58 protein-coding genes (1 of these 58 running past the window's edge) are annotated in these 54,455 nt (G+C 63.6%); 24 read left to right on the plus strand and 34 right to left on the minus strand.

What is annotated here, in order from left to right; translation table 11 throughout:
* On the minus strand, positions 1–143 hold a 143-nt coding region (locus DyAD56_RS21765; RefSeq protein ID WP_233202809.1), incomplete at its 3' end, for a transposase.
* A gap of 650 nt (positions 144–793) precedes the next feature.
* The gene (locus DyAD56_RS21775) at positions 794–1,249 is read right to left on the minus strand and encodes a hypothetical protein (RefSeq protein ID WP_102304936.1); all 456 of its coding nucleotides are present in this window, start codon (positions 1,247–1,249) and stop codon (positions 794–796) included.
* Between the two features lie 113 nt (positions 1,250–1,362).
* Here DyAD56_RS21775 and DyAD56_RS21780 point away from each other — a divergent pair, with 113 nt between their 5' ends.
* Complete coding sequence (locus DyAD56_RS21780) at positions 1,363–2,019, plus strand: 2'-5' RNA ligase family protein (RefSeq protein ID WP_102304937.1); 657 nt, start codon at positions 1,363–1,365, stop codon at positions 2,017–2,019.
* A 51-nt stretch (positions 2,020–2,070) separates the two neighbouring features.
* On the opposite strand, the gene DyAD56_RS21785 is transcribed toward DyAD56_RS21780, so the two are convergent.
* The 3 genes from DyAD56_RS21785 to DyAD56_RS21795 all read right to left on the minus strand — a co-directional run bounded on the left by DyAD56_RS21785 (position 2,071) and on the right by DyAD56_RS21795 (position 3,599).
* Complete coding sequence (locus DyAD56_RS21785) at positions 2,071–2,634, minus strand: Spy/CpxP family protein refolding chaperone (protein WP_102304938.1); 564 nt, start codon at positions 2,632–2,634, stop codon at positions 2,071–2,073.
* A 37-nt stretch (positions 2,635–2,671) separates the two neighbouring features.
* Entirely contained in the window at positions 2,672–3,010 is a 339-nt protein-coding gene (locus tag DyAD56_RS21790) for a hypothetical protein (protein ID WP_102304939.1), read from the minus strand.
* Between the two features lie 187 nt (positions 3,011–3,197).
* Positions 3,198–3,599 carry a biopolymer transporter ExbD gene (locus DyAD56_RS21795; RefSeq protein ID WP_102304940.1) on the minus strand — a complete coding sequence of 134 codons (402 nt, stop codon included), beginning with the start codon at positions 3,597–3,599 and terminating at the stop codon, positions 3,198–3,200.
* A 157-nt stretch (positions 3,600–3,756) separates the two neighbouring features.
* Here DyAD56_RS21795 and thpR point away from each other — a divergent pair, with 157 nt between their 5' ends.
* The 6 genes from thpR (at position 3,757) to DyAD56_RS21825 (ending at position 9,244) form a co-directional block, all read left to right on the plus strand.
* Positions 3,757–4,368: an RNA 2',3'-cyclic phosphodiesterase gene (gene thpR / locus DyAD56_RS21800; RefSeq protein ID WP_102304941.1), complete on the plus strand. Its 612-nt coding sequence runs from the start codon at positions 3,757–3,759 to the stop codon at positions 4,366–4,368.
* Positions 4,369–4,449: 81 nt separating this feature from the next.
* Positions 4,450–5,844 carry a M20/M25/M40 family metallo-hydrolase gene (locus DyAD56_RS21805; RefSeq protein ID WP_102304942.1) on the plus strand — a complete coding sequence of 465 codons (1,395 nt, stop codon included), beginning with the start codon at positions 4,450–4,452 and terminating at the stop codon, positions 5,842–5,844.
* 88 nt (positions 5,845–5,932) lie between these two features.
* Complete coding sequence (locus DyAD56_RS21810; RefSeq protein WP_102304943.1) at positions 5,933–6,700, plus strand: class I SAM-dependent methyltransferase; 768 nt, start codon at positions 5,933–5,935, stop codon at positions 6,698–6,700.
* A gap of 48 nt (positions 6,701–6,748) precedes the next feature.
* Complete coding sequence (locus DyAD56_RS21815; protein WP_102305002.1) at positions 6,749–6,931, plus strand: oxidoreductase-like domain-containing protein; 183 nt, start codon at positions 6,749–6,751, stop codon at positions 6,929–6,931.
* Positions 6,932–7,218: 287 nt separating this feature from the next.
* Positions 7,219–8,031, plus strand: coding sequence for a creatininase family protein (locus tag DyAD56_RS21820; RefSeq protein WP_102304944.1), 813 nt, complete (start codon positions 7,219–7,221; stop codon positions 8,029–8,031).
* Positions 8,032–8,068: 37 nt separating this feature from the next.
* Positions 8,069–9,244, plus strand: a complete 1,176-nt coding sequence (locus DyAD56_RS21825; protein ID WP_102304945.1) for a YncE family protein — start codon at positions 8,069–8,071, stop codon at positions 9,242–9,244.
* Between the two features lie 62 nt (positions 9,245–9,306).
* Here the strand turns inward: DyAD56_RS21825 and DyAD56_RS21830 are convergent, their stop codons facing one another.
* From DyAD56_RS21830 to DyAD56_RS21845, 5 genes are all read right to left on the minus strand, one after another.
* On the minus strand, positions 9,307–10,734 hold the full coding sequence (locus tag DyAD56_RS21830) for a carbohydrate porin (RefSeq protein ID WP_102304946.1): 1,428 nt from the start codon (positions 10,732–10,734) through the stop codon (positions 9,307–9,309).
* Between the two features lie 94 nt (positions 10,735–10,828).
* Complete coding sequence (locus DyAD56_RS21835) at positions 10,829–12,472, minus strand: NRAMP family divalent metal transporter (RefSeq protein ID WP_102304947.1); 1,644 nt, start codon at positions 12,470–12,472, stop codon at positions 10,829–10,831.
* A 108-nt stretch (positions 12,473–12,580) separates the two neighbouring features.
* Positions 12,581–13,009: an S-adenosylmethionine decarboxylase gene (locus DyAD56_RS21840; protein ID WP_102304948.1), complete on the minus strand. Its 429-nt coding sequence runs from the start codon at positions 13,007–13,009 to the stop codon at positions 12,581–12,583.
* Between the two features lie 181 nt (positions 13,010–13,190).
* Complete coding sequence (locus DyAD56_RS23755) at positions 13,191–13,508, minus strand: hypothetical protein (protein WP_146010599.1); 318 nt, start codon at positions 13,506–13,508, stop codon at positions 13,191–13,193.
* 386 nt (positions 13,509–13,894) lie between these two features.
* On the minus strand, positions 13,895–14,953 hold the full coding sequence (locus DyAD56_RS21845) for a DMT family transporter (RefSeq protein ID WP_304529240.1): 1,059 nt from the start codon (positions 14,951–14,953) through the stop codon (positions 13,895–13,897).
* A gap of 161 nt (positions 14,954–15,114) precedes the next feature.
* Here DyAD56_RS21845 and DyAD56_RS21850 point away from each other — a divergent pair, with 161 nt between their 5' ends.
* Positions 15,115–16,113, plus strand: coding sequence for an LLM class flavin-dependent oxidoreductase (locus DyAD56_RS21850; RefSeq protein WP_102304949.1), 999 nt, complete (start codon positions 15,115–15,117; stop codon positions 16,111–16,113).
* A gap of 1 nt (position 16,114) precedes the next feature.
* On the opposite strand, the gene DyAD56_RS21855 is transcribed toward DyAD56_RS21850, so the two are convergent.
* The 9 genes from DyAD56_RS21855 to DyAD56_RS21895 all read right to left on the minus strand — a co-directional run bounded on the left by DyAD56_RS21855 (position 16,115) and on the right by DyAD56_RS21895 (position 23,929).
* Complete coding sequence (locus DyAD56_RS21855; protein WP_102304950.1) at positions 16,115–17,155, minus strand: HDOD domain-containing protein; 1,041 nt, start codon at positions 17,153–17,155, stop codon at positions 16,115–16,117.
* 97 nt (positions 17,156–17,252) lie between these two features.
* Entirely contained in the window at positions 17,253–18,515 is a 1,263-nt protein-coding gene (locus DyAD56_RS21860) for a TIGR03862 family flavoprotein (RefSeq protein WP_102305004.1), read from the minus strand.
* A 52-nt stretch (positions 18,516–18,567) separates the two neighbouring features.
* A complete protein-coding gene (locus DyAD56_RS21865) occupies positions 18,568–19,317 on the minus strand; it encodes a slipin family protein (RefSeq protein ID WP_102304951.1) in 750 nt (249 codons plus the stop codon).
* Positions 19,318–19,343: 26 nt separating this feature from the next.
* Positions 19,344–20,711, minus strand: coding sequence for a nodulation protein NfeD (locus DyAD56_RS21870; protein WP_233202808.1), 1,368 nt, complete (start codon positions 20,709–20,711; stop codon positions 19,344–19,346).
* A 100-nt stretch (positions 20,712–20,811) separates the two neighbouring features.
* Positions 20,812–21,282, minus strand: coding sequence for a hypothetical protein (locus DyAD56_RS21875; protein WP_233202810.1), 471 nt, complete (start codon positions 21,280–21,282; stop codon positions 20,812–20,814).
* Between the two features lie 120 nt (positions 21,283–21,402).
* Positions 21,403–21,672 carry a cell division topological specificity factor MinE gene (gene minE, locus DyAD56_RS21880; protein WP_102304953.1) on the minus strand — a complete coding sequence of 90 codons (270 nt, stop codon included), beginning with the start codon at positions 21,670–21,672 and terminating at the stop codon, positions 21,403–21,405.
* A gap of 5 nt (positions 21,673–21,677) precedes the next feature.
* Positions 21,678–22,493, minus strand: a complete 816-nt coding sequence (gene minD, locus DyAD56_RS21885) for a septum site-determining protein MinD (protein ID WP_102304954.1) — start codon at positions 22,491–22,493, stop codon at positions 21,678–21,680.
* 42 nt (positions 22,494–22,535) lie between these two features.
* A complete protein-coding gene (minC, locus tag DyAD56_RS21890; protein WP_102304955.1) occupies positions 22,536–23,312 on the minus strand; it encodes a septum site-determining protein MinC in 777 nt (258 codons plus the stop codon).
* Positions 23,309–23,929 carry a GNAT family N-acetyltransferase gene (locus DyAD56_RS21895; protein ID WP_102304956.1) on the minus strand — a complete coding sequence of 207 codons (621 nt, stop codon included), beginning with the start codon at positions 23,927–23,929 and terminating at the stop codon, positions 23,309–23,311. Before DyAD56_RS21895 ends, minC begins: the two co-directional genes overlap by 4 nt.
* 235 nt (positions 23,930–24,164) lie before the next feature.
* Here DyAD56_RS21895 and DyAD56_RS21900 point away from each other — a divergent pair, with 235 nt between their 5' ends.
* The 7 genes from DyAD56_RS21900 (at position 24,165) to DyAD56_RS21930 (ending at position 32,689) form a co-directional block, all read left to right on the plus strand.
* Entirely contained in the window at positions 24,165–25,394 is a 1,230-nt protein-coding gene (locus tag DyAD56_RS21900; protein ID WP_102304957.1) for a sensor histidine kinase, read from the plus strand.
* Between the two features lie 372 nt (positions 25,395–25,766).
* The gene (locus DyAD56_RS21905; protein WP_102304958.1) at positions 25,767–26,408 is read left to right on the plus strand and encodes a response regulator transcription factor; all 642 of its coding nucleotides are present in this window, start codon (positions 25,767–25,769) and stop codon (positions 26,406–26,408) included.
* Between the two features lie 237 nt (positions 26,409–26,645).
* Positions 26,646–27,992, plus strand: a complete 1,347-nt coding sequence (locus DyAD56_RS21910; RefSeq protein WP_102304959.1) for a polyketide cyclase — start codon at positions 26,646–26,648, stop codon at positions 27,990–27,992.
* 169 nt (positions 27,993–28,161) lie between these two features.
* Positions 28,162–29,094, plus strand: a complete 933-nt coding sequence (locus tag DyAD56_RS21915) for an ABC transporter ATP-binding protein (protein WP_102304960.1) — start codon at positions 28,162–28,164, stop codon at positions 29,092–29,094.
* Positions 29,091–29,825, plus strand: coding sequence for an ABC transporter permease subunit (locus DyAD56_RS21920; protein ID WP_102304961.1), 735 nt, complete (start codon positions 29,091–29,093; stop codon positions 29,823–29,825). The genes DyAD56_RS21915 and DyAD56_RS21920 overlap by 4 nt, the downstream gene beginning before the upstream one ends.
* Positions 29,822–31,726: a Gldg family protein gene (locus DyAD56_RS21925; RefSeq protein ID WP_102304962.1), complete on the plus strand. Its 1,905-nt coding sequence runs from the start codon at positions 29,822–29,824 to the stop codon at positions 31,724–31,726. Before DyAD56_RS21920 ends, DyAD56_RS21925 begins: the two co-directional genes overlap by 4 nt.
* A gap of 99 nt (positions 31,727–31,825) precedes the next feature.
* Entirely contained in the window at positions 31,826–32,689 is an 864-nt protein-coding gene (locus DyAD56_RS21930; RefSeq protein WP_102304963.1) for a cytochrome c oxidase assembly protein, read from the plus strand.
* 63 nt (positions 32,690–32,752) lie between these two features.
* Here DyAD56_RS21930 and DyAD56_RS21935 read toward each other — a convergent pair whose 3' ends face one another.
* Complete coding sequence (locus DyAD56_RS21935) at positions 32,753–33,214, minus strand: copper chaperone PCu(A)C (RefSeq protein WP_102304964.1); 462 nt, start codon at positions 33,212–33,214, stop codon at positions 32,753–32,755.
* Positions 33,211–33,828, minus strand: a complete 618-nt coding sequence (locus DyAD56_RS21940) for an SCO family protein (RefSeq protein WP_102304965.1) — start codon at positions 33,826–33,828, stop codon at positions 33,211–33,213. Before DyAD56_RS21940 ends, DyAD56_RS21935 begins: the two co-directional genes overlap by 4 nt.
* An 81-nt stretch (positions 33,829–33,909) precedes the next feature.
* On the opposite strand from DyAD56_RS21940, the gene DyAD56_RS21945 reads away from it, so the two are divergent.
* On the plus strand, positions 33,910–34,287 hold the full coding sequence (locus DyAD56_RS21945) for a DUF423 domain-containing protein (protein WP_102304966.1): 378 nt from the start codon (positions 33,910–33,912) through the stop codon (positions 34,285–34,287).
* 6 nt (positions 34,288–34,293) lie between these two features.
* On the opposite strand, the gene DyAD56_RS21950 is transcribed toward DyAD56_RS21945, so the two are convergent.
* The 5 genes from DyAD56_RS21950 to DyAD56_RS21970 form a co-directional block, all read right to left on the minus strand.
* Positions 34,294–34,758, minus strand: a complete 465-nt coding sequence (locus tag DyAD56_RS21950; protein ID WP_102304967.1) for a DUF1203 domain-containing protein — start codon at positions 34,756–34,758, stop codon at positions 34,294–34,296.
* A gap of 79 nt (positions 34,759–34,837) precedes the next feature.
* Complete coding sequence (locus tag DyAD56_RS21955; RefSeq protein WP_102304968.1) at positions 34,838–35,041, minus strand: hypothetical protein; 204 nt, start codon at positions 35,039–35,041, stop codon at positions 34,838–34,840.
* Between the two features lie 95 nt (positions 35,042–35,136).
* Positions 35,137–35,328 carry an Arc family DNA binding domain-containing protein gene (locus DyAD56_RS21960; protein WP_102304969.1) on the minus strand — a complete coding sequence of 64 codons (192 nt, stop codon included), beginning with the start codon at positions 35,326–35,328 and terminating at the stop codon, positions 35,137–35,139.
* The gene (locus DyAD56_RS21965) at positions 35,318–36,187 is read right to left on the minus strand and encodes an SPFH domain-containing protein (RefSeq protein WP_102304970.1); all 870 of its coding nucleotides are present in this window, start codon (positions 36,185–36,187) and stop codon (positions 35,318–35,320) included. Before DyAD56_RS21965 ends, DyAD56_RS21960 begins: the two co-directional genes overlap by 11 nt.
* A gap of 61 nt (positions 36,188–36,248) precedes the next feature.
* A complete protein-coding gene (locus tag DyAD56_RS21970; protein WP_158241427.1) occupies positions 36,249–37,748 on the minus strand; it encodes a transglutaminase-like domain-containing protein in 1,500 nt (499 codons plus the stop codon).
* A gap of 148 nt (positions 37,749–37,896) precedes the next feature.
* Between DyAD56_RS21970 and purT the strand changes: the two genes are divergently transcribed.
* Both purT and DyAD56_RS21980 read left to right on the plus strand, forming a co-directional pair.
* Positions 37,897–39,078 carry a formate-dependent phosphoribosylglycinamide formyltransferase gene (purT, locus tag DyAD56_RS21975; RefSeq protein ID WP_102304972.1) on the plus strand — a complete coding sequence of 394 codons (1,182 nt, stop codon included), beginning with the start codon at positions 37,897–37,899 and terminating at the stop codon, positions 39,076–39,078.
* Between the two features lie 117 nt (positions 39,079–39,195).
* Entirely contained in the window at positions 39,196–40,719 is a 1,524-nt protein-coding gene (locus DyAD56_RS21980; RefSeq protein ID WP_102304973.1) for an FMN-binding glutamate synthase family protein, read from the plus strand.
* A gap of 91 nt (positions 40,720–40,810) precedes the next feature.
* On the opposite strand, the gene DyAD56_RS21985 is transcribed toward DyAD56_RS21980, so the two are convergent.
* Positions 40,811–41,341: a hypothetical protein gene (locus DyAD56_RS21985; RefSeq protein WP_102304974.1), complete on the minus strand. Its 531-nt coding sequence runs from the start codon at positions 41,339–41,341 to the stop codon at positions 40,811–40,813.
* 335 nt (positions 41,342–41,676) lie between these two features.
* On the opposite strand from DyAD56_RS21985, the gene adhP reads away from it, so the two are divergent.
* Positions 41,677–42,711, plus strand: a complete 1,035-nt coding sequence (gene adhP, locus DyAD56_RS21990; protein ID WP_199179084.1) for an alcohol dehydrogenase AdhP — start codon at positions 41,677–41,679, stop codon at positions 42,709–42,711.
* Positions 42,712–42,752: 41 nt separating this feature from the next.
* Here adhP and DyAD56_RS21995 read toward each other — a convergent pair whose 3' ends face one another.
* From DyAD56_RS21995 to DyAD56_RS22010, 4 genes are all read right to left on the minus strand, one after another.
* Positions 42,753–43,463 carry an arginyltransferase gene (locus tag DyAD56_RS21995; protein WP_102304976.1) on the minus strand — a complete coding sequence of 237 codons (711 nt, stop codon included), beginning with the start codon at positions 43,461–43,463 and terminating at the stop codon, positions 42,753–42,755.
* A gap of 78 nt (positions 43,464–43,541) precedes the next feature.
* Positions 43,542–43,934 (minus strand): hypothetical protein, encoded by a 393-nt coding sequence (locus DyAD56_RS22000; protein WP_102304977.1) that lies wholly within the window; start codon positions 43,932–43,934, stop codon positions 43,542–43,544.
* Positions 43,935–44,020: 86 nt separating this feature from the next.
* Entirely contained in the window at positions 44,021–44,884 is an 864-nt protein-coding gene (gene tesB, locus DyAD56_RS22005) for an acyl-CoA thioesterase II (protein ID WP_102304978.1), read from the minus strand.
* Positions 44,885–44,943: 59 nt separating this feature from the next.
* Entirely contained in the window at positions 44,944–45,510 is a 567-nt protein-coding gene (locus DyAD56_RS22010) for an N-acetylmuramoyl-L-alanine amidase (protein WP_102304979.1), read from the minus strand.
* Between the two features lie 80 nt (positions 45,511–45,590).
* Between DyAD56_RS22010 and DyAD56_RS22015 the strand changes: the two genes are divergently transcribed.
* From DyAD56_RS22015 to egtD, 5 genes are all read left to right on the plus strand, one after another.
* Complete coding sequence (locus tag DyAD56_RS22015) at positions 45,591–46,112, plus strand: alpha/beta hydrolase (protein WP_102304980.1); 522 nt, start codon at positions 45,591–45,593, stop codon at positions 46,110–46,112.
* Positions 46,109–48,316 carry a bifunctional 23S rRNA (guanine(2069)-N(7))-methyltransferase RlmK/23S rRNA (guanine(2445)-N(2))-methyltransferase RlmL gene (rlmKL, locus tag DyAD56_RS22020; protein WP_102304981.1) on the plus strand — a complete coding sequence of 736 codons (2,208 nt, stop codon included), beginning with the start codon at positions 46,109–46,111 and terminating at the stop codon, positions 48,314–48,316. Before DyAD56_RS22015 ends, rlmKL begins: the two co-directional genes overlap by 4 nt.
* A gap of 127 nt (positions 48,317–48,443) precedes the next feature.
* Positions 48,444–48,779 (plus strand): hypothetical protein, encoded by a 336-nt coding sequence (locus DyAD56_RS22025; RefSeq protein ID WP_102304982.1) that lies wholly within the window; start codon positions 48,444–48,446, stop codon positions 48,777–48,779.
* 245 nt (positions 48,780–49,024) lie between these two features.
* Positions 49,025–50,278: an ergothioneine biosynthesis protein EgtB gene (egtB, locus tag DyAD56_RS22030; protein WP_102304983.1), complete on the plus strand. Its 1,254-nt coding sequence runs from the start codon at positions 49,025–49,027 to the stop codon at positions 50,276–50,278.
* Positions 50,275–51,261: an L-histidine N(alpha)-methyltransferase gene (gene egtD / locus DyAD56_RS22035; RefSeq protein WP_102304984.1), complete on the plus strand. Its 987-nt coding sequence runs from the start codon at positions 50,275–50,277 to the stop codon at positions 51,259–51,261. Before egtB ends, egtD begins: the two co-directional genes overlap by 4 nt.
* A gap of 45 nt (positions 51,262–51,306) precedes the next feature.
* Here egtD and DyAD56_RS22040 read toward each other — a convergent pair whose 3' ends face one another.
* The 3 genes from DyAD56_RS22040 to DyAD56_RS22050 form a co-directional block, all read right to left on the minus strand.
* Positions 51,307–52,461 (minus strand): calcium:proton antiporter, encoded by a 1,155-nt coding sequence (locus tag DyAD56_RS22040; protein WP_102304985.1) that lies wholly within the window; start codon positions 52,459–52,461, stop codon positions 51,307–51,309.
* Positions 52,462–52,473: 12 nt separating this feature from the next.
* Positions 52,474–52,896 (minus strand): VOC family protein, encoded by a 423-nt coding sequence (locus tag DyAD56_RS22045; RefSeq protein WP_102304986.1) that lies wholly within the window; start codon positions 52,894–52,896, stop codon positions 52,474–52,476.
* Between the two features lie 179 nt (positions 52,897–53,075).
* A protein-coding gene (locus DyAD56_RS22050) for a CocE/NonD family hydrolase (RefSeq protein WP_102304987.1) crosses the window boundary here: on the minus strand, positions 53,076–54,455 show its 3' portion. It continues 549 nt past the right edge of the window; the window shows 1,380 of its 1,929 coding nt (coding positions 550–1,929); its start codon lies off the right edge, out of view; it ends in the stop codon at positions 53,076–53,078.

Here is a 54,455-nt window from a genome sequence, read left to right on the forward strand (position 1 = left end):
AGCTTTTTCAGCCGCCCGTTCTCTGTCTCCAGATCCTTCAGTCGCTTTGCTTCGGGCACGCTCATGCCTCCGAATTTACTGCGCCACAGGTAATAAGAAGCCTCACTGAAGCCGTGCTTGCGGCACTGCTCCTTGACTGGCATGCCGGCTTCAACCTCTCGCAGGAAGCCGATGATCTGCTCTTCGGTAAAACGCTTCTTCACGTCCAATCTCCTTCGGTTGGGGGATTGGACTCCAAATCGAATCGCTACTCAAAAGCGGGGGGACGTCGGCCCTAACCTTCAAATCCAGCGTCGACTTTGAAGACCCTGCCTGGAATGAAGGTGGGAGCGCGATGCCGCCTAGACTTATCTGCTCATTGGATGACGACATCAACTTTTCCAACGATCATGTTCAACGGCGCAGATTGTACGGAAGCATCAGGCCTGACACCGTGAGGGTTGTTGGTGACAAATTGTCAGACGACCATAAGACCTCCATTTCCTACACCGTAGAGGTGGACTTTGAGGAAACCAAGGACAACGGCACATCAACCCATTATTTGACTCCCACCGAAATCAGCAGCTTATTGGCGAGTCGCACAGACGTCTCCTGCAAAATCATCAGAACCTTCTACTTCTCTACCACCCGAACCTACTACTCAAACACCATGAAGGTTCCGGTCAAGGCACTTCTCGATGCGGTGAACATAGATTCGTGAAGATTCGATATAGCTTGGTGTTGCCAACTCTTCTAGCACTGGCCTGCACAGCCTGCTACAGCACGCCAGCTGACGCAGCGGCGGGAAGACGGCTTAGCCAGCGAGCTTGTTGCGCGCGAACAGGGCGATGATCCAACCGAACAGCAGCATGGCCGCCATATTGGCGATGAAACTGAAGGTGCTGAAGTGCGGCTTGGCGTGCAGCGCGGAGAGCGGGACAACCGCGTAGTTCATCACGAAGAAAATAACCACCCCGTACGCTACACCCCACACGGGCCATTGACGTGTCGCGGCGGCGCGCCGGCCCACGGTGAACACGAAGACGGCGGCAATCAGCAGCGACATGGCCCATTGCAGCACCAGACCCAGCGCGGCCTCCGCGATGCCGCCGGCCAGCGCGGCCTTGCCCAGCAATCCGCTGGCGATGTATTTGAGGATGATGAGCGGGCTGTAGCCGCTGATCAGCGTGGCTGCGCCGATGTCCAGCGTACCGGCGACGAATCCGCCCCAGAGAACGGCGGCGAGCGGGGAGTGACGCGAACGGAACATGGCATTCTCCATGGCATCTAGCGGCGTCACTGTAGCCGCAACCGAGGTCGGCAGCGATATGACGTTCCGCATGACCGGCGGCGGCTTCGGTCAGGAATCGCTACCATCCGACCATGCTGTTTTCCGATCCCGTGGCGGGACCCGCCGAAACGCTGGTGGCCGAGTTGCGCGACTACCCCGAGTGGCATCGGGGGCGCGGGCGGTATGGCGTATGGGTGGTGCCAGTGCAGGATGCGGCCTTGCTCGATTACATCGATACGGCGCGCGAACATCTGGCCGACCTGATTCATCCCAGTCCGCGCCGACAACCCCACCTCACGGTGTTCGTCTGCGGCTTCCATGGCGAGGGTGTCGAGGATGATGATTTCCCACCGCAACGGTTGGCGCGGCAAGTCGCGTTGCTGCGGGCCTGCGCAGGCGCGATGTGCACCTTACCGCTGGCGCGGCCCGACAGTTTCGCAAGCGCAGCGTTTATTCCCGTGGGCGATCCGAAGGGACAGCTGGCGCGATGGCGACAGGTGCTGGGTGAGGCGAGTCGTGAAGTACGGCAGTCACCTTATGTACCTCACATCACGCTGGGCTTGTATCGCCGATGCGTGGCTGGTGACGTGGTGCGTCGGCGGCTGGCCATGCTCGCCACGCCTCCGCCGATGCTGGCGGTACGGGAGCTGCACTACGTCACTTACGACACGCGCGACCAGCTTGGCCCACTGGAAACCCTCTATTCCGTGTCGTTGAAACAGGCGGAGGGGACCGCGGCGGATACCTGAAAACGGACGCGGCGCGAAACGCGCGCCGCGTCGAGGTAGATGGTGTAGCGATCAACCGCTTGCCGAGGAGGACGCGCTAGTTGGCGCGCTCTTGCTTCCCTTGCCGCCTTTGCCCCCCTTGTGTGGACCACCGGCCTTGGGGCCGCCTGGGTTGCGGTACATCGCATCGGCGATCTGTTTCTGATCCGGTGTGAGCACGGCGTACAGATCGTCGAAGGCCGACGAGAGCTTCTTCATGTTGTCGGCATGCGTCTGCGTGAGATCGGCATAGGACTTCATCGCATCGGGTGCGTTCATCGTCGACAGTTTCTGCGCGCGGTCGCGGAAGGCTTCATCCGCCTTGCGCGCGTTGTCACGCATGGTCTGCGCAAACGCATCCCAAGGCTTGGCTTGTGCATCGGTGATCTTCAGCTGGGTATGCAGATCGGTGATGCGACGCTCCACGGCATCGGCGTGCTTCTGGCCGTGGTCTTGGGCGGCCGCAGGCGTGGCGGTGGGTGGTTTCTGCGCGGCAGGTGCCGTGGTGGGCGTGCCTTGTTGCGCCAGGGCCGGGCCGGCAACCAACGCGAAGGAAAGCAGCGCCGGCATGGTCAGACTGCGAAGCATGGTTTTCATGGTCAGTATTCCCTATGCAGAGCGAATCCGTAATGGCTCAGTAGCCACTGTTGTCGTAGTAGACGACGCCGGGTGGCGGCGGAGGCGGCGGCGAGGTGTAGACCACGGTGGGCGGCGGCTGCGGCGTGTTCGCATTAGAAATGGCTACACCTGCCGCTACGCCGAGCAAGGCGCCGGCGACAATGGCGCCGGTATCGTTGCCGTGGTGGTCGTCGTGATAGTCGTAGTGACCGTGGTCGTAGCGGTGGTCGTAATGCTGCGGCGGCGGGCCATGGTGATACTGGGCCAGCGCCGGCAGGGGCAGAGCCACCCATGCCACGGCGATCGCGGCAGCGGCGAGCTTGTGGCGAAGTGCAATGGACGAGTCGTGTTTCATCAACGTTCCCTCCGGCAGACAGCGGCGGTGTTGCACGGAGAACAGCGTAGGTCCCGCCGTGTGCACGCAGGCACAACGCCGCGCCGCAGGTTCATGCGGCTTTCGGAACGGTTTGCTTATGTCACGGATACGTGATGACGTCGCTGCACCCGCGAAGGCGTGCCAGTGCCTTCGCAGGTGCGCAGCCTCAACGTGGATCCATGAAATCGATCCTCTGCAGACCTTGCCGTTTCGCCTCGGCTATCACACTGGCAACGGTCTGGTAGGAAACGCCGTCGGCGGGATCGAGTACCAGATGCGGCTGCTCGCTCTGGTGTGCGGCGATCACCAACTGCGACGACAGCATCGATGCGTCGATGGGGGCATCGTTCCAGGTCATCGATCCATCCGCGTGGATAGCGAGCTGGACCATTTCGGGTGGTGTAGTGACGTCCACGATGCCGTGCTGGGGAAGATCGAGTTTCACTTTGTGGGTGAGTACCGGCGAGGTGATCATGGTGATGACCAGCAATACCAGTAGGACATCGACCAGCGGAGTCACATTGATCTGGGCGAGCGGCGCATCGGAAACACGTGCAGAGAAAGCCATGTTCTTCCTCCTGACGGCGTGATGTTGCATCGATGTGGATGCCGAGCTTGGGGATGCATCGGCGATGCCAGCTTACTACCGGGCGGCGTCTGTCGTGCAAGGGCGGCGAGGAATGTCAATTGCGGTAAGGTGGGACGTTTCCATCGGCCCGTTCTGCATGAGTCGCTCCCGTTCCCGCACCACCACCGATATCCAGCCCGACCTGCTTGGGGGCGGTGGCGAGCCCGCCCAAATCCATCGTCTGTTCTTCGCGCTTATGCCAGGCGAGGCCGTGGCGCGCCAGATCGAGCATGCAGCGGCTGGCGTGGCCGCAACGCAACCCATGCACGCCCGGATGATCCGGCCGTCGCGTTACCACGTCACCCTGCATTTCCTGGGTGACCACCCGATGCTGCGTGAGGACATCGTGCGTGCGGCGATTGATGCGGCAGGCAAACTAGCGGTGGAACCTTTCGAACTGGTGTTGGACTCGGTATCGGGCTTCCACGGGCGTGAGCCACCTTGCGTGTTGCGTTGTTCGCAGGTGCCGGACGGGCTGTTGAAGCTTTGGGAGGATCTGCGGCAAGCGCTGGTGCTGGCAGGACTCGGGCAGCACCTGTCGCGCAGCTTCACCCCGCACGTCACGTTCGCTTACAGCCGTGGTGCGCTGCCGCAGATGGTTTCGATTGAACCCATCCGGTGGCGCGTGGACGGCTGCTCGCTGCTGCACAGCATCGTGGGCGGCGGCGAGTACCGCACGCTGGGTACCTGGCCTTTCCAGCAGGGCTGACGCGCCGGTATCGTGGGGTGGTGTCGCACGGGCAAACGACGCGACATACTCACGGCTCCTTTCGACGCCGGTGAGACGCCCATGCTGAAATCCCTGCTCGCATCTTTGCTGACCTGTTCCGTCGCATTGCCCGCTCTGGCGGCGCCCGATGCCAACCAGGCACAGGCACGGGACATCTTCAGCCACCTGATCGCCTTCAAGACGGAGATCGGACAGGGGCAGGTGCCGGTGATGGCGAACTACCTTGCCGACCAGTTTCGCGCCGCGGGCTTTCCTGATTCGGACATCCATATCATTCCGCATGGCGAGACGGCGGCGATGGTGGTGCGCTATCGCGGCAACGGCACGGGCGGCAAGCCCATTGCATTGATGGCGCACATGGACGTGGTGACCGCCAAGCCGGAAGACTGGCAGCGCGATCCATTCAAATTGATCGAAGAGAACGGTTACTTCTACGGGCGCGGCACCGAGGACATCAAGAGCGGCGTGACCGTGCTGGCGGCCAACTTCATCCAACTTAAGAAAGCCGGCTTCGTGCCCACGCGCGACCTGATCATTGTCTACACGGGCGATGAGGAAACCTCGCAGGACACGATGGACGATCTGGTCAAGAACCACCGCGATCTGGTCGATGCCGAGTTCGCGCTCAACACCGACGCCGGTGGCGGTGAATTGGGCGAAGACGGCAAGCCGCTCGTGTTCGGCCTGCAGACCGCCGAAAAGGCGTACGCGGATTTCGAGCTGACCACGCGCAACCCGGGCGGACACAGTTCATTACCGCGTGCTGACAACGCCATCTACGAGTTAGCCGATGCGCTGAAGAAGGTGCAGGGTTACGCGTTCCCCGTGATGTCGAACGACACCACGGTCGCCTCGTTCAAGGCGCTGGGTGCCAGCACGCAGGGCAAGGTGGGGCAGGCGATGCGCGACTTTGCCAAGGACCCGCGCGATGCCGCCGCGGCCGCCGTGCTTGCCGCCGAACCCTCGGAAGTAGGCAAGACGCGAACAACATGCGTGGCCACCATGCTGCGTGGTGGCCATGCGGATAATGCGCTGCCGCAATCGGCGACCGCCAACATCAACTGCCGCGTGTTCCCGGGTGTGGCGATCGAGACGGTGCGAAAGACGTTGCAGGATCTCGTGGGTTCGAAAGTGGAAGTGACGCTGATTGGCCACGCGGTGGCCAGTGACGCGTCGCCGCTGCGCCCCGACGTGGTCGCTGCCGTGACCAAGGCGGTGCATTCGATCCGTCCAGGTGTTGCGGTTACGCCGGTGCAGGAGTCGGGTGCCACCGACGGCATCTATTTCCGCGCGGCGGGCATTCCCACGTACGGTGTCAACGGCATGTTCATGAAGAACAGCGATTCGTTCGCGCACGGCCTCAATGAGCGCGTGCCGGTGAAGTCGTTTTATGACGATCTGGCGTACTGGCACGTACTGCTGACCACGCTGGCGGGGCCGGGCACGGCCAAATAACGCGACGCAGCACCGTGCCGAAACTCCTGCTGCGGTTTATGCTTCGGGGGCGCAGAATAGCGCCCCTATCCCTGACATGGAGTTCGTTATGCGTCCGACTGTCCTTGCCGTGTTGGTAGCCCTCGCTTTCCCTGTCACCGCTGCGCTGGCTACACCGCCAGCGCCGACGGACGTTCCCTCTTACGTCACCGCAGCCGTCAATGACCCCGCCCGCAAGGACGACACGGCCAACGACGAGCGCCGCAAGATTGCCGACATCATGGCCTTTGCCGAGGTGAAGCCGGGCCAGTCCGTGGTGGACCTGATCCCGGGCAGCGGCTATTTCACCCGTGTGTTCAGTGGCATCGTGGGCGCCCAGGGCAAGGTCTTCGCCGTGTGGCCGAACGAGTACGGCAAAGAGGCCACGTCCGACGTGCAGGCCTCCAAGGCGCTGGTCGCCAACCCGCACTACGCCAACGTCGGCGTGCTGATGGTGCCGGCCAAGGAGTTCAAGACACCGCAGAAGGTTGACCTGATCTTCACGTCGCAGAACTACCACGACTACCCGGACAAGTTCATGGGCAATGTCGATCCGGTGACGTTCGACAAGCAGGTGTTCGATTCGCTCAAGCCCGGCGGTCTGTTCGTGGTGATTGACCATGTGGCCGAGGCGGGTTCGGGCATGCGTGATACCGACACGCTGCACCGCATTGATCCGGCCATCGTGAAGAAGCAGGTGGAGTCAGTTGGTTTTGTCTTCGATGGCGAGAGCGACGTGCTGCGCAATCCGAAGGACCCCCACAACATCAAGGTATTCGACAAGTCGATTCGCGGCCATACCGACCAGTTCGTCTATCGTTTCCGCAAGCCCGGCTAATTTTTAAGTGGTACTCCCCGTTTGACCGAATCACAGCAAAACACGAAGGTGGAGGGCGCAGTTGCGCCCTCCAACGATCCAGCACCCACGCCACCGCAACGCCCCGACGACGAAGATTGCTGCGGTCAGGGCTGTGTGCCCTGCATCTTCGATCTCTACGATGAAGCCATGGGGCGCTATCGCGAAGAACTGGCAGCGTGGAAAGAGCGACATCCAGGCGAGTCGCCCTGATCCTCGCAGCAAATCATCAGGGCGCTGGCGCCAAAGCGGCGAGGGTCGCGGCAAGGGCAAGAATGTGGCGATGCATGGGCGGCTCCCGGGCAGGGGCGAGGCAATTCCCGTTCATCGGGAACAGATCACGGTGCCCATGAAAGCCTGTGTAGCACCTAACTCCTTGTAAGAGCGTCCCTTGTGCGCAGTCAGATGCCGCGCGCGCGCCGATGGGGGTGATCGCGTGCGGGGTGTGCTCCCAAGGGGATGAGCTTTACACTTGGCACCTGGTTTTTCAGGACGATCCAATGCCTTACCCGTCGTTGCGAGCCTTGCTGTGCGGCGTATTGCTGCTCGGCGCCCATGCGGCCTTTGCCCAGACGCCGCGCACGGTACAGCTCGAAGACCTCACCTGGACCGAGATCCGCGATCAGGTCCAGGCCGGCAAGACCACCATCATCATTCCCATCGGCGGCACCGAGCAGAGCGGCCCCGGCATTGCGGTGGGCAAGCACAACGCGCGCGCAGCGTTCCTGTCGCAGAAGATCGCCGAGCGCCTGGGTGACGCCTTGGTCGCCCCGGTGGTGGCCTATGTGCCGGAGGGCAACACCGCACCGCCCAGCTCGCACATGCGTTTTCCGGGCACCATCACCGTACCCGACGCAGTCTTCGAGCAGATGCTGGAGTCGGCCGCGCAGAGCTTTGCCGTGCATGGCTTCCGCAACGTGGTGTTTCTCGGCGACCACGGTGGTTACCAGAAGGATCTCGACCGCGTGGCGGCGAAGCTGAACAAGGCATGGGGCGGCAAGGCTCGCGCCATCGTGCCGCCGGAGTACTACGCCACCTCGTCTGATGGTTTCAACCAGATCCTGCACCAGCACGGCATCAAGGATGATGAAATCGGCACCCACGCCGGCCTTGCCGATACCTCGCTGCAACTGGCCGTGGCCCCGCAGATGGTGCGGCTGGACCGCCTGCAGCACGGCCCGAAGCTGGGCGCTGCCGATGGCGTCTACGGCGGCGATCCGCGCCGCTCCTCGGCTGACCTCGGTCAGCTGGGCGTGGATGCTATTGTGGTAAATACCGCTAATGCCTTGCGTCGCGATACGCAGACGCGCTGAACGAATTCCCCTGTACCACTCAACCAAGTTGTGACCCATGGCCATCGCTAAATCCCTGCGTTCCACCCGTCTGTTCCGACTCGCACCGTTCGCGCTTGCCGCGGCGTGTATGGCCGGCACTGCCCTGGCGGCTTCGTCCGTGACCACCGTGCCCGGCATGCCGCCGGTGGTGAATCCTGCCGACATGTACAGCGAGTCTGGCCTCGGCCACCTGAGCCCGGCAGTGAAGAACGATCTGGAACGCATCTACGTGCCGAACCTGCGTTCCAACGACGTCTACGTGATCGACCCGAAAACGTACAAGGTCGTGGACAAGTTCAAGGTGGGCGAGAGTCCGCAGCACGTCGTGCCGTCGTGGGATCTGCGCACCCTGTGGGTGACCAACAACGCCGAGCGCAAAAAGACCGGCAGCCTGACGCCGATCGATCCGCGTACCGGTAAGCCGGGCACCGAGGTGCCGGTGGACGATCCGTACAACATGTACTTCACGCCGGACGGCAAGGAATCCATCGTGGTGGCTGAGGCGTTCGCGCGCCTGGACTTCCGCGATGCACACACGCAGGCGCTGCATAACAGCCTGCAGGCGCCGGAGTGCAAGGGCATCAACCACGCCGAGTTCTCTATCGATGGCAGCTTCGCCATCTTCACCTGCGAATTCACCGGCAAGTTGGTGAAGATCGACATGGTCAACCGCAAGGTGGTGGGTTACCTCGACCTGTCCAAGAAGGGAATGCCGCAGGACATCCGCTCGTCCCCGGACGGCAAGACTTTCTACGTCGCCGACATGATGGCCGACGGCCTGTACCTGATTGATCCCTACAGCTTCAAGCAGGTGGGTTTCATCAAGACCGGTGTGGGCACGCATGGCCTGTACCCGAGCCGTGACGGCACCAAGCTGTATGTCGCCAACCGCGGTTCCAATAAGGTGCATGGTCCGCGCGGCGGCAAGGGCAGCGTGTCGGTGGTCGATTTCGCTTCGCAGAAAGTGGTCGCCAACTGGGGCATTCCCGGTGGTGGCAGCCCGGATATGGGCAATGTGAGTGCGGATGGCAAGACGCTGTGGCTCTCCGGTCGCTTCGACGACGTGGTGTACGCGTTCGATACCACCAGCGGTCAGGTGCGCATCATCAAGGTGGGCCAGGAGCCGCACGGCCTGGCGGTGTGGCCGCAGCCGGGCCGTTACTCGCTGGGTCATACCGGCATCATGCGCTGATCGAATAGCGCTGCAGTGAACACAACGGCGGCCTCCACGAGGCCGCCGTTTTTCTTTGGGACTCAGATTTCGAAGTGCAAGCGTCCGCCGAAGATCCGCACGGGCCCCTTGCGGTCGGCGTTGTAACCCGGGTTGGTGACCTGCTGGAAGTCGAAGCTCACCTGCACGCCCTTGATCACCTGGACGTTGTAGTACGCCTCGAATACCTGTTCGCGACCGTAGCGCGTTAGCTGTCCGTCGCCAAGGAAACCGCCGAGTCCGCCTGCCGCCAGATAATCGCGGTGATCCTGATTGAGTCCAGATGATGAATAGGCCAAGCCCACCGTGTCGGCGGGCCGCTTCCAGCGCATACCGTTGATCGAGACACCGCCGGAAATGGTGTCGTCGATTTCAGTGAAGGCATACTCCTCCACCTTGTCGTCGGCCTTGCTGGCACGCAGGAAGACGCCCACGTCGTCGGTGACGCGTTGCTCCAGGCTGATGCCATACCCGGTCTTGTCCGAATCCTTGCGTACCGCCGTCACGTCCGGCACACCGCCAGTGGCCAGCGCTTCGTTGATCGCATCGCGGTAACTGCCGGCGAACGCGCGGTTGCGAAACACCATCAGGCGGACCAGTCCCGGCTGACCATCGATGCTGTGATCGTGTTCGACCTCGAGCGTGTCACCGTGATAGCGGCCGATGTTGTAATTGAGCTTGGTGCCATTGGCGACGGTAGGTTCCATGAAACGCCCAGCGCGCACCGCCCAGTCGTTCCAGTAGAGCTCGGCGGCGCCGCCAATGGTGTAAGCGCGTGCATCCGCCGCGTAGTCCCAGGCACCGTGCGTGATCATGGCCCAGTTGAGGAACTGCGTGCGCGGATCATTGGCGTAGGTGTTCTTCTCGAACAGATCGGTTTGCGTGATCTTGCCCAGCGTGATGACCAGGCGTTCGCGCTGATAGTTGCTCGCCAACTGATTGGGGCCGGCGTCAACGTGGAACGTATCGCCACCGAGGTTGATCACCTGCCGCAGGAAGGCGCGCGCGTAGTAACCGCGCGGCGTGGTGCCGCCGTTTTTCTGGATCTCGCCGTTGTTGATGCTGGCCAGACCATACAGGTGGGAAAACGGTAAACCTTCGACCACTTCGGGGTTCACGTAGAGCTCGCCGCCTTGCCAGAAGCGCGCACCGAGAAACGCAGTAAACGTCCAGGTATAGCTGTGCTCCGCTTGCGGGATCAGGCTTTGCGGCCCAGTGTAGGGCGCGTCGAACGCATCCTTGTGCTGCCACACGTAGGTGGTCTGCGCGTGGACGCTCCAGCGGTCTTCGTGAGTATCGACATCGCTCGACGGTTGCGGCTCGCGCGGCGGCACGGCGGCACGGTCGTCGGCCGTCGTCGGTGCAGGCGTGTCGGTGTCCACATCGGCTGCGTGAGCGGCCGAGGCGAGGCAACCGGCCAGGATCGCTGCAGATAGTGTGCGGCGCGCGAGGGGGGCGAGGGTTGGGTACATGGCAAGTCCTTTGACGATAAAAACGGGCAAAAAGCGTCCTGACACCCTCGCCAGGCGAGGGTGTTGAAGAGAGATCCGGTCAATGAGTGGGTGATTAGTGCTTGGCGACGATCATCTGTACGACCTTCACGATGGCCATGATCAAAGCAGCCGCGAGATACGCGCGCAGCACGCCCAGCCACAGGCGACGACGCACGCTCATCTGCGCGGAAGGCAAGGTGTGCAGCGGTGGCATGCGCCAGTGTTCGCGGCCTTCACGATGGATAGGTTCGGCCTGCGGTGCTCCGCGCAGACGGCGTACCGCAAAAAGGCCAAGCGCAACGACGGCCGTCAGCGCCATGCCGCCCACGAGGATGCCGAGGATCTGCGCGCTGCTGATGGACGGATAAAGCACGGATGCCGTGAGGATGATCGACAGCAGCACCAGTACCGCGACCACGATGCCAGTGAAGATGTTCGTCAGGCGTCCGTTGACCCACGGACCGAGCACGGCCTTGTCGTTGCACAACAGCAGCAGGAACACCGAGGCGCCGGGAAGCAGGATGCCGGCCAGCGTTTGCACTGCGTTGGTGATCAGGCCCAGCGGCGAGTCAGGAATAAGCACCAGGGCTGCGGCCGCGACGATCAGCAGGACATACACGCCGTAGAACGTCTTGGCATCGGAAGGTTTGCGATGCAGCGAGTGATTGATTGCGAACACGTCACCGATGGCATACGCCGTCGATAGCGACACCGCCGCCGCCCCGATGATGCTCGCGTCGATCAGGGCAATCGAGAACAGCGTGGCAGGTACTTCGCCCACATACTTGGCTACGCCAGCGGCCACTGCGGCAGCGTCAGCGAATTGCCCCATCTCGGGACGGCCGGCGAAGGTGGCGGCGCTGAAACCCATCATGGCGATGGCGCCCACAATCACCAGCACGATGCCAACGACCAGATCGATCTTTTCGTAAGTCATGAAGCGCGGCGTGATGCGCTTATCGATGACGTAGCTCTGCTGGAAGAACAACTGCCACGGGGCCACCGTGGTGCCGACGATAGCGATGATCAGCAGCATCACTTCGCTCAGCGGCGCGCCTTTCGGCATGCCTGGTACCACCATGTCATGCAGCACCTGATGCATGGGCGGATGCACCATCACCAGCACGGGTACCAGCAACAGGCTACCGAGCACCAGCATGAGCGAGAAACGTTCGAAGCGCCGGAAATTGCCGGTACTGGCAGCCAGGATGATCATCAGCGCCGATATCGCTACACCCCAGTAGCGCGGAATACCCAAATGGTCGAGGCCGAGACTGATGCCGATGAATTCGGTCACGATGGTGAGTGCGTTGAGAATGAACAGGTCAATGACGCTGAACGCACCCCAGAACTTGCCGAAGCGTTCCAGAATGAGTCGTGCATGGCCGACACCGGTGACGGTGCCGAGGCGTAGCACCATTTCCTGATTCACATAGAGCACGGGTATCAGCAGCGTCAGCGTCCACAGCAGCGCAGTGCCGTAATTCTGGCCGGCCTGCGTGTAGGTGCTGAAGGCGCCGGCGTCGTTGTCGCCGACCATGACGATCAAGCCGGGGCCAAGGATGGCGAGCAGGGTGCGCCAGCGTGCTCCCCAACTGGTTCGTCGCCCGGTGTCGTGGCGGGAGATGGTCCCCAGTGCGCCGTGGATGTCGCCAACGTGGGCGCTGTCGAGCACGGCCGAGTGACTGAGGTCTTGCGATGCGTGTGTATTGAGCATGGAACACCATGGTTGCCCAGCGATGTCGTGACATCGCCAGGTCCTTGCGAAAGGGATGTTGCCGAGCGCGGGTGCGCTGCGACGTGGCGGAAAATCGAGGGCCGGGTACTAGGCGGCACGCCACCTCTCTGCGCCGAAGGTCTGGGTGGGCGTGATGGGCAGGCGCCCGGTGGGCATCGCATCGGTGCCGTGCTGCACGCGATGCAGCACCGTGCGTGCCGGCTTGAAGTCATCGCAGAGGCCGGTCAGCAACTGGAACATCGCCGCGACGTCCGTGTGATGCGACGGAACGGCGTACAGGTCGACGTTGATCGAATCGCGATCAGGAAAGGTACGCACGACGATGTGCAGGTCGTCCGCCATGACCGCGCCGATCACGCCTCGATGGGCTGAAACGGTGAAGAAGTCATAGGTGATCGCTACGTGGTACCGCATCACGTGCTCGACGCAAAGCGCACGGATGGCTTCAGGGTCGCGCAACGCGCTCAGCGACGCGCGGCAATCGAACCATTCGCCAAGGAAATGCATGCTGTTCATGAGTGAATCTCGCGCAGGTCTACCGCGACGGCCATCGCGCAGGCGCTATCGGGCGGTGAGCGCACACACGCTCACGCCTGCGCCTGGCGCAAGCCAGCACGGGTGACGAAAGAAGACAGGGATGGATGCGACGATGGATCTATCGTCGCAACGGGCGCATCAACGCGCCGGACGCGCGATGTCAGCGCGTTGGAGGGCGCATATCAGCGTGGATGTCCCGACGCGGCATGCTTGCAGGCTGTCGAAGGGGAGGGGGCATCGCAGGTGGCGCGCCATACGGTGAGGTGGCCTGCCAACGGCAGCGCAGTGCGCCCGTTGCCGAGTCTCGCGTCCAGCGTGCCGTCAGCGGATGGATGCGCACCTCGACTTCCTCACGGCGCGGGCCGCGTGGTGTCATGGCATAGCGGATGTTGTATAGCCGTCCGGGCGGCGCAAAGCGACGACCCGCACGACGGCGGCCGGGCCCGATGTGGCCCGTCACGGAATGAAAGAGGTTCATGACTCACCTCCTGTTCGCGCGCAGCGACGCAGGAGGCGGCCGGACTTCCCTAGACCAGGAAAGCGCCGGTCGACCGCATACGGTCGCCACAGGCGTCCAAGTTGTCTACACGGCGCGCCAACATCGGATAGGTGCATCCAAGATTGGCGCTGCTACTAGGGTAACTGTCCATTTCTCGCAGGTTGATAACCAGACAAGTGCCACGGGAGACCCGTAAGGCGCGGGCACGATACTCAGCCCAGTTGCCGCGTGTCAACGAAAATTTTCCAATTGAAACAATGTATCGCAAGCGTTTTGGGGCCGATATGGAATGGACGGCCAAACGTCTTTCGGCGCTGACGCTCGGGCGGTGTTGCTGCGGGGTCCTCATGTCTTGGTAGGTGTTTTCACGCATGGCCGTGGCGATGATGGATGTCCGGGTAGTGCGGGTGCGTGTGCGTGATGGGCGTGTGTTGGTGCGGATGCGTGTGCGGTTCCGTGCCGTCCCAGTCGAAGTCGTGTTCGTGCTGGTGATGCTCATCGTGGACATGGCGATGCGCGTGGAGCATCGCTTCATGCGTGTGCTCGTGTTCGTGCCGTTCGGTCAGGTGCAGCCAGACGCCCGCGCCCATCAAGGCGGCAGCCAGCCAGAACATCGTGGACGCGTGTTCGCCAAAGCAAAGGATGGCGATAGCGGCGCCGATGAACGGTGCCGTGGAAAAGTAGGCGCCGGTGCGTGCCGTGCCCAGGCCGCGCAGGGCGAGCACGAATAGCACGAGGCTGATGCCATAGCCGAGCAGGCCGATCAGCATGGCCGGCATCGCTTGCGCCCACGACGGCCACGCAGCGCCAATAGCTAGTCCGAGCGCGGTATTGATGACACCGGCCACCGCACCCTTGCCGCCCGCAAGGAACAACGCATCCTGCGCGGAGACCTTGCGCGTGAGATTGTTGTCGATGGCCCAGCACAGGCACGCGCCCCCGATCGCGACGGGGCCGATCCACGAACCCTCGCCGTGACCCGTGCTTGACCAGGAAAGCAGCAAGCCACCGGCGACAATAAGCAACATACCGGCGACGATGCGTCGATCCGCGTTTTCCTTGAACACAACCCACGCCAGCAGTGCGGTAAGTACGGCTTCAAGGTTGAGCAACATGGAGGCGGTGGATGCGGTGGTTTGGACCAGCCCGAACATGAGGAGCAGTGGCCCGAGCACGCCGCCAAAGATCACTGCGCCTAGCCACCACCACCATTCACTCGCGGGCATGGTCGGCAGTTGCAGCGACCGGTCGCGCACGATGCGGATCAGGTTCAAGCCTATGCCGCTGCCGAGGTAGAGCAGCCCGGCCAGCAGGAAGGGTGAGGTCTGGCCGACCAGTTGCTTGGCAAACGGGGTGCTGGCGCCGAACAGCGCTGCCGCCAGCAAAGCAGCGGCGACGGGGCGGGAGAGCATCATCTTGGTCATGGCCTTTCCGGGGCGAGGCGCCGCAAGGCGCGTGCTTAATGGGCGTGGGACATCATTGTAGGCCGATCCCATGTGGTCTCCGTTCGTAGGCGCGTTCGCCGAAGGGCTGGCTTTTTCCCGGCAAGCCCCCACGTGTGGAGCTTCCCCGTCGAGGAAGTCTCATGATTCCTTTCTCTGTACTCGATCTGGCGCCCGTCACTGAGGGCAGCAACACCACCCAGGCCTTCGCCAACACGCTGGATCTGGCGCGCCGCGCCGAGCAGTTGGGCTATACGCGCTATTGGCTGGCCGAACACCACAACATGCCAGGCATCGCCAGCGCCGCTACGGCGGTGCTGATCGGCCACGTGGCCGGCGGTACCTCGACCATTCGCGTGGGCGCGGGCGGCATCATGTTGCCCAACCACGCGCCGCTGCAGGTAGCTGAGCAGTTCGGTACGTTGGCGTCGCTTTATCCCGGGCGCATCGATCTGGGGCTGGGACGTGCTCCCGGTACCGATCATCCCACCGCGCGTGCGTTGCGACGCTATTTCGACAGCGCCGATGCGTTCCCGCAGGACGTGGCCGAGCTGCTCGCTTATTTCGAACCGGCCACGCCAGAGCAACCGGTGCGTGCTGTACCGGGCGCGGGCATCGAGGTGCCCGTATGGTTGCTGGGCTCCAGCCTGTTCAGTGCGCGGCTTTCCGCGGCGATGGGCTTGCCGTTCGCTTTCGCGTCGCACTTTGCGCCGGATGCGATGGACGAAGCGCTGGCGTTGTATCGCCGTGACTTCCGTCCATCCGCACGCCTGCCATCGCCGTACGCGATGCTGGGCGTCAATATCGTCGCGGCAGAAAGCGATGCCGAGGCGAAGCGTTTGTTTACCACGCAGCAGCAGAGTTTCATCAACCTGCGTCGTGGACGCCCGGGTCTGATCCCGCCGCCGATCGACGACATCGAGACGTATTGGACGCCGACGGAGAAGTTCGGCGTGGAGCGTGCGCTCGCCTGCGCGGTGATCGGTAGCCCCGACACGGTGAAGGAAGGTATCGAGGCTTTCGTGGCGCGTCATCGTCCCGATGAGTTGATGGTGACGGCCAACGTGTTTGACCACGAAGCGCGTTGCCGTTCGTTTGCGCTGGTGGCCGAGGTGAAGAGGCGACTCGACGCCGCTCGTTGAGTTACGGCGGTGTCACGGTGTCGAAGCTCTGCCGCAGATCCTGCCGACAACGCGCGACGAGTTGCGGCGGGAAGGTGGCGATGGGATCGTCGCCGACACCGGAGTCACGATCGAGCAGGCCTTGCTCGGACAGCAACTGGTACATCGCCAGCCGTTGAGCCACGTGCAATACGCGGCTCATCGGCAGCATAAGCGCGGCGCTGCCGTGTTGCCCGTGTTCTACCAGCGCCTCCTGCACGGCAGGCGGCAGCTCCCAGTGCTGTCCTGCCTGCACGGTGAGCTGGGCGGCGAGCTGGACGCAGTCGTCGATGAAGGCGGGCGAGCTCGCAGGCAGCTCGGTGTTCTGCAGTTCCCTGTCCAGCAGGCGGGCCGCGGCACCCAGGCCGCTATAGCCGACCAGCGCCAGCAGGTAGGATTCGAAAGCGTCGCATTGGCCTTTGCTGAGATACACCGCGGCGTGCGCGCAGCGTTCGGCGTGGTCCCACAGGCGCTGGCCGACGATCTGGCCACTCATGCCTGCGCTGGCCATCAGGATGGGTTTCATCACGTACGACGTCACCACATGGCGCAAGCCGATCTGGCCGAGCAGCACCACGGCGTGCTGCAGGCTGCCGATGGGGTGCGCGGTGCGATAGGTGACGCTGCCAGTGACGCGCATGACCTCGCCCACTAGCACAGGGTCTCGCTTGATCAGGTCAGCCAATTGCGCGCCGCTGAGCTTGTCGTTCTTCATCGCACGCATCAGCTGCGGCAGCACGGTGGGCATGCGGGGCAGGCTGCGTATGTCGAAACGACCGCTTTCGCACTGATCTCGTAGTCGCTGCAGGATGGCCTGCTCGCGCACCTTGTTGGGCGTGTCGCCGGCGCTGACCGGCTGGTTCAGGATAAAGCGGAAGAAGCGTTCGGCGATCTCGTCGCACGGAACGGTGGCGTGAGACGACAGCGTCTCGACAGTTAGTTCTGGATTGGGTGCAGCCGGGCGTGCCGCCGCTGGTTCTGCCGCGCGTTCACGTCCGAAGACTCTCCACCAGTTCCCCATCATCGTGCTGCCAGCCCCCCTCGTATGGCACCCGCTCCGCTGTGTATCGGCAGCCGCCCGGAGAAATGTAGACGGGCCTTGCTGCGGTGCGACGGGATGCTCAGTTATCGGCGGGTAAAGGCGATTGCTTGATCCAGGCGGCTGCACCCAGCCCCGCGCGCTGCCCGCTGGCGAAACAGGCGGTCAGCAGATAACCCCCGGTAGGGGCCTCCCAATCGAGCATTTCGCCAGCGCAGAACACACCGGGAAGGGTCGTGAGCATCAAATGGGGAGAGAGCGCTTCCAGCCGCACGCCGCCGCCGCTGCTGATGGCTTCGTCGATGGGGCGCGGCTGCGAGAGGCGCAGTGCCAGGTGTTTGATGGTGCGGGCGAGCGTGTCGGTGTCGTGGAACTGTTCGCGATCGAGCACTTCGTGCAGCAACCCGGCCTTCACGCCGCTCAGGCCGGTATGCCGGCGCAGGTGTTCGCTCATGGAGCGGCTGCCGCGCGGCTTGGCGAGATCGGCGCGCAGGCGCTCAAGCGGCCGGTCGGGCGACAGGTCCAGTGCGATGGTGGTGGAGCCGTGGGTGGTGATCGCATCGCGCAGCATGGATGAATAGGCGTAGATCAGGCTGCCTTCGATGCCGGTGGCGGTGATGACGCATTCGCCTTGGCGCGAGTGCTCGTTGCCGTCTTTGTCGCGCAGGTGGATCACCACCGGCTTGAGCGGGGCACCGGCGAAGCGGGTCGCCAGGTGTTCGCTCCAGCCGATGTCGAAGCCGCAGTTGGACGGCACCAGCGGCGACACGTCCACGCCGCGCGCGGCGAGCGGCGCCTGCCATTGGCCGTCGGAGCCCAGCTCCGGCCAACTGCCGCCGCCCATCGCCAGCACCACGGCATCGGCGCGGACACGTCGCTCGCCGTCCGGTGTGGCAAAGCGCAGCGCGCCGTCATCGGTCCAGCCCAGCCAGCGATGATGGACGTGGAAGTGCACGCCATCTTCGCGCAGGCGACGCACCCAGCCGCGCAGAAGTGGGGCGGCTTTCAGGTCGCTGGGAAACACGCGGCCCGAGCTGCCGACGAAGGTCTCCACGCCGAGATCCCGAGCCCAGGCACGCAGATCATCGGCGTCGAAATCGGCCAGCCATTCGCCGACCTCGTGGGCTCGCGCACCATAGCGCTGGATGAAATCCGCCTTGGGCTCGCCATGCGTCAGGTTCATGCCGCCCTTGCCGGCGATAAGAAACTTGCGGCCCACCGAACCTTTGGCGTCGAACATGTCTACCGACACCCCAGCCGCGCGCGCGGTTTCGGCGGCCATGAGGCCGGCGGGGCCGCCGCCGATGACGGCGAGGCTGACGTGGGTAGGCGTGCTGCTGGACATGGATGATGCGCGCGGCAAACGGCCGTCCATTGTACAGGCAGCCTGGCGTAGCTCAGCCCAGCTTGTCGATCAGCGGTTTCAACAGATCCAGCGGCAGCGGAAACACGATAGTGGAGGCCTTGCCGTTGTTGGACATGTCCGACATGGTCTGCAGGTAGCGTAGCTGTAGTGCCTGTGGCTGTTGTGCGAGCAAGGCGGCGGCGTCGCGCAGCTTTTCGGCGGCCTGCAGCTCACCGTCCGCATGGATGACTTTGGCGCGGCGCTCGCGTTCGGCCTCAGCCTGGCGGGCGATCGCCCGCACCATGGTTTCGTTGAGATCCACGTCCTTGATCTCGACGTTGGTGATCTTGATGCCCCATGGATCGGTGGCTTCGTCGAGGATCTGCTGCAGGCTGTGGTTGATCGAATCGCGTTGCGAAAGGATGTCGTCCAGCTCGTGTTGGCCCAACACCGAGCGTAGCCGCGTCTGGGCGAGTTGGCTGGTGGCCTGGAGGAAGTCGGCCACCTGCAGGATCGCCTTGTCCGGTTCCACGACGCGGAAATAGACCACTGCATTCACCCGCACAGAGACGTTGTCGCGCGAGATCACATCCTGTGGCGGCACGTCCATCACCGTCACGCGCAGGTCCACGCGGATCATGCGTTGCACGATAGGCACCAGTACGAACAGTCCCGGTCCTTTGATGCCGGTGTAGCGGCCCAGCGAGAGCACGACGCCACGCTGGTATTCCGGTAGCACTTTGATGGCAAGGAACAGCAGTGCGATGACCCAGACCACGATGACGCCGACAAAGCCGAACATGAGCATCTCCTCTGCAGTCGAATAGATCAGGCGCGCGTGACGCGCAGTAACAATCCGTCGCGTGCCACTACGCGTACGCGCGTGCCCGCCGGCAGGCTAGCTTCACAGTGCACGCGCCATTGCTCACCGCCGATACGTGCCCAGCCTTCGCCGCTCGCATCGATGGGCTGCGTGAGTTCGCCGGTGGTCAGCAGCATCTGCGTATCGCCGTTGAATACACGAGCGCGTCGCGAGCGTGTCACCGTGCGCACCAGCAGTACCAACACCACGACGGCGCCGGTCGCTATGCCGGCGATGACACCAAGATTCACGGCATACCCGGGTACGCCCGTGTTGAACAGCATGATCGATCCGATCACGAACGCGATGACGCCGCCGATGCCGATGGCGCCGACCGAGGGCATCACCGCCTCTGCCACCACCAGTCCGATCCCCAGCAGCATCAGCGCCAGACCGGCGTAATTCACGGGTAGCAACTGCAAGGCATAGAGCCCGACAAGCAGGCAGATGGCGCCCGCCACGCCCGGTAGGAACACGCCGGGATGAAAGGCTTCGAGCACCAGTCCGTACATGCCGGCGAGCAGCAGCAGATAGGCGATGGTGGGGTGGGTGACCAGCCCCAGCAGGTGCGTGCGCCAGTTCGGAGCGTAGTCGCGCAACGGAAGTCCGGCGAGGTGCAGCACGGTGTCCTGCCCTTCGACGCGCACGTGGCGTCCCTCAATACGAGTGAGCAGGGTGGGGATGTCGGGTGCGATCAGGTCCACCACGTGCTTCTGCGCCGCTTCGTCCGCGGTCAGGGTTTCCGCGCCTTGCACAGCCTTCACGGCCCAGTCTGCGTTGCGGCCGTTGTACTGGGCCAGCGACCGGATGGAGGCGACGGCATCGTTGAGCACTTTGTTCGATTCAGCATCCGGCGATGGCGCTGGTGTGCTGCCCGAGGCGGCTGGCGGGTTGAACGACGGCAACGGACTGCTGCCGCCGATCGGTACCGGCGTTGCTGCACCGATATGGGTGGCGGGTGCCATCGCGGCTACCGGGCAGGCATAAAGGATGTACGTGCCAGCCGACGCAGCACGCGCACCGCCGGGGGCGACGTAACCGATGATGGGTTGGTGCGCGGCAAGGATGCTGGCGATGATCTGCCGCATCGAATCGGACAGGCCGCCAGGCGTATCGAGCTGCAGTACGACGGCACTGGCTCCATCGCGGGTGGCGCGCTGCAGGCTGTCGTCGACGTATTCCGCTGCGGCAGGGCCGATGGGGCCGGACAGATCAACGCGCGCCACGAAACCAGAGGATCGCGAAGGGACGCCTGCCTCGTTGCCGGCCACCACGGTGGCAGCCAGCGTTATTGCCAACAGCGCACCGGCCAATGTCACGAGACTTCGCGTCACGCCATGCCTCCTTGAGAGGCGCACCACCACATTGCGCCAGCGGATGTTTCGCTGGCGTGAGGCGGGAAGGATGGCGGTGCCGGCGCGTGCCGGGCGGGCGTCAGCTGAAAACCGGGCGTCCGTGCGGGCTCAGCAGGCCATGGTCGATCAGCCATTGCCGTGCATTGCCGGCGTCCTGCTCGAACCACGCTCGCGCAGAGCCAAGGCGGAAGGTGTAGCCCCAGGCATCCATATCGGTCATCAGACGGACGCGGCCGACGCCGGGCAATTCATCGGCCAGGACGATCTGCAGGTAGCAGGTGGCGTCCTCTTCGTCGATGGAGTCGGTGGCGTCGGTGTGCACGAAAGTGCGCCGTTCGGGTGGCAGCACGATGAGATGGCCGGCCTCGTGCAGCAGCGAATGCACCGGCGTGTCGTCACGCGCGTAAACCGTGGTGCCAATGATGCCGGCCTCCTCCTCGCCCCAGAAACTGCCGGGAATGGGGATGCCGGGTTCCACGCGTTCGAGCGCCAGCCCGTAGCGGGCGAGCAGGTTCGCGGGCGCCTCGAAGCCGGTCTCGGCCAAGCGCATCACGTTCGTTTCGTGGGTGGGGAGTGACGAGGGGACTGACATGGGATGAAAGTCGCCGCCGGTTTACGGCGGCGACACCTGCAGGTTTGTGAGTGGCGCGACGCAGGTAGCGCCACGACATCAGCCGGGTTTGGCTTCGGCGTGTTCGGGCAGCGCTACCGAAAGCTCTAGGATCTCGTGTCCGCTGTCGCGCTCGACGTTGATGTTGATCGCGTCGAGGTCGACGTGGACGTATTTCTTGATCACTTCGAGCAGCTCGTTGCGCAGCAACGGCAGGTAGTCGGGCGCGCCACGGGTGGAGCGCTCCTGAGCCACGATGATGCGAAGTCGCTCCTTGGCGAGTCCAGCGGTGGGTTCCGGCTTGCGCTTCAGGAAATCAAGAATACCCATCGCGATCAGCCTCCGAATACGCGCTGGAAGAAGCCCTTCTTAGGCACCTCAAGAAAACGCAGGGCACGTTCCTCGCCGAGGATGCGCGCCACTGTGTCGCTATAGGCCTGACCCGCGAACGAGTTGTCGTCCAGAATCACCGGCACGCCCGCGTTCGACGCGGCCAGCACGTTCTCGGATTCCGGGATGACGCCGACGACATTGATGCCGAGGATTTCCTCGACGTCCTTCACGCTCAGCATTTCGCCCACGGCCACGCGGGCGGGGTTATAGCGGGTCAGCAGCAGGTGCTGCTTGATGGCTCCGTCGCCGCGCTCGGCGCGCCGTGTTTTGCTGGCGAGCAGGCCAAGGATGCGATCCGAATCGCGCACCGAGGACACTTCCGGGTTCACCACGACGACGGCGTGGTCGGCGAAATACATCGCCAGGTGCGCGCCCTTTTCGATACCGGCCGGCGAATCGCACACGACGAAGTCGAAGCCTTCCTTGCCCAGGTCTTCGAGTACCTTCTCCACGCCTTCCTGAGTAAGCGCGTCTTTGTCGCGCGTCTGGCTGGCAGCGAGCACGTAGAGGTTCTCGTAGCGCTTGTCCTTGATCAGCGCCTGCTTGAGCGTGGCTTCGCCGTGCACGACGTTGACGAAGTCGTACACCACGCGCCGCTCACAGCCCATGATCAGGTCGAGGTTGCGCAGGCCGACGTCGAAATCGATCACCGCGACTTTCTTGCCGGCCATGGCGAGGCCCGTGGCAAGCGAGGCACTGGTCGTGGTTTTGCCCACGCCACCCTTGCCCGAGGTGACAACGATAATCTCAGCAGTCAAGGCTCATCTCCGCGTAATACTTTGTTGTAGTAATGGCGATCGTCACAGCTTGGCGATCAGCAGTTTTTCCCCTTCGAGCCAGCATCGCACAGACTGGCCTTCCAGGTCCTTTGGAATTTGTTCCATCACGCGGTAGTGGCCGGCGATGGCCACCAACTCTGCGCGGAAATCCGAAATGTATATGCGCGCTTTCTCATCGCCCTGTGCGCCGGCCATCGCACGGCCACGCAAGCTGCCGTAGATGTGGATGCTGCCGTCGGCGATCACTTCTGCCGCGTTGGCGATGGTGCCGTTGACGACCAGATCGCGATCACGTGCATACACCTGTTGACCTGAACGCACGGTTCCGTCGACGTACTGCGCGCCGAGCACGGGCGCAGCGACCGGCGCCGGCTCCTGGTGTACAGGCTCCGCGCGGCGCACGGGTTCCGGTGCCGGGGCGGCTGGTGTCGGCGGCGCGATGCTGCCGCCATCAGCCGGCTCATACGCAGCGCGGAACTTGGCAATCAATGGCAAGCCCATGCGCTGCGCTAGTGCGTCGACGTCGCTGGTGCCGTAGGCGAGGCCCACGGGCAGCATGCCGGCGCTGCGCACCGCTTCGAGCAGTGCGTCGACCGTACCGTCATCGGGCAGGGTCAACAGATGGCTCAGATCCAGCACCACGGCAGCGCGGGAGAACAGTTGGGGGGCTGTGCGTACGCGGCGCTCCAGCTCTTCGCAGAGTGCGGCGGCGTCCACGCGTTTGATGCGTACGTTGGCTATGCCGACCTGGCCGAAGCGCAGGTCACAGGCGTCTTGTGTATCCATTCTTGCATTCATGGGCGTCGCTCTCCCGCGAGGCGGCGCTGGGGGGTATCGGGGTGGACGGGGCGTTCGCGTTCGGCCAGCCACGGCACATCGGGCAGGCCGTCGTGGTCCAGATAGGTTTCGCGCACGAAAGCATAGCTTGGCAGGTCTTTGGCGAGCAGGCTCACCTGTGGACCTTCCGCGCCCATGCGTTGCTGGCCCACTTCCTGGAAGCCGTAGGTGCCGTGGAACAGCACCACCACGTCGTCGCGCGGCTCCAGGAACACTTCGCAGGTCAGCAGCGGCACGCGCACTTCGGCAAAGCTGGTGACGTCGCAATAGAAGATGCGACCCAGCCCGTGGCGACGGTAGGCGTTGGCGATGACGATGCGATCGATGTAGGCGAACTGCGGATAGTGCTCGGAGAACCAGTGATAGTTCGGGCTGTCGTAATCGCGACCTTCGCGCAGGGCAATGAGGAACCCGGCCAGGTGGCCATCGATCTCGGCCACGCGAAAATAGTCCGCGTGTTCGTAGAAGTAGCGCAGCTGTGCCGCGTCCAGGGCGAGGATGGTGCGGCCGGCGGCGTTGTTGAGCGCCAGTACGGCATCCAGGTCGTGCTCGCGCACGTCGCGGATGGCAAGGGCCATTCGTTGCTCCGCTTTGCTGTGATTCGAGGGTAAGACCGTTGGATTGGCCCCGCGTGACGCCGCGCATTATGACATGTGACTGGCGGCCGCACATATCACGGCGCACCATGTAAAACCTTTGTAAAACGCCATCGGGCGTGCGAGCCGACGTATCAGTAGGCATGTCTTCCGGCAGGGGGAGGGTAGTGACTTCTCACGCATTGCACCACGCCTGCCGGTGGCTAATGATGCGCATATGTCCTGGTCAAACATTAATCACATCCGGCTGCTCCGGTACGCTGGTCTGACAACGTACCTGTGCGTCGCCCTGCCGTTGCTTCCCGGCAGCTGGAGTCTTGCCCAGGTCAATTCCTGGTGGAGCGATCCGGATATCTCCGGCTGGATCTTTTCCTACCTCATGTTTGGCGTCACCTATGTCCTGCTGACGCGGCGATCCACGCTCAATCGACAGGCTGGACTGCCGCCGATCAGCCGGCTGATCGGCTTGGTCGTGCTGACTGGCTCGGCCATTGCCATGGGTTGGTTCAGCCAAAGCGGTCTGTCGGCCATGCTGATGCTGGTTATTGCCGTGGTGCTGCCGTGGCAGTTGCCGGTGGGGGCAGGGCTGGCTTGGATGTTGGCGCAGAACCTCATGCTTATTCCCATCATCGCCAGCTACAAGGGCTGGACCACGGTGACGGCGATTCTTCAGGTCTGCATGTACTTGGGGATATCTGCCCTGGTGTTCTTCACCTCGATGATCGCCAGCCTGCAGGCTGAGGAGCGCGAGGCGCAGCGCCGCCTCAATTCCGAACTGCGTGCCACCCGGGCGCTGCTGGCCGAATCCACCCGCATTGCCGAGCGCATGCGCATTGCCCGCGACCTGCACGATCTGGTCGGCCATCACCTGACGGCGCTCAGCCTGAACCTGGAGGTGGCGAGCCACCTGGTCAACGCGCAGGCGGCGGAACACGTGCAGAAAGCGCAGGTGACCGCCAAGCACCTGTTGTCTGACGTACGCGAGGTGGTGAGCGAGCTGCGCCAGGACGATGCCATCGATCTGACCCTGGCGTTGCGCAGCCTGACCGAGGGCGTGCCGGGCCTGAGTGTGCACATGGAGACGCCACCCCGCTTCAGCGTCGAGGACCCTCGCCGGGCCCAGGTGTTGCTGCGCTGTGCGCAGGAAATCATTACCAATACGGCCCGTCATGCCGGTGCGCGCAACCTTTGGCTGCGCTTCGACTACGTTAATGCGAACCTGCTGGAACTCTATGCTCGCGACGATGGACGGGGCGCGGCGAACTTCCGGCCGGGCAATGGCCTGTCGGGCATGCGCGAGCGCCTGGCCGAGTTCGAGGGCAGTGTCACGGTGGACTCGGCCATGGAGCAGGGCTTTGCCCTCAACGTGCGCCTGCCGCTGGGCGAGGTGCCGGAGCTGGCGCACACGCCGTCACGGTTCGAGCCTCCAGCGCTGGGCATGCTGTAGCCTTGCCGGGAGGTCGTGTAAAAATGTGTGGCCTGGAGCCTGATCTTGGGCTGCGCATGGTTCGCGCCGGAAGTTGTTTGCGCGCCAGACAAGGAAGATCGAGGGAATGTATGTCGATACACGACCGAGTGATGACGCAGGATGGCGGGCAAACAAATCCGGCCCGTAGGGTTGCTCGCAAGCGCCCGCCAGAAAGCGACGCGCGGCTTGACCTGACCGCCAGTCAGGTGCTGCGCCACGCGCCACTCCCTGGCGGGCGCTTGCGAGCAACGCGGACCATGAGCAGCCCAAGATCAGGCTCCCAACGCCGCATCGTTCTCCCCGTTGGTCGCGGGCATCGCACTCCGACCACTACTGTTTCGAGGATTCGCGATGATTTCCGTCTGTCTCGTTGACGACCAGAACCTGGTTCGCCAGGGTGTCCGTTCATTGCTGGACCTGGCGGAGGACATCCGCGTGGTGGCCGAGTGCGCCGATGGTGCCCAGGCTGTCCAGGACATCCCCCGGATAAAGCCCGACGTGGTGCTGCTCGACCTGCGCATGCCCAACATGAGCGGTCTGGAAGTGTTGCAGGCGCTGTCCGCCCGCAACGAATTGCCCCCCACCATCATCCTCACCACCTTTGACGACGATCAGTTGGTGCTACAGGGGCTCAAGGCTGGCGCCCGTGGCTATCTGCTCAAGGACGTCTCGCTGGAGCAACTGGTGGAAGCCGTTCGCACTGTCTCGGCTGGCGGCTCGCTGGTGGCCCCGATGGTCACACAGCGCCTGCTTGCCGGCGTCGGGCGCATGCAGAACCAGTTCACCAGCCTGGAACAGCCCGATCCCCTGACTGAGCGCGAGACAGAGATCCTGCGCCTGCTGTCGGGTGGCTACAGCAACAAGGAGATCGCCAACTCCTTGAAAGTGGCGGAGGGAACGGTGAAGAACCACGTTTCCAACATCCTCTCCAAGCTGGGGGTACGCGATCGCACGCGTGCCGTTCTGAAGGCGCTGGAACTGGGGATCGTCTAAAGACTGACGCCACCCTGCGGAGCCTTGCCTGACGCCATTCGCGGGCGTCTGGTGGGGCTCCTTCGGGCAGTCTTTACGGCCGGATAGCGTTCGGGCGCGCGAGCAAGTAGTATCGGTGGCTTCGGCGCTGGCCGACCCCCGTTCATGCATGGATTCTTCGGGAATCTCCCGTGGCGGGCCGGTCTCCGGCGACTGCCCTTAGTGCCGTATACAGAGAGACGTGCGGAGAATCCCGGAATGATGCGTGTTCTTGAATTTATTGTTGCCCTGATCATCGTCGCGGTCGCGGCGGTGGTGGTGGGTGTGGTGATGCCCAGCAGCGGGCATATCGAACGATCGCTGGTAATCGGCAAGGACATGCGTCAGGTCTATGACGTGCTGAACAACTTCCGCCGTTTCCCGGAGTACTCCGAGCAGCGCGACGCTGACCGCAACATCAAGTTCGACTTCTCCGGCAAGGCCTATGGTCCGGGTGCTGAAGTGAGCTGGTCCAGCAACGACGGCAAGGTTGGCAGCGGCAAGTTTACCGTTGCATCGGCTGATCCGAGCTTCGACAAGGTCGATGCAACCGCCAAGAAAGCCACCGTGGTCTGGAATGTAGACAACGACTGGCGCGGCAACGACAAGCACTTCACGATCGACCTGGAGCGCAACGGCAGCCGCGGTCAGCTGACCAAGGCCACCTGGTCGTATGACGTCGACTACGGCTTCAACCTGATCAATCGTTATTCCAGCCTGTACATTCACGGTGATCCGGACGTGTTCGTTCAGGCCACCCTGAACAACCTGCAGAACGTGCTGGCCTCGGTCCAGAACGTCGACTACACCAAGCTGATCCCGTACATCGAGCAGACCCAGGCGACCCCGGTGCTGATGGTGTCGACCTCGATCGAGCGCAAGGGTGGTCTTGAGGCCCTCAACGACGCGACCGACAAGGCCGTTGGCGAGATCCAGGCTGCTGCCAAGAAGTTGGGTGTGACCACCACCGGTCCGCGCATCATCTACACCACCAACTACGGCGACCAGACCTACACCTTCGACGTGGCTGTGCCGATCAGTGCGACCAGCCTGAGCGTTGCCGGTCAGACGGTGGAACTGGCTGCCGCCAAGTCGCCTGACCTGAACCCCGCTGCCGCAAGCAGCAGCGCTGACGCTGCCAATGCCGGTGGCGACAACACCCCGGGTGGTCACGACCGCTTCGGTCGCCTGATCGTCGACACCAACGTGCGCGCCTTCCTTGCCTTCGGTGGCCCGGCCCTCAAGGCCGTGTGGAACGGCACCGCTGCTGGCGTCCCGCAGACCCGCGACCTGATGAAGGCCTACGCTCAGACCCACGGCTACAAGTTCGACGAAGTGGTGAACCGCTTCTACGACATCGAAGCCAAGCCGGAAGTGAAGCAGGGCGACGAAGTGAAGCAGTACGCCGAGTTCGACGTGTACCTGCCGCTGAGCTGGGCACCGGACCAGACCCCGGAACAGGCTGCCGGCATCAAGCCGCCGTCGCTCGACGACAGCAGTGACCAGGCTCCGGCCTCGTCCAGCACCGCCGCCGCTCCGGCCAGCGCTGCCAGCACCGGCAAGTAAGTCGCCCTGGCGTCAAGTATCGAGAAGGCCCTTCCTTGTGAAGGGCCTTTTCTTTTTGTGCCTCCGACGATCAGGTCACGCTGAACTTTTCGGTTAAAGTGCGGGTCCACGTCGCTGCTGGGGCCCGCGACTCGCGCGCAGCAAATGCACGCTACTGACTAATCCGGACATGATCGAAACCGAACAACTCACTCGTCGCTACGGTGCCCTTACGGCAGTGGACTCGCTGAGTTTCCGTGCCGAACCCGGGCAGGTACTTGGGCTTCTGGGACCGAATGGCGCGGGCAAGACGACCGCGATGCGCATGATTGCCGGCTTCCTGTCGCCGAGCTCCGGCACCGCGCGCGTGTGCGGTTACGACGTGCGTAAGGAGCCACTGAAGGCAAAGCGCGCGCTGGGCTACCTGCCCGAAGGCGCGCCGAGCTATGGCGAGCTGACCGTTCGCGAATTCCTGGTCTTCATCATCCGCATGCGCGGCCTGCAGCGGGACGAAGGTGCGCGGCGCTTTGAGCGCGTGGTCGGTGGCCTGCAGCTGGAAGGCGTGCTCGACCAGTGCATCGATACCTTGTCGAAGGGCCTCAAGCGCCGCGTGGGTTTGGCGCAGGCCATCGTGCACAACCCGCAGGTGCTGATGCTGGACGAGCCCACCGACGGTCTCGACCCGAACCAGAAGCACACGGTGCGCCAGCTGATCGATCAGATGGCGCGCGACCGCACCATCCTCATCTCCACCCACTTGCTGGAGGAGGTGCATGCCTTGTGCAATCGTGTGGTGATCATCGCCAACGGTCGGCTGCTGGTGGACGCGACGCCGGCGGAGCTCGAATCGCGCTCGCGCTATCACGGCGCGGTGTCGTTCAGCGCACCAGGCAGCGGCGTATCGCAGGAAATGCTGGGTCGGCTACCGCAGGTGGCCTCGATCGAAGTTGACCCGATGGATGGCCGCATCACAGTGTTCCCTCGCCCGGGCGAGCGCATCCTGGAACCGGTGGAAACCTTGCTGCGCCAACAGGGGCTTGAAGTGTCGGAAATCCAGTTGGAGCGTGGGCGACTCGACGAGGTGTTCCGTCAGATCACCACCGGCGCGGAGAGCAAGGAATGAGCCCGATCGCAGCGGTGACGCGCCGCGAATTGCGGAGTTACTTCGTGACGCCGGTGGCGTACGTGTTCCTGGTGATCTTCCTGGTGCTGTCCGGCATCCTCACCTTTTATGCGGGCGATTTCTACGACAGGAATCAGGCGGACCTGCAGCCGTTCTTCGTGATGCATCCATGGCTCTACCTTGTGCTGGTGCCCGCGGTATCCATGCGCATGTGGGCGGAAGAGGCCAAGGGCGGCACGCTGGAGCTGCTGATGAGCCTGCCGCTGACGCTGGCGCAAGCCATGCTGGGCAAGTTCCTCGCGGCATGGATTTTCATCGGGCTGGCCTTGGTGCTGACCTTCCCGATCTGGATCACCGTGAATTACCTCGGGTCGCCGGACAACGGCGTGATCGTCGCCGGCTACCTCGGCAGTTGGCTGATGGCAGGCGCCTTCCTCGCCATCGGCGCCTGCCTTTCGGCGGTGACGCAAAGCCAGGTGGTGGCTTTCGTGCTCACGCTAGTGGTGTGCTTCCTGCTGATCCTGGTGGGGCAGCCGCAGGTGATGGAGTTCTTCCAAGGCGCGCTGCCGCGCAAGCTGGTGAATGCCTTGGCGCATCTGAGCATGGTGCGCCACTTCGAGGCGATTTCGCGTGGCGTGCTGGACTTGCGTGACCTGATGTACTTCCTGGCGACCATGGCCGCATGGCTCACGGCCGGTGTATTGACGCTCGACCTGAAGCGGACGCCATGAGCTTGAAGCGCATCCACATCACTCGTCGTGCTGTCTTGCTGGCCGCCCTGGCCGCACTGGCTGCCCTGTTCGTTGTCGTCGTGCTGACCAGCAGCCGCTGGCGCATGGGGCGGGTGGATCTCACCTCCGACCAGCTCTATACGCTTACGCCCGGCACGGTCCATATCGTGGATGGGCTGCATGCGCCGTTGCGCCTGACGCTGTATTTCTCCAGCCACGCCACACGCGATATGCCGCAATGGCGAAGCTACGAGCAACGCGTGGCCGAGATGCTGCAGGAGATGGTGGCGCGCTCGCATGGCCGGCTGCGCCTGCAGATCGTCGACCCGGTGCCGTACTCGGACGACGAGGCGAGCGCCGAAGGTTACGGGTTGACGCCGATCAATGGCGGCACCAATGGCGAACGCGTGTTCTTTGGCCTGGTGGGCAACACCTTGCCGGCAGGCGGCGACGCGGATGCCGGCGATGAGGATCGCTTGCCCAAGCGGGTGCAGGCGATTCCGCTGTTCGATCCCTCGCGCGAAACCTTCCTTGAGTACGACATCGCCAAGTTGCTCTATGAGCTGGATCAGCCGTCGAAACCCCATATCGGCCTGATCAGCAGCTTGCCGGTGCAGGGCAACCCCGTGATCGGTGAAGAACCCTGGACGGTCATGCGCCAGTTGGCGCAGCAGTTCGACGTCAAGTCGCTCGATCCTGCCCGGCTCAAGCAGATCGACGCCGACATCAAGGCATTGCTAGTGATTCACCCCAAGCACCTGCCTGTCGATGCGCAATATGCCATCGACCAGTACGTGCTCAATGGCGGGCATCTGGTGGTGTTCGTGGACCCGGTCGCGGAGATGGACAACACGCCATTCGTCGACAGCAATGGCGTCACCGACGATCACAACTCGAACCTGTCACGCCTCTTTAGTGCGTGGGGCGTGCTGTACGACCCGCAGAAGGTGGTGCTCGACCGTTCGCGCGCGTTGCGCATCGAACTGGCGGACAACAGCTCGAGCAATCACCCGGCCATGCTGGGCTTGGGGCAGCAGGAGCTCAATCACGACGACGTGATCACGGCGAGCCTGCAACGCATCAATGTGTCCAGCGTGGGTTACTTTGATTTGGCGCAGGGCACGCTCTCGCGACTGACGCCGCTATTGCAGTCGACCACCGACGCCGAAGTCGTGCCGAGCCAACGCGTACGGGAGTCGATCAATAATCCGGCGGCTTTGCTCGACAACTACAAGCCTGACAACATTCATTACGTGATCGCGGCGCGCGTGCGCGGACCATTCACCAGCGCGTTTCCCGAGCGGTCGAACGACAAGGGTTATCGCGCGCGCGTTGACGGCAATGCTGAGGTCATCCTCGTTGCCGATACCGACCTGCTGAGCGACCGCCTGTGGGTGTCGTATGCGCAAAGCCTGCTGGGCCAGCCTCAGCTGAGCGCGATTGCCAACAACGGCGACCTGGTCACCAATATCGCCGACAACCTGAGCGGATCGTCGGCGCTGCTATCGATCCATGGTCGTGTCAGTTCGCAGCGACCTTTCACACGTGTGCTCGCTTTGCGTGGCGCGGCCGACCAGAAGTTCCTGGCGAAGATGCAGGAACTGCAGCGCGAGCTGACCGTCACCCGCACGCGGTTGAGTGAGCTGCAGCCCGCCAAGACGAGCGGCCGCAGTGACTCCACGACACCGGAGCAGCGCGCGGAGATCGAGCAGTTCCTGCAGCGCCAGTTGGAGGTCAACAAGGAGTTGCGCGATGTGCAGCACCAATTCAACGCGGAGATCGATGCACTCGGCTTGCGCCTGAAGTTCATCAACATCGTGTTGATTCCGGTGCTGGTGACGTTGTTTGGCCTGCTCTATGGCTGGCGCCGTTCGCGGCGTAGCCGTCGAAAGCGCGCGTGAGTTTCTACGTCAGCGGTGATGTGTCGCATCCTCGTGCTGTAGGCATGGTCGCGCGGCGTATGATGGGCGATCGTCGCTGACCAGGGGCAGGGCCGTTCGATGATGGCAAGCGTGCTCAAGTGGATCGTGCCCTGGGAGTTCTCCTGGGTCTTTCTACTGTCCTTCATCGGTTTCAGCGTGCTTTATGTCCGTGGCTGCCATCGCCTGCATGTCAGCGTGGGACGTCGCCTTTCGTTCTGGGTTGGCATGGCGCTGATCTACGTGTCCCTGCACACGTACTTGGATTATTTCTTCGAGCATGAATTCTTCATGCATCGCATCCAGCAGATCGTGCTGCACCATCTGGCGCCGTTGCTGATCATCGCGTCGTATCCGGGCACGGTGCTGCATAAGGGCTTGCCGTTCCGGTGGCGGCTGCGTCTGTTGAGGCCCGCGCGGCGCTCCTGGCCGTGGCGTTTGGCCAGTGCGGTGTGGTGCAACCCGGCCGTGGCCACAGTGGTGTTCGTGGCCTTTATCCTGATGTGGCTGGTGCCGTCCATGCAGACGCTGGCGATGCTGGACTGGCGCATCTATCGCTTCATGAACTGGTCGATGCTGGCCAGCGGTTTCACCTACTGGTGGCTGGTGCTGGACCATCGCCCGCGTCCGCCGGGCCGTATGACACCCGGCATCCGCGTGTTGTCGCCGGGCATCACCATGACGCCGCAGATCCTGGCCGGCGCCATCGTGACGTTCTCCAAGCACGATCTCTATCCAATCTTCGAGATCTGCGGTCGCGCGTTCACCTTCAACGTGCTTACGGCCCAACTGGTGGGCGGCGTGATCATGTGGGTGCCCGCGGCGCTGATTGAGTCCGCCGGTGGATTGCTGGCGATGCGTCAGTGGCTGCAGCTCTCGCGTAGCGGACGCATTCGGCGCAAGCCCTGGCCAACGCGTCGCACGCCTGCAGCTGCGCAGCCATAAAACACTTGCCACTCGCAGGAACACCGGTTGTGCGCGACGCGTAGCCTGCGTCGCAGCGGTGGATCAGTCGCTCGCGCCTGTGGCATTGGCGGGGCGCGCGACGAAGTCGGCATCCAGCGTACTGCCGTCGCCGAAGATGAGCGTCACCTTGACCTTGTCACCGATCTTCACCGGTGATGCTGCCTTCATCAGCATCAGATGGTACCCACCGGGCGACAATTCGGTTTTGCCGTGTGCGGGAATGGGCAGATCGTCGACCATCGCCATGCGGCTGACACCGCCTTCCTCGCTACTCTTGTGCAGCATGGTGCTGGCGTAACTGGCGCTGCGCGCGCCATGCAGCGTGGCGGGCTGGTCGCTGGTGTTCTCGAGCGTGACGTAGGCACCGGCGGGAAGGTCGCCCGGCAGCACGCGTATCCACGCCTGGCTTGCGCGAATGTGCTCGGCTTCCGTGGCGTGCGCGGTGATCGTGAACATCAGTCCGGCGGCGAGCAGGGGCAGGGTGCAGGTGACGCGAAAGCTCATGATTTGCTCCCCAGGCTCAGCAACAGATGCAGGTCGTGGACCATGTCGTCCTGCGAGTTGTTCGGTGTGGCCAGCAAGCGGGCCTTGCCATTGGCGTCGAACACGTAGATGGCCGAGCTGTGGCTCACTTCGTACTGCCCGTCGGCGCGGTCGGGTTCGCGGGTGAAGGCGGAGCGGTAACGCTTGCTCAGCGCCTCGATTTCACGCGGTGAGCCCGACAGACCGATTGCGCGCGGATCGAAGGCATTGACGTAGGCATGCATGACTTCGGGCGTGTCGCGCGCAGGGTCGACGCTGACGAACAGGATGCGCGCGCCGTCGGCGAGTGGCCCCAGTCGCTGCATGACTACGTGGAGCTGTGCCAGGGTCAGCGGGCAGACGTCGGGGCAGTGTGTGTAGCCGAAATAGAGCAGCACGACCTTGCCGCGATAGTCCTGGCCGCTGACGTTCTTGCCCTGGTCGTCGACCAGATGGAAGTCCAGGTCGGGCATGTGGCCGGAGACGTTGGTGAGCTTCCATTCAACCCCATCGTCGCGATGGCAACCGGTGAGCAACGATGCACCGAGCGCCAGCATCAACAGCATCAGCCAGTGGCGGGTGCGACAAAGCTTCATGCGAGAATCGATGGGAATCATTCCGGCAGCATACGACACTGGCTGCCGGGTCGGAGCCCTGCAAGTCGAGGAGCCATGTATATGCGACAACCTGCCTTTGCGACGGGCTTGCTGGTCGGGCTGGCCGGGGCCAGCGCGGTCGTCCTCGGTGCATTCGGTGCACATGCCTTGCGCGACGTGCTCGACGCGCGCGGCACGGAGCTGTGGCACACGGCGGTGAGCTATCATTTCTGGCATGCGCTTGCATTGGCCTTTGCCGTTATGGCGACAAAGGGCCGTGCAGCGCGCGTCGCCGTCATCGCTTATGTCATCGGTATCGTGGTCTTTTGCGGCAGCCTTTATGCGCTAGCCCTGGGCGCGCCGCGCTGGTTCGGTGCGATCACGCCGGTGGGCGGCCTGGCCTTTATCGTGGGCTGGATCGCGCTGGGTATCGGGCTGACAGGCCGTGAGGCGCGCTGAGCGAACTCAGACACGATCCACGCGGGCGGCGTAGCAACCCGGTCGCGCAATATGGATGTGGAGATGGGCGACGCTGTCGTCCGCGAACAGGCGTTCGATCAGCGGTTCCAATGCCGTGCCCTGGACCACGTCCGCATCGCGCAACATGCCGTGTTCGTCGAAGCCGCGCACGGAGAGCAGGCGACGGCGCAACTGGTCGGGTACCTCGTCGACGCGGTCGTACTGCGCTTCACCTTCGCGAATGTAGATGGCGTGGTTAGAGCGGAAGGGCGAATTCGCAGGCTGGTGTTCGTAGTTAAGCAGGATCAGCGATTGCCCGGGCTCGGCATCAGTGAGGCTGATGCGGCAGGGGTATCCGTGCGCGCGGTCGGCCGTCACGCGCATGGCGCGGCGTTCGGCTAGCGCTTCATCGGGCAGGGCGAATAGTTCGGCGAAGGGTTCGGCGGGGAGGCCGGAGAGGCGGAAGTGCATTGCGGGAACTCCGTCGGGGGCGATGAGTTCCAGCTTCCCGCGACGTCGCTTCGGCGACCATCCGATTCTTGCGGTCCCGTCAATCCACCCGAAATACCTGGACGGATTCGCACGCGGGGCAGCGGTAGCTCTGTAGTTCCGTGTCCTGCTCTTCCGCCCATTTGCGAGCCTCGGCGGGCAGCGTCTTATGGGGCTCCATCTCGACTTTCGAGCCTGCGCGCGAACAGGTATCGCACAGCACGGGGCCATCAGGGATTTGCGGATAGGGCTGGTTGTTAGCCATGGCGGTTTTCCGGAACGCGACGAAGGAAACCGAAGCTAGCGCCGACGTCGTGCAGGTCGCGTCGAAGCGGCATGAACAACGGATGTGCTCAAGATTCAGTCGTTCTCGTCGTCTTGTACCGGCGCGGACGTGTCGCGCTTCAGCCGTCCTTGCTTGCGCAGCGCTTCACGCAGAACGAATTCGATCTGCGCATTCACGCTGCGCAGATCGTCATCGGCCCAGCGCTGCATGGCCTCGAGCACAACAGCGCTGATGCGAAGTGGGTAGGCCTTTTTCTCAGCCGCCATACAACGTGCCGGCATTCACTACCGGTTGCGTGGCGCGATCGCCGCACAGCACCACAAGCAGGTTGCTCACCATGGCGGCCTTGCGCTCTTCGTCCAGTTCCACGACGCCTTGTGCCTTCAGCCGGTCCAGTGCCATGGCCACCATACCAACCGCGCCGTCGACGATGCGCTCGCGTGCCGCGACGATGGCGCTGGCCTGTTGGCGCTGCAGCATGGCTTGGGCGATTTCCTGCGCGTAGGCGAGGTGGCTGATGCGTGCCTCGACGACGCGCACGCCAGCCTTGTCCAGCCGCGCCTGGATCTCGTCGCGCAGATGGTTATTGATCACTTCGCCGTGGCTGCGCAGGGCGGGCTTGCCGTCGTCGTGCGCATCGTAGGGATAGTTCTGCGCCATTTGGCGCAACGCCGACTCGCTCTGGATGGTCGCGAAATTCTCGTAGTCGTCCACGCAGAACACGGCTTCGGCGGTGTCGACGACCTGCCACACCACCACGGCGGCGATTTCGATAGGGTTGCCATCGCTGTCGTTGACCTTGAGCTTGCTGCTTTCGAAGTTGCGCACGCGCAGCGAGACGCGACGGCGCGTGCAGAACGGGTTGGTCCAGCGCAGACCCTCCTCGCGCACGGTGCCGTGGTACTTGCCGAACAACTGCAGCACCTGGCCTTCGTTAGGGGCCACCTGGAAGAAGCCCTTGGTCATGAATACCGTGACGACGTGGATGGCGATACCCACCGCACCCATCAGCGCGTGTTGGGTGAGGAGTGCATAGCCCTCGCAGGCCAGGCCAAGCAGGGCGAGAAAGATCACGACGGCGACCGTCGGTATGCCAGCGGTCGAAAAGCCTTGCTGCTCGTTCATGGTGGTTCCCCTTGAGGTGAGGAAATTAGATATCAATTTGATATCTAATTTCAAGGGAGGGTCACCAATCCCGGGTAGCCACGGTGCCACGCAGTACGGGAGGGGCCAGTTCCTGGGCTGGGGAGACTTGAGCTATCCGCATCTGGCCGAACAGGTTGGACAGGTTGGCAAAGTGCCAGGGATCACCATCGCCCGTGTCCAGCGCGATATGGGCGCTGTCGAAGCGGCCGAGCGCGGCGTCGAAGCTCTGCCAGCGGCCGTCGACCCAGGCCTGCACCCACGCATGCGGAACGAATACCCGCGAGCTGCCCGCGTAGTGATCGGCGTAAACCATGCCGGTCACCACCCGCGCGGGGATGCCCCGTGCCCGCGCCAGCGCCGCCAGTAGTACGGCGTACCCTTTGCAGTCGCCCTGGCGGGTGCGTGCCACCTCAAGGGCGGAGGCGTAGCCACCGTTGCCGCTGTGGCCGGCGAGGTAGCTGCTGGTGAAGGCGCGCAGGCGGTTCATTGTCTGCAGGTCGTCGCTGGCGCCTTGGGTGGCGTTGGACGCCAGTGCACGCAGTTCCGGCGCATCAGACTGCAGCCAAGCGTTCGCCTCGGTGTCCTGCGCTGTCGGCCCCGGCTGCCCACCAGCTGTGGCGTTACCGATTTCGACCAGCCAGTCGCCGTGCCCCAGCGAAAAGACGCGCTGTTCGTCGGTGGCGATCACGGGGCGTGCATCGTCGTCCGTTGCGTGGATGACATAGCGCAAGACTTCCTGGCGCATCGCCGCGGATACCCGCTCCGGCGAATCGACCATCGCCGCGCGGAGCATGTCGATGTCCTGCACCGGGGCCAGCGCGCATGCCTGGCTGCAGGCCAGCATGTCCAGTTCGTGGCCGAGCATTTGCAGGGAGCCTTTGCGGGTCTCTCCGCGCGCATTGATCCACAGGTCCATGTACTGCGTGCCACGTGGCGTCTGCAGGGTTTCGCGCTGATGGCTCAGCAGTTCCGGGCCGTCTGGGAGCGCAATGCGTTCGCTGCCCAGCACCTCGACATCCACGGAGGCCACGCTACGGCTGGCGGGGTCGAACAGGTTCAGCGTGTAGTGCCCGGCATGGTCGACGGCACTCGCCATGGCCTGCCGCTGGCCATCACTGAGCAGGGCGCCGGTAGGCCATGGCAGGCTGGTCACGGTGGAAAGACCGGCTACCGTGGAGGTGACTGCGTACTGGCCGTCAGGCTGCCGTCGGCCATCGACGATGTTGCTGGAGGCGGACAGGGTGCTTTTCGCGTAAAAGCCCAGCGGCTGGCCATCGAGGGTTTCCACGCTGCGCGTCAATACCGCCATGGGCGTGGTTTTGCCGCTGCGCTCCAAGGCAATTTGCAGGTCCTGGGTGGTGGTCACCACGTCGCCATCGCGCACACGGTCTATGCGCAGGTGACCAATCTTCCGCCCGCCCAACTGCACCGACATCCAGGTGGTGTTCGTTGCGGCCGCGCTTTCCCGGGCCTGCGCGAGAACGCAGGGGGAGGGGCTCAGCGCGAACGCCATCGCTAGCGCGGCAAGCCACTTGCGCATAGGTCGCTCCGTGGGGACGGTGACAATTGCAGTCAACGCCGGTCCGCGACGTTCGTCAATGGAATCTGCGTGATGACGAGATGACGTCTGGCCCGATTCGGCGAGCGCACGCTTACAATGGCGCTTTGCCATCTCCGGGGAGAGACCGATGAAGCCATTTGGCACGCCTTATTCCGATCATGCGCTGCGCGTGTTGCTGCTGGGGTCGGGCGAACTGGGCAAGGAGGTGGCCATTGAACTCCAGCGCTACGCCGTGGAGGTCATTGCGGTCGATCGCTATGCCGACGCGCCGGCCATGCAGGTGGCGCATCGCAGCCATGTCATCGACATGCTGGATGGCGCTGCACTGCGCGCCATCATCGAAAAGGAAAAACCCGATCTGGTCGTGCCGGAGATCGAAGCCATTCACACCTCCACGCTGGTCGAGCTGGAGAAGAACGGCCTGCACGTGATTCCCACCGCGCGCGCCGCGTGGCTCACGATGGACCGCGAAGGTATCCGCCGCCTTGCCGCCGAAGAATTGAAGCTGCCGACCTCGCGCTACCGCTTCTGCGATACCGAGGCTGAGTACCGCGATGCGGTCGCCTCGATCGGCTTGCCGTTCGTCATCAAGCCGGTAATGAGCTCTTCCGGCAAGGGTCAGAGCGTGGTGCGCCAGGAAAGCGAACTGCAGCACGCGTGGGACTATGCGCAATCCGGCGGGCGTGCGGGCAAGGGGCGCGTGATCGTCGAAGGGTTCGTCGACTTCGATTATGAGATCACCCTGCTCACCGTGCGTCACACGGACGGCGTCAGCTTCTGCGCGCCCATCGGTCATCGCCAGGAAGACGGCGACTATCGCGAATCGTGGCAGCCGCAGCCGATGAGCCCGGTGGCGTTGGCCGAAGCGCAGCGCCAGGCCGAAGCCATCACGGGGGCGTTGGGCGGCTGGGGCGTGTTCGGCGTGGAGTTCTTCGTGAAGGGCGATAATGTGATCTTCTCGGAAGTGAGCCCGCGCCCGCACGACACCGGTCTGGTCACACTGGTGTCGCAAGACCTTTCGGAGTTCGCGCTGCACGCGCGCGCCATCCTCGGTTTGCCGATTCCGGCGATCCGCCAATTGGGGCCGTCTGCGTCGTGCGCGGTACTGGTGGAAGGCGAGGGTGCCGCGCCGCGTTATCACGGCGTGGCGGATGCGTTGAAGGAAGCTGATACGCAGTTGCGTATCTTCGGCAAGCCGACCGTGAAAGGTCGTCGTCGCATGGCGGTCACGTTGGCGCGCGATGAAAGCGTGGATGCTGCCAAGGCCAAAGCTATCCGGGCCGCGAAGGCGCTGCGGATCGAGCTTTAGTCTTGGCATCCTCGCCCTGATGGGGTGAGGATGGTACGAGTCAGGCCGTCGCGGCAGTAATGCGTGGACGGTCGGATTCAACAGGTTTGTCGCAACAGTTCACCACTGGAGGTAAGGATGGAGCCGTCGGGATTCGCGCATTGGCTGGTCGTCGTTGTCGAGACGTTTGCCGCCCTGTTTCTTTTGCTGCTGGCGCTGCTGGTGGTGGTGATCGCTGTGGTCTGGCTGGTGGACCGCAACCAGACCAGCAACTCGGTGCTGCGCAACTTCCCCGTCATCGGCCACTTCCGCTACTGGTTCCTGCATCTGGGCGAGTTCTTCCGCCAGTATCTGTACTCCAGTGATCGCGAAGAGCTGCCGTTCAACCGCGCGCAGCGCATGTGGGTGTACCGCGCAGCCAAGAACGTGGACAACACGAACGCGTTCGGCTCCACCCGCGACCTGCGTGGCGAGGGCGTGCCGTTCTTCGTCAACGCGCCGTTCCCCGCGCTGGGCGACCGGCACATCAAGCCGCGACCCGTCACGCTGGGACCATACTCGCGCGAGCCGTATCAGCACGCGGCGTTCTTCAATATCTCAGCGATGAGCTTCGGCGCACTGTCCGCGCCGGCGGTGAGTGCCCTGTCGCGTGGCGCGAAGAAGGCAGGCATCTGGATGGATACGGGCGAGGGCGGCCTTGCGCCGTATCACCTCGAGGGCGGTTGCGACATCATTTTCGAGATCGGCACTGCCAAGTACGGCGTGCGCACACCCGATGGCAAGCTGGATGACCAAAAGCTCCTGGCCATCTGCGCCCATGCGCAGGTGAAGATGGTGAGCATCAAGCTAGGGCAGGGCGCCAAGCCCGGCATGGGCGGCCTGCTGCCGGCGGCCAAGGTGACGCCGGAGATCGCCGCGATCCGTGGCATTCCCGTGGGCGAGGATTCGCAGAGTCCAAATCGTCACCTGGATATCGGCAATGTGCAGGAGCTGATGGATTCCATCCATCACATCCGCGAACTCACCGGCAAGCCGGTTGGTTTCAAGGCGGTGTTCGGCGGCGTGGATTGGATCGCTGATCTATGCGAGGAAGTGAAGAAGCGCGGCATCGAAAGTGCGCCGGACTTCATCATCGTCGATGGTTCAGAAGGTGGCACCGGCGCCGCGCCGCAAACATTGATGGAAGGTGTAGGCCTGCCGTTGCACGAAGCGTTGCCGGCTCTGGTGGACCTGCTGGTGGTGAAGGGCCTGCGCGATCGCATCAAGGTGATCTGCTCGGGCAAATGCATCACCGCCTACGACGTTGCTTGGGCGCTGTCGATCGGCGCGGATTTCGTCAACTCCGCGCGTGGCTTTATGTTGGCGCTGGGTTGCATTCAGTCCCTGCAATGCAACCGCAATACCTGCCCCACGGGCATCACCACGCAAAACCCCAAGTTGCAGCGCGGACTGGTGGTGGCGGACAAGAGCGAGCGCGTGGCGAACTACGCTACCAACGTCATGCACGAGGTCGGCATCATCGCGCACAGCTGTGGTGTTGAAGAGCCGCGCCAACTCAGTCGCTCGCATTGCCGCGTGGTGGGCGACGATGGCCTCTCTGTGCCGCTGGTGAAGCTGTACCCGTACCCCATCGTGCCGCGGACACCAACGCAGCACGCTTGATCAGTTGAAGAAGACGGCCGGCATTACGCCGGCTGTCTTGGGCGCGCTTTTCCCCGCACTCACGGGGCTTGGTGCTGTGGCGTCGACGCGCTCAGGCCTCAGCGGCAAGTTCGTTGAGTTGCTTCTGGAGCGACTTGTAGTCCACCTTGAGCTGTTTCTGTTCGAACCGGATGGCGAACTTGGTTGCTTCGCGCACGCGCCTGGTTTCGTCCGTGGCGGTGATCACGACGAGGCTGTATTGACCCTCTTCGAGTGTTTCACCGAGAGCCTGAAGATCACCGCGCGAGATGCCTGATTCGATGTGGCCGGCAATCACTCCGGCCGCTCCGCCGACGGCGGCACCAGCTAGCGCGCCCACGGCCAAGGTGATGGCCGGGAACAAGGCGAGGCAAGCGCCTATCGCAAGACCGATGCCTACGCCCTCCCAGCCTTTCGTATGTTCCGCCTGTTCGCGTTTGCGCACGAGACTGACCTTGCCGTCCTTCTTCACCACAATGGCTGCGTCGTAGGTGTCGATGCCTTGCGCATCACCAAACACGTACTCCACGGCGTCGAAGCCAGCCATGGCGGCTTCCTTGTCGGGATAGGTCATCGTGAACAGATGAAAGTTGTCGTACGTCATGGGGCGTTTTCCTCGAGTGCGCACGGGACGTTCCGTGCACACTCGTTTTAGCGACTCCGGCGCTGGCGCTAAATCGGGGATTGGAGGTGCAGGCTGTAGAGGCATGTCCTTCCTTGATGTAGCGTTTGTGCAGTTGCGTGTAGGCAGAGTGCGGGGCTTGTACGCATGGCATCGCTGGATGCATCCGTCATGACGACGCAACTCGTTGATTGTGGTCACCGTGCCATCACGTGTGTGACGGCATCTTTCCGTGGTCATCCCCCTTCGTACGGCCCTGCTGGCTACATGACGTGGCTAGGTCGCCGTGCGTTATGACCTAAGGAGATTGCCGCATGATTCCCAAGACGATGAAGGCCGCCGTTGCGCATCATTTCGGTGAGCCACTACGCATCGAGGAAGTGCCCGTGCCGGTACCGTCGCGCGGCGAAGTGCTGGTGAAGATCGTGTCCACCGGTGTCTGTCATACCGACGTGCACGCTGTAGATGGCGACTGGCCGGCGAAGCCGAATCCGCCTTTCATTCCCGGCCATGAAGGCGTGGGTGTGGTGGTTGCGTTGGGCGAGGGCGTGGACAACCTCAAGCTGGGTGATCCCGTGGGCATTGCCTGGCTGCACGATGCGTGCGGCCACTGCGAGTACTGCATCACCGGCTGGGAAACCTTGTGCGAAGCGCAGCACGACAGCGGCTACAGCGTGGATGGCAGTTTCGCTGAGTACGCGATCGGCAATGCGGCGTACGTGGCGCGTCTTCCGCACGACGTGGATTTCGCGTTGATGGCGCCGGTTCTCTGTGCTGGCGTGACGACCTACAAAGGCATTCGCGAAACCGAGGCGCGTCCGGGCGAATGGTTGGCCATCTCCGGCATCGGCGGTCTGGGCCATCTGGCCATCCAATACGCCACGGCCATGGGCTTGCAGGTGGTGGCGGTGGACGTTGCCGACGACAAGCTAGCGCTGGCGCGCAAGCTGGGTGCCGCGGCGACCGTCGATGCGCGTCAGCCCAATGCTGTGGAAGAGGTGCTCGACATCACCGGTGGCGGTGCGCACGGTGTGCTGGTGACGGCAGTGTCGCCGCCGGCCTTTTCGCAAGCGCTCGGCTTCACCCGTCGACGCGGCACCATGAGCCTGGTGGGTCTGCCGCCCGGTGATTTCGCCACACCCATCTTTGATGTCGTGCTCAAGCGTCTGACCATTCGTGGGTCCATCGTCGGCACGCGCAAGGACCTCGCCGAAGCGGTGGCTTTTGCCGCGGACGGCAAGGTCGTGCCGACCATCGAGCGCCGCCGGCTGGAGGACGTGAACGACGTGCTGCAGGGGCTGCGCGAAGGGCACATCCAGGGGCGTGTGGTGCTCGACATCGCCCAATCCTGATCAACACCCTTGCAGGAGCGCACGATGCGCGCCTGCAAGGGTCAGGGATCCGCCATCTCCACCCAGCCTTCGCTGGTGCGTATCTGCAACGGGCGGAAGTTGCGCTTGTAATCCATTTTCGGATGGCCTGCGATCCAGAAGCCCAGGTAAATCCAGGGCAAACCGCGGCGGCGGGCGAGCGCCACCTGTTGCAGGATGGCGAACGTGCCCAGGCTGCGCGCCGTTTCCTCGGGGTCGTAGAACGTATAGACGGCCGAAAGACCTTGCTGGCACACGTCGGTGACGGCCACGCCGAGCAAGCGCGAACCCTGGCGGAACTCCAGGAACATCGTGGGGCTCCATGGCGCGGTCAGGAACCGGCGGAAGTCGCTGGCGTCCGCTTCGTCCATGCCGCCGCCCGGGTGGCGCTGGCGCAGGTAACGTTCGTAGAGCGTATGGCGCTCGGCGTTGTAGCCGGCCATCGATTCGATGACCGTCAGATCCTCATTGCGCTTGAGGCAGCGCCGCTGTCCGCGATCGGGGGCGAAGCGCGCTACGTCGATGCGGCAAGGCGTGCAGGCCCGGCAGTTGGTGCAGTAGGGGTAGTAAAGGTGCCCGCCGGCCCGCCGGAAGCCGCGCTCCAGCGCTGGACCGTACAACTGGTCCAGCTGCGGCGCGGCCGGATCGATCACGAGGTTCTGTGCCGTGCGCTCGGCAAAGTAGCCGCAGGCGTGCGGCAGGGTTTGGAAGAGGCGGACACGATCAGAGCGCATGGCCTGATTCTATGTCTGGTTTGGGTCACTGTGTCACTAGCTGAAATGTGATAGCCGGATGTGACAGCCCAGGCAGGGTCAGATAACGCCCATGTACCGGAGCATCAGGATCACAAAGGCGCCGGCCACGGCCAGCATGACGATCCGGCGCATCCGGGTGGCCACGCTCTTGCGCTGCATCTCTGGCGTGGGGTTGCGGGCCAGGGCCAGTTCCTCCCCATGGCGGACCACCGGCTCGATGCCCAGCTCCTTGAGCATGGCGCGGGCGCGGGTGTAGTCGTCTGCCTTGGTGACCCAGACCTGGGCCCAGTTGTCCCGGTCTTCATGGCGCTGTGAGTAGCTGAAGCGCTGATAGCTGGGGCGGCGGTAGTTGGAGCGGTTCTCGATCGTGTACTCGATCCCCTGGTCGGCCATCAACTTGGCGACACGGTCAATGTTTTCCTGGCGGGGCGAGGTGTAGAGCTGACGCATGGGGGAGCCTTGGTTCGTCGCCGGTCGGGCGCGGCTGGCCGAGGAGGCCGGCCGGCTTCATTTTATTACTACGGTGGCCGGGGGGCTTAACCGCGCAGGCGGATCAGGCCTTCCTGGGCCGTCGAGGCCACCAGCCGGCCATCACGGGTGAAGATCTGGCCGCGCGCCAGGCCGCGGGCGCCTTGCGCCGTCGGGCTGTCGAAGGAGTACAGCAACCATTCGTCGGTACGGAACGGGCGGTGGAACCACAACGCATGGTCCAGGCTCGCCATCTGCACGTTGTGTGTGTAGTACGAGATGCCGTGCGGCAGGGTGGCCGTGCCGATCAGGTTGAAGTCGGAGGCGTACGCCAGCAACGCACGATGCAGCTCGGGTGAATCGCCCACCGGCGCGGTCAGTCTGAACCAGATGTGCTGGATCGGCGGGCGCTTCACCGGGTGCAGCTTGTCCTGCGGCCACACATGGCGGAATTCGAACGGTGCATCCACGCCCAGCCAGCGTTGCAGCTTCTCGGGCAGTTTGGCCAGCTGTTCCGGCGGCATCGGCTGCATGGGCTCGATGTCTTCGGGCATGGGCACCTCGGGCATCGAAGACTGGTGCTCAAAGCCGGTTTCCGGCACCTGGAACGAAATCGAGCCATTGAGGATCGGCTGGCCGTGCTGGATGGCCACCACCCGGCGCGAGGAGAACGTGCCGCCGTCGCGAGTGCGCTCCACGCTGTAGACGATGGGTGCGTTGATGTCGCCGGCGCGCAGGAAATAAGCGTGCAGCGAATGGGCCTCGCGCCCGGTTTCAACCGTGCGCTGGGCGGCCGACAACGCCTGGCCCAACACCTGCCCGCCAAACACGAAATGCGTGCCGATGTCCCGGCTTTGGCCGCGGAAGAGGTTGTCCTCGAGGCGCTCGAGTTCGAGCAGGTCGACGAGTTCGCGGACGTTGTTTTCCGTCATGGAAAAAAGCTCGGCGGAGGTAAGAGACCGGCGATTATAGCTGGCGCCCCGCCGCCGCTTCAGTGCTTGGGTGACGGAAGCCGTTCCAGCCCGCTGCCGTCCAGCACCTCGACCCAGGGGAATAGCGGGCCTGGGTCGAGCTTGCGCGGCACTTCCAGCGACGGATCGTTGCTGGCGGGCAGCCGGGCCGTATCCAGGTCCTCATGGCCGGCGATCAGGTGCAGCAGGGGGTAGTCCTGCCTCAGCCGGGCCAGCAGCGCCCGCAGGGCCGCGACTTGGGCCGGGGTGTACGGCTCGGTCATGGTCTGGCGGCGCGAATCCCACCAGTCCGGGTACCGGCCCAGGTTCACCAGCTCAATGCCGATGGAGTTGGGGTTGTGGCCGCGTACGTGGTTGGCCACCCGGTTGCCGGGCACGTATTGGTAGATGCTGCCGTCACGGTCGATATAGAAGTGCCCGCTGGCGCCTGCACCACTCTCGTAGAGCGCCCGCTCGCCGTACTCGCGGGCGGTGGCCAGATCAGGCAGCTCGGTGCAGTGGATCACCACCATTTCCACCGCACTGGCGGGGCGCTCGGGCAGCAGGGAAACGTAGGGCAGGGGCTGGTCGACGATGTTTACAGGCATACCGGCCAGTCTATCCGCCGTCTCCCGGGACGTCGCCTGTTACGATGCGCGCCCATATAGACGCTGTTTCGGAGACCGCGATGCGCGGCCAGATCATTCTTTCGCATGGCTCGGACTCCGGTCCGGATGCCACCAAGGTCAGCGTGCTGGCTGCTTTCGCCGAGTCGCTGGGTTGGAAAACCCAGCGCCCGGACTACCGTACCGACGACCTGCAGGGTTTTGCCGGCTCGATCGATCCGCGCATCAAGCGGCTGGTCGCCGCCATCGATACGCTGGATGCCCCGCCGGTGCTGGTCGGCTCCAGCATGGGTTCCTTCGTGTCCGGGCTGGCCTCGTTGCAGCGCCCGGTGGCAGGCCTGTTCCTGCTGGCCACGCCCAGAGAGATCCCCAGTTACCGGCAGGCTTTCGATGTCGCCGATGGCGTTCCCACACTGCTTTATCACGGCTGGCGCGATGACGTGTGCCATCCGGAAGGGATGATCGACTTCGCCGGCCGCCGCCGTCTGCCGCTGATCGTAGTCGACGATGACCACCGATTGGTCGACAGCGTCGATCGTATCGTCGAGCAGTTCGGCCTGTTCCTCGCTGGGTTGCCGACATGAGCGCATTCTTCGCCACCTGCCCCAAGGGGTTGGAATACCTGCTACGCGACGAACTGGCGGCGCTGGGGGCTGACGATGTCCGCGAGGCGCTGGCCGGCGTGCATTTCTCCGGCACGCTGGAAACCGCCTACCGCGCCTGCCTGTGGTCGCGTCTGGCCAGTCGCGTACTGATGCCGTTGGCTGAGTTCGATGCCGCTACGGATGACGCGCTTTACGGTGGCGTGCAGTCCATCGATTGGTCAAAGCACCTGGGCCCACGCGCCACGCTGGCGGTGGATGCCAACTCGGCGCAAAGCAAACTCACGCACAGCCAGTTCATCGCCCAGCGCGTGAAGGATGCTGTGGTCGACCAGTTCCGCCAGCGCGACGGCTCCCGTCCGGACGTGGACACCGACGAGCCGGACGTGCGCATCAACCTGCGCCTGCGCCGCGATAGGGCCACGCTGTCGATCGACTTGGCCGGCGCACCGCTGCATCGTCGCGGTTGGCGAGAGCAGCAGGGCGAAGCACCGCTGAAGGAAAATCTCGCCGCCGCCATGTTGTTGCGTGCTCGCTGGCCGGAGATCTATGCCGAGGGCGGGGCACTGCTCGACCCCATGTGCGGTTCCGGCACGCTGTTGGTCGAAGGCGCGTGGATGGCCGCGGATGTCGCGCCCGGCCTGCATCGCGAGTACTACGGATTCTTGGGCTGGGCGCAGCACGACATCGCACTGTGGCGCGGCCTGCTGGACGAGGCGCGGCAGCGTGCCGATACCGGCCTGCGCGCTCTGCGTGCGTGTTTCTTCGGTAGCGACGCTGACCCGCGCATGGTGCAGACCGCCAAGCGCAACGCTCAGGAGGCTGGCGTCGCTGGGTTCCTGACGCTGGACAAGCATGACGTCACGCATGTATCGCCGCCACCGGGTTACAGCCGTGGCTTGGTGATTACCAACCCTCCGTATGGCGAGCGCCTTGGCGACCGTGGCGAGATGCCCCGTCTGTATCGGGCTATCGGCGAAACCCTGCGCGAACGCTTCGCCGGTTGGCGCGCGGCCGTGCTGGCGGGCGATGCCGAGCTGGGACATGCCATCCCGCTGCGCGCGGAGAAGAAGTACGCGCTTTACAACGGTGCATTGGAAACCGTGCTGCTGATCTTCGAGCTTCACGCGCGCAGTGAAACGCCGCGCGAGGTGAAGCCGCTCTCCGAGGGCGCGCAGATGCTGCGCAACCGCATGGAGAAGAACCTGCGCCACTTGCGCAAGCGGCTGGAGCGCGAAGGCATCCATTGCTGGCGTGCCTACGACCAGGACATGCCGGAGTACGCGGCGGCCGTCGATGTCTACGGCGACGAGAATGATTCGTTGTGGCTGCACATCCAGGAATACCGCGCACCGGCCGAGATTCCGGTGGAGACAACACGCCAACGCCTGCGCGAGATCGTGCGCGTCGCCGGCGAAGTGCTGGGCGTGTCGCGCGACCGCATCGCGCTGAAGACGCGTGAGCGTGGCAAGGGTGGCTCCAAGTACGGCCAGTTCGACCAGCGTGGCGAGTTCGTCGAGGTGGCGGAGGCTGGCCTGCGCTTCCTGGTCAACCTGACCGACTACCTGGATACCGGCCTGTTCATCGACCATCGCCTGGTTCGCGGCAAGTTGCGCGAACTGGCCACGGGGCGGCGCTTCCTGAACCTGTTTGCCTATACCGCCACGGCCAGCGTCTACGCGGCGGCGGGCGGCGCGCGCGACACCACCAGTGTGGACCTGTCGGCCACCTACCTGGACTGGGCATCGCGCAATCTTGCGCTCAACGGTTTCTCCGGTAGCAAGCATCGCCTGATGCAGGCGGACGCCATGACTTTTCTGCGGCAGGAGCGTGACCGCTACGGGGTGATCTACGTCGATCCACCGACCTTTTCAAACTCCAAGCGGGCGGAGGATTTCGACGTCCAGCGCGACCATGTCCAACTGTTGTTGGCCTGTGCCGACTGTCTCACGAGCGATGGTGTCATCGTGTTCTCGAACAACTTCCGGCGCTTCAAGCTGAACCATGAAGCACTGGCGGAGCGGTTCGTCGTCGAGGACTGGAGCGCGCCCAGCATCCCGTTCGATTTCACCCGTCGAGGGGACATTCACGGCTGCTGGCTCCTGCGCCTGCACCCGAAAGAAACGAGTGAGGAATCCCCCTGGGGCGGCACTGTGAGCCACGTCCGGAATCAAAGCAGGCGTTAAGCATTTTCACGCTTTCTACTCAGTCCGGATTCAGCGCGAAAGTTCGAGCATTGATCCCGGCAAAGAGCGATAGAGGGCAACGTCAAATCCCTCTATCGGAATCAAGCCTCCCTTGGGAGACAGACTCATGAACAAGACCAAGACCTCCATCGTCAAGCGCGTTGCCCTGGCGTCTGCCATGCTGATCGGCTGTGCAGCCGTCGCACCGGCCTTCGCTGGACACGTGAGCTTGAATATCGGCGTAGGTCTGCCGGTGGTGGGCGGTTATTACGCGCCGGCCCCGGTTGTCTACGCACCGCCGCCGCCGCCGGTCTATTACGCACCGGCTCCGGTCTATTACGCACCGGCCCCGGTGGTATACCCGGCAGCCGTGGGCGCCACGGTCGTGGTGGGTGGCCGTCCGGGCTACTACCACCGCGGTGGCTACTACTATCGCGGCGGTTACCGTTACTACGGTCACTAAGCACGCGACCGTTGGTGCAGTTGCGACAAAGCCCGGCCCTGCGCCGGGCTTTGTTTTTGCGTGATTCACGATGCGGCGCAGCAGAAATAGGCTGACTGCTGTCAGCCATTCGCCATCTTCGCATCACACCTTTTGAACAGCTCCTCCGGCATGGTGCGCGGCATGTTACGGCGCACGACTCTTGGTATGAGGCATCACGAACGAATCGGCCCGGCCGACCACGTAACCGCACTCCGGAGGCGGCGATGACGTTGGCGCCATCGGCCGTGCAAGCCGAAGCGCTGGCGCTGCGATTCCGGAGGATCCGCTCCCGCAGCATGGCCTTGTGCGCATCGCTGACGCCGGAAGACATGATGGTGCAATCGATGCCGGATGCCAGTCCGACAAAGTGGCATCTCGCGCACACCACATGGTTCTTCGAACGCTTCGTGCTGGAGCGCGATGCCGGTTACCGGTCGCCGCATCCGGACTGGAACTACCTGTTCAACTCCTACTATCAAGCCGTCGGCCCGATGCATGCGCGTCCGCGCCGCGGGCTGCTCTCGCGCCCTGGCATTGCGCAGGTCCGCGACTATCGCGAGAAGGTAGACGAGGCCGTGTGCGAGTGGCTGTCGCGCGGTGTCGATGCCGCCACGGCAGACATCATCGGGCTTGGTCTCGAGCACGAGCAGCAACACCAAGAACTGCTGCTCACTGACATCAAGCATGCGTTCTTCTGCAATCCCTTGCTGCCTGCCTACACGGCGCCGCATGCGTCGTCATCAGTGGCGTCGTCGGTGCGGATGGAGTTCATCGCCGGGCGCGAAGGCATCGTCGACATGGGGCATTCGGGAGACGATTTCGCGTTCGACAACGAGTCGCCGCGCCATCGCGCGCTGTTGCAGCCGCATGCATTGGCCAACCGGCTGGTGACCAACGCCGAGTTCGCCGAGTTCATCCGCGATGGCGGGTATCGCGAGCCGTCGCTGTGGCTGTCCGAGGGCTGGGATACGGTGTGCCGCGAGCAATGGCAGCGACCGTTCTACTGGCAGGAAGATCTTTCAAGCGAATTTACCCTGGCTGGCGTGCGGCCGATCGATCCCGATGCGCCCGTCAGTCACGTCAGCTATTTCGAGGCCGATGCCTTCGCCCGTTGGGCCGGCGCACGGCTGCCTACGGAAGCGGAATGGGAAAGCGCCGCCAGCGCGTTGCCGGTACAAGGCAACCTGCTCGACACGATGAGCTTCCACCCGCAGGCGGCGACGGCTGGCGAAGGCATGCTGCAGATGTTCGGCGATGTGTGGGAATGGACCGCGTCGCCCTACGTCAGCTACCCAGGTTTTCGGCCGTTGGCCGGTGCACTGGGCGAATACAACGGCAAGTTCATGTGCGGTCAGTGGGTGTTGCGCGGCGGTTCCTGCGCGACGCCGCGCGAGCACATGCGTGCCACCTACCGGAATTTCTTTCCTCCCCATGCGCGTTGGCAGTTCATGGGGATCCGCCTGGGGCAGGACCGATGAGTGTGCAAGCTTTCGATATCCGCGACGACGACCGCCGCCCACCCGTCGACGATCTGCTCGGCATCGTGCAGCGCGGGCTGCGCGCACGTCCCAAGCGGTTGCCGTCGTGGCTGTTCTATGACGAGCGCGGCTCGCAACTGTTTGAGGACATTTGCGAGCAGCCCGAGTATTACCTGACGCGTTGCGAAATCGCCTTGATGGATGCGCACTCCGGCCACATCGCCGACGTACTGGGTGAAGACGTGCGTCTGGTCGAGTACGGCAGCGGCAATGCCATCAAGACGCGCATGTTGCTCGAACATTTGCACGCACCAGTATCGTACGTGCCGGTGGAGATTTCCCACGAGCCGCTACGCAATAGCACGCAGGTATTGAACGAGCGTTTCCCCGCGGTGCCTGTGCAGGCATTGCATGCGGACTTCACGCGCCCGCTGCGTCTGCCGATTCCGCCGCGTGCCCCGCGCCGCACAGTGATTTACTTTCCAGGCTCCACCATTGGCAACTTTGAAGCGCGAGACGCCGCCGAGTTGCTGCGCAAGATGCGTAACGAAATGGGGGACAACGGTGGCATCCTGATTGGCGCTGATCTCAAGAAGGACACGGCCGTCATCGAGGCGGCCTACAACGACAAGGCGGGTGTGACCGCTCAGTTCACGCTCAACATGCTGGCGCGCCTGAATCGTGAGATCGGCAGCGATTTCGATCTGTCCAGCTTCGGCCACCGCGCGCACTACAACGCTATGGCAGGGCGCATCGAGACCTTCTTGGTCAGTACGCGCGATCAGAAGGTGCGCGTTGGCAAGCAGCAAGTGAACTTTGGAGCGGAAGAGGCGATGCAGGTGGAGTACAGCTGCAAGTATTCGCCGGAGGATTTCGCTGTGCTTGCCGCCAAGGCCGGGCTGGCCATTGCGCAGGGATGGACCGATCCGCAAGGCATGTTTGCCGTGTACTACCTCGTCCGGGCCACCGCACGCGTAGCCTGACGTCGTTGACCGCGCTCCAGCAGGGGCGCGGCCAAGGCCCGGTTGCTAAGGGCTGAACACCAGCACCAGGAACACCACGAATAGCGACAGGTGCACCGCGCCTTCGAGCATCGTGGTACGCCATCCCGAGAAAGTTAGCGTGCTCAGCACCAGCGTAGAGGTGAGCAGCACGATGCTGGCCGCTGGCAGGCCCAGCACCACGGGTTTGCCGGTGAACAGGCCGATGGCAAGCACCGCTGGCACGGTGAGGCCCACGGTCGACGCAGCACCGCCCAGGCACAGGTTGATTGCGCGGGTGAGCTGGTCGCGACGGATAGCGATCAACGCCGAGATGCCTTCCGGCGTGAACACCAGCATGGCGATGATGATGCCGCCCAGCGAGTGGGGAGCGCCTGTCGCGGCGATGCCGTAGTCGAGCACCTTGGCGAGGCTCTTGGACAGAATCACGATCGGCAGGATATTGACGATCAGCAACACCAGGTGGAACGCCATTTCGCCCTTGCGCGGACGGCGCGGCGGCGGCGGTGGTTCCTCCGGCACATTCGCGTCGGTATCCGAGCGCGGCGCCAGGAAGTAACCCTTGTGGCGTCCCGTCTGTAGCCATAGGAACAGGCCATACAAGCCGATGGTGAGGATGGAGAACGCCACTGCCTGTACCGGGGTCAGCGAGCCGTCATTGGTTGACGTGGTGAAATTGGGCAACACCAGTGCGATGGTGGCGAGCGGGATGATGACCGCCAGGAACGCTGACGCGCCATGCAGGTTGTAGGCCTGCTCGTGATGGCGGATGCCGCCGGTCAGCAGGCCAAGCCCCACCACGCCGTTCAGCACGATCATCAGCACGGCGAACATGGTGTCGCGGGCCAGCGTGGCCGTATCTCCCGCACCCAGCATCACCGCGGAGATCAGCACGACCTCGATCAGCACGATCGATAGCGTGAGCACCAGCGTTCCTACCGGCTCGCCCAGCAAGCTGGCGAGTTCCTCCGCTTCGTGCACCACACCGAACGAGCCCCAGACGATCACGAAGAACAGCCACCCGAATAGCGATAGGCCGATCTCGTGGCGACTCAGGTGTTGCATCCAGTCCGAACCGAACACAAGGAACAGTGCCACTGTGATCCAGGCGGCTGCGGGTCGTATCAGCATCTTCGGGTTGAACATCGGCTGCCCTTCAGGGCGCGGTGAGTCGAGGGTCATAGGTGCTCCGGCTCAGGGTGTATCTGTCATCGGCGTGCCGCCCCATTCGATGGGGTCGACGTCGGCGATGGATTGGGAGAACTTCCAACGGTGGCCGCCGATGTCCTCCAGGGAATACTGGCGTTCACCATAAGGGTAGTCGGTTGGCGCATTCAGCACACGCGCGCCTGCTGCGCTGGCGTGCGCGTGATGCCGGTCGACGTCGGCGACGTGCACCATCACGGCGTGAGCATGGTCGATAGCTTGTGCATCGTCAGGGAGTTCGGTGACCACGATGGAGCAGCCTTCGTAGGTCAGTTGTACGCGATGGTCAGCGATGCGCAATCGCTCGCGGAAGCCGAGTACGCGGCAGAGCCAGGCCGCAGCTTCGAGGACGTCAGGGTAGGCGAGCTCGGGGATGATGATGCCGGGTGGCATGGATCGGTTGGTGATCATGCGGAGCTGGTTGAGTGGTGGTGACGTGGCGGTGACGATGCTCCATGAGGCGTGCTTGGTGGGTGATCTTGTGGCGAGGGTTCTTTGCTGGTTGTCTTAATCGCTGATGCTGCACGTTTTTCTCCCTCTCCCCGAGGGGGGAGAGGGAGTGATTGCCGCACTCGCGCCACCCCAACGAATCAACCGTTCGGCACCACCGGCAGGCTGATAGAGCTAGCCGTCCCCTGCGTATGCCACACCCGCTGCGTAGCCTTCTGGTAATCGGAAGGCTTGGCTTCGAAGATATTTGGCACGAAGGTCTGGGGGTTGCGGTCGTACAGCGGAAACAGGCTGGACTGGACCTGCACCATGATGCGGTGGCCCGGCTGGAACACATGATTGGTCGTGGGCAGGCCGAACGTGTACAGCAGCGGCTGGTCCGGTGTGAGCGCCTGCGGGTGTTCGAAGCTGGTGCGGTAGCGGCCGCGGAAAATGTCCAGCGACACGGCCAGCTCATAGCCACCCATTTCCGGGTTGGACGGCACCGTATCCGGGTACACGTCGATCAGCTTCACCACCCAGTCGCTGTCGCTGCCGCTGGTGGAGGCGTACAGGTTCACCTGCGGTGCGCCGCCGATATGCATCGGTGCGGTAAGCGGTTCGCTCACGTAGGTGAGCACGTCGGGGCGGCCATCCACGAAACGCTGATCGTTGACCAGCCAACGGGTCCACGCGTCGTGATCGGCAAAATGCACCGGACGCGGCTGATAGGGCACGGGCTTGGCCGGATCGGAGACGTATTCGTCGTACTTGGCGGCGTCGGTGGTGGGGGCATTGAACGAGAGCGAACCATGGGCGCCGAGGTACAGCGCCTTGGGTTTGTCGGTGCAACCCTTGTCGCAGCTGAGCGGCCACGATTTGTAGCGATCCCAATGGTTTTCGCCGGTGTTGTAGATCAGCACCGGCGGCGTGTTCGCCTTGGGCGCGCCGGCCACCAGATACTGGTCGAAGAACGGCTTGAGCACGTCGCGACGGAACTGCAGCGCGGTGTCGCCGTCCCACTGCAGCGGTCCCAGCGAACGCCCGTCGTAGTTCACCTGACTGTGCCGCCACGGGCCCATCACGAGGAAGTTCTTGTCGTTGCCCTTGTCCTTGGGTTCTGTCGCCTCGTAGCTGTGGATGGCACCCCACATGTCTTCCTGATCCCACAGGCCCTGCAGCCACATGGTGGGCACGGTCAGCGGTTGTTGCGCCATCACCTTGTCCAACGCTTGGTTTTGCCAGAACGCATCGTAGGACGGGTGCTCGTCGATCTTGTGCCAGAAGGCCAACTGCTCGAAGCCATGCGCACGGGCGTAGTCTCCAGCGGAGCCAGCCTGGAGGAAGTTGCTGTAGTCGTCGTAACCTACGCGTGGCACGCCACCCTTGCGACCGCTCTTTTCGGCCGTCTGGCCGTAGATGTAGTCGAAGTTGGTCTGGCGGAACGCGCCGTAATGGAACCAGTCGTCGCCCATCCAGCCGTCAATCATTGGGCTTTCCGGCGCGGCTACTTTTAGCGCAGGGTGCGGATGGACCAGTGC

Origin of the sequence: Dyella sp. AD56, from assembly GCF_002878475.1 — a bacterium.
Classification (GTDB): domain Bacteria; phylum Pseudomonadota; class Gammaproteobacteria; order Xanthomonadales; family Rhodanobacteraceae; genus Dyella.

What these genes read in the sequence shown, in the direction of transcription:
- DyAD56_RS21775 (WP_102304936.1), bottom strand. Translation starts at nt 1,249, where the DNA reads ATGTTCCGTTCGCGTCACTCCCCGCTCGCCGCCGTTCTCTGGGGCGGA.
- DyAD56_RS21780 (WP_102304937.1), top strand. Translation starts at nt 1,363, where the DNA reads ATGCTGTTTTCCGATCCCGTGGCGGGACCCGCCGAAACGCTGGTGGCC.
- DyAD56_RS21785 (WP_102304938.1), bottom strand. Translation starts at nt 2,634, where the DNA reads ATGAAAACCATGCTTCGCAGTCTGACCATGCCGGCGCTGCTTTCCTTC.
- DyAD56_RS21790 (WP_102304939.1), bottom strand. Translation starts at nt 3,010, where the DNA reads ATGAAACACGACTCGTCCATTGCACTTCGCCACAAGCTCGCCGCTGCC.
- DyAD56_RS21795 (WP_102304940.1), bottom strand. Translation starts at nt 3,599, where the DNA reads ATGGCTTTCTCTGCACGTGTTTCCGATGCGCCGCTCGCCCAGATCAAT.
- thpR (WP_102304941.1), top strand. Translation starts at nt 3,757, where the DNA reads ATGAGTCGCTCCCGTTCCCGCACCACCACCGATATCCAGCCCGACCTG.
- DyAD56_RS21805 (WP_102304942.1), top strand. Translation starts at nt 4,450, where the DNA reads ATGCTGAAATCCCTGCTCGCATCTTTGCTGACCTGTTCCGTCGCATTG.
- DyAD56_RS21810 (WP_102304943.1), top strand. Translation starts at nt 5,933, where the DNA reads ATGCGTCCGACTGTCCTTGCCGTGTTGGTAGCCCTCGCTTTCCCTGTC.
- DyAD56_RS21820 (WP_102304944.1), top strand. Translation starts at nt 7,219, where the DNA reads ATGCCTTACCCGTCGTTGCGAGCCTTGCTGTGCGGCGTATTGCTGCTC.
- DyAD56_RS21825 (WP_102304945.1), top strand. Translation starts at nt 8,069, where the DNA reads ATGGCCATCGCTAAATCCCTGCGTTCCACCCGTCTGTTCCGACTCGCA.
- DyAD56_RS21830 (WP_102304946.1), bottom strand. Translation starts at nt 10,734, where the DNA reads ATGTACCCAACCCTCGCCCCCCTCGCGCGCCGCACACTATCTGCAGCG.
- DyAD56_RS21835 (WP_102304947.1), bottom strand. Translation starts at nt 12,472, where the DNA reads ATGCTCAATACACACGCATCGCAAGACCTCAGTCACTCGGCCGTGCTC.
- DyAD56_RS21840 (WP_102304948.1), bottom strand. Translation starts at nt 13,009, where the DNA reads ATGAACAGCATGCATTTCCTTGGCGAATGGTTCGATTGCCGCGCGTCG.
- DyAD56_RS23755 (WP_146010599.1), bottom strand. Translation starts at nt 13,508, where the DNA reads ATGAACCTCTTTCATTCCGTGACGGGCCACATCGGGCCCGGCCGCCGT.
- DyAD56_RS21845 (WP_304529240.1), bottom strand. Translation starts at nt 14,953, where the DNA reads ATGACCAAGATGATGCTCTCCCGCCCCGTCGCCGCTGCTTTGCTGGCG.
- DyAD56_RS21850 (WP_102304949.1), top strand. Translation starts at nt 15,115, where the DNA reads ATGATTCCTTTCTCTGTACTCGATCTGGCGCCCGTCACTGAGGGCAGC.
- DyAD56_RS21855 (WP_102304950.1), bottom strand. Translation starts at nt 17,155, where the DNA reads ATGATGGGGAACTGGTGGAGAGTCTTCGGACGTGAACGCGCGGCAGAA.
- DyAD56_RS21860 (WP_102305004.1), bottom strand. Translation starts at nt 18,515, where the DNA reads ATGTCCAGCAGCACGCCTACCCACGTCAGCCTCGCCGTCATCGGCGGC.
- DyAD56_RS21865 (WP_102304951.1), bottom strand. Translation starts at nt 19,317, where the DNA reads ATGTTCGGCTTTGTCGGCGTCATCGTGGTCTGGGTCATCGCACTGCTG.
- DyAD56_RS21875 (WP_233202810.1), bottom strand. Translation starts at nt 21,282, where the DNA reads ATGCGCTTGGCCGAGACCGGCTTCGAGGCGCCCGCGAACCTGCTCGCC.
- minE (WP_102304953.1), bottom strand. Translation starts at nt 21,672, where the DNA reads ATGGGTATTCTTGATTTCCTGAAGCGCAAGCCGGAACCCACCGCTGGA.
- minC (WP_102304955.1), bottom strand. Translation starts at nt 23,312, where the DNA reads ATGAATGCAAGAATGGATACACAAGACGCCTGTGACCTGCGCTTCGGC.
- DyAD56_RS21895 (WP_102304956.1), bottom strand. Translation starts at nt 23,929, where the DNA reads ATGGCCCTTGCCATCCGCGACGTGCGCGAGCACGACCTGGATGCCGTA.
- DyAD56_RS21900 (WP_102304957.1), top strand. Translation starts at nt 24,165, where the DNA reads ATGTCCTGGTCAAACATTAATCACATCCGGCTGCTCCGGTACGCTGGT.
- DyAD56_RS21905 (WP_102304958.1), top strand. Translation starts at nt 25,767, where the DNA reads ATGATTTCCGTCTGTCTCGTTGACGACCAGAACCTGGTTCGCCAGGGT.
- DyAD56_RS21910 (WP_102304959.1), top strand. Translation starts at nt 26,646, where the DNA reads ATGATGCGTGTTCTTGAATTTATTGTTGCCCTGATCATCGTCGCGGTC.
- DyAD56_RS21915 (WP_102304960.1), top strand. Translation starts at nt 28,162, where the DNA reads ATGATCGAAACCGAACAACTCACTCGTCGCTACGGTGCCCTTACGGCA.
- DyAD56_RS21920 (WP_102304961.1), top strand. Translation starts at nt 29,091, where the DNA reads ATGAGCCCGATCGCAGCGGTGACGCGCCGCGAATTGCGGAGTTACTTC.
- DyAD56_RS21925 (WP_102304962.1), top strand. Translation starts at nt 29,822, where the DNA reads ATGAGCTTGAAGCGCATCCACATCACTCGTCGTGCTGTCTTGCTGGCC.
- DyAD56_RS21930 (WP_102304963.1), top strand. Translation starts at nt 31,826, where the DNA reads ATGATGGCAAGCGTGCTCAAGTGGATCGTGCCCTGGGAGTTCTCCTGG.
- DyAD56_RS21935 (WP_102304964.1), bottom strand. Translation starts at nt 33,214, where the DNA reads ATGAGCTTTCGCGTCACCTGCACCCTGCCCCTGCTCGCCGCCGGACTG.
- DyAD56_RS21940 (WP_102304965.1), bottom strand. Translation starts at nt 33,828, where the DNA reads ATGAAGCTTTGTCGCACCCGCCACTGGCTGATGCTGTTGATGCTGGCG.
- DyAD56_RS21945 (WP_102304966.1), top strand. Translation starts at nt 33,910, where the DNA reads ATGCGACAACCTGCCTTTGCGACGGGCTTGCTGGTCGGGCTGGCCGGG.
- DyAD56_RS21950 (WP_102304967.1), bottom strand. Translation starts at nt 34,758, where the DNA reads ATGCACTTCCGCCTCTCCGGCCTCCCCGCCGAACCCTTCGCCGAACTA.
- DyAD56_RS21955 (WP_102304968.1), bottom strand. Translation starts at nt 35,041, where the DNA reads ATGGCTAACAACCAGCCCTATCCGCAAATCCCTGATGGCCCCGTGCTG.
- DyAD56_RS21960 (WP_102304969.1), bottom strand. Translation starts at nt 35,328, where the DNA reads ATGGCGGCTGAGAAAAAGGCCTACCCACTTCGCATCAGCGCTGTTGTG.
- DyAD56_RS21965 (WP_102304970.1), bottom strand. Translation starts at nt 36,187, where the DNA reads ATGAACGAGCAGCAAGGCTTTTCGACCGCTGGCATACCGACGGTCGCC.
- DyAD56_RS21970 (WP_158241427.1), bottom strand. Translation starts at nt 37,748, where the DNA reads ATGCGCAAGTGGCTTGCCGCGCTAGCGATGGCGTTCGCGCTGAGCCCC.
- purT (WP_102304972.1), top strand. Translation starts at nt 37,897, where the DNA reads ATGAAGCCATTTGGCACGCCTTATTCCGATCATGCGCTGCGCGTGTTG.
- DyAD56_RS21980 (WP_102304973.1), top strand. Translation starts at nt 39,196, where the DNA reads ATGGAGCCGTCGGGATTCGCGCATTGGCTGGTCGTCGTTGTCGAGACG.
- DyAD56_RS21985 (WP_102304974.1), bottom strand. Translation starts at nt 41,341, where the DNA reads ATGACGTACGACAACTTTCATCTGTTCACGATGACCTATCCCGACAAG.
- DyAD56_RS21995 (WP_102304976.1), bottom strand. Translation starts at nt 43,463, where the DNA reads ATGCGCTCTGATCGTGTCCGCCTCTTCCAAACCCTGCCGCACGCCTGC.
- DyAD56_RS22000 (WP_102304977.1), bottom strand. Translation starts at nt 43,934, where the DNA reads ATGCGTCAGCTCTACACCTCGCCCCGCCAGGAAAACATTGACCGTGTC.
- tesB (WP_102304978.1), bottom strand. Translation starts at nt 44,884, where the DNA reads ATGACGGAAAACAACGTCCGCGAACTCGTCGACCTGCTCGAACTCGAG.
- DyAD56_RS22010 (WP_102304979.1), bottom strand. Translation starts at nt 45,510, where the DNA reads ATGCCTGTAAACATCGTCGACCAGCCCCTGCCCTACGTTTCCCTGCTG.
- DyAD56_RS22015 (WP_102304980.1), top strand. Translation starts at nt 45,591, where the DNA reads ATGCGCGGCCAGATCATTCTTTCGCATGGCTCGGACTCCGGTCCGGAT.
- rlmKL (WP_102304981.1), top strand. Translation starts at nt 46,109, where the DNA reads ATGAGCGCATTCTTCGCCACCTGCCCCAAGGGGTTGGAATACCTGCTA.
- DyAD56_RS22025 (WP_102304982.1), top strand. Translation starts at nt 48,444, where the DNA reads ATGAACAAGACCAAGACCTCCATCGTCAAGCGCGTTGCCCTGGCGTCT.
- egtB (WP_102304983.1), top strand. Translation starts at nt 49,025, where the DNA reads ATGACGTTGGCGCCATCGGCCGTGCAAGCCGAAGCGCTGGCGCTGCGA.
- egtD (WP_102304984.1), top strand. Translation starts at nt 50,275, where the DNA reads ATGAGTGTGCAAGCTTTCGATATCCGCGACGACGACCGCCGCCCACCC.
- DyAD56_RS22040 (WP_102304985.1), bottom strand. Translation starts at nt 52,461, where the DNA reads ATGACCCTCGACTCACCGCGCCCTGAAGGGCAGCCGATGTTCAACCCG.
- DyAD56_RS22045 (WP_102304986.1), bottom strand. Translation starts at nt 52,896, where the DNA reads ATGATCACCAACCGATCCATGCCACCCGGCATCATCATCCCCGAGCTC.